Here is a 45177-nt window from a genome sequence, read left to right as displayed (position 1 = left end):
CAGCAGGGCTGGACAGGGCAGCGACCAGCAGCGGGACGGCGAACAGCACTTGGCGAATGTTCATGGTCAATCTCCACTTTCATCGGCTTGGAGCGGAAGTTGTTGTTCTCATTTGCAGTGACTGTTCAGTTCTCAGGAAGATTCAAAATTGTGAGGCTGGGCCGACGGCGCAGCGGCAGATTTGCGCCGTTCCTGAATTCCGCGAATCACCAGGTACAACAGCGGCCCCACTGAAACGAACACTGTGGTCAGCAGCAAATAAGGCACTACCGACCAGACGGAGCGTCCCCGAGACCGGGCGTCCTTGACCATCCATACACCGGCCAGTGTCGCCAGCAGGTACAGATCGATGACCACTTGCGCAGTGTCCGGTCGTGACATCAGGCTGAGGCCGAAGTCGATCAGTGACTGTTCAGCCTGGAGCATTACCGAAACGGTGTAACCGCTGAACGCGAGCAAAGCGGTGAGAGGCAGGGCGATGGACATCATGCTTTCCTTCCTTGGTGTGATGAGCAGAAGTGCCAGCCTACCGGCGCGACGCGCAATTGACCATTGACTTGTCATCCGCCGGCAGGCTAATTTCGAGCCCATGACTTTCACTGTATCGCGCTGCCAGCCAAGCATTATCACCGCCATTCCTCATTTGGCGGGCTAGCTCACGACTGCAGCACCCAACCCGCCCTAGAGGCGGGTTTTTACTTTCTGTCTCCGGGGTTCTGAAAACTGTCAGGAGACGACCATGCCGCACAGCCCCGACCAGCAAGCCCTGCTTGAGCATTACGTGAAAAAGATCCTGGCAGCGCCGGTGTACGACATTGCGGTGCCTACCCCGTTGCAGCCTGCGCCGGCATTGTCGCAAGCATTGGGCAATCGGGTCCTGCTCAAGCGCGAAGATCTGCAACCGACGTTCTCTTTCAAGATCCGTGGTGCGTACAACAAACTCGTGCAACTAAGCGGAGAGCAGAAAGCGCGGGGAGTGATCACCGCGTCGGCGGGTAATCACGCGCAGGGTGTAGCGTTGGCCGCACGGGAATTGGGCATTGCCGCGACGATCGTCATGCCGTCTACCACCCCTGAGCTCAAAGTGCTCGGGGTGCGCAGTCGCGGTGCCGAAGCATTGCTGCACGGTGAGAGTTTTCCCTTTGCCTTGGCCCACGCGCTGCAACTGGCCGAGGAGACAGGACGCACGTTCGTTTCACCCTTCGATGATCCTGACGTGATCGCCGGCCAAGGCACCGTGGCAATGGAAATCCTGCGCCAGCATCAAGGCGCGCTGGATGCGATCTTTATCCCGGTCGGCGGCGGAGGTTTGATCGCCGGTATCGCGGCCTACGTCAAATACCTGCGCCCGGAAGTGCGGATCATTGGCGTCGAATCCGAACATTCGGCCTGTCTACAAGCCGCATTGCGCGCGGACGAGCGGGTGGTTCTACCGAGCCTCGGTACCTTTGCCGACGGCGTAGCGGTTGCGCAGATCGGCGCGTATGGCTTTGAGGTTTGCCGTTTTTGTGTAGATGAGGTAATCACGGTCAGCAATGACGAGCTCTGCGCCGCGATCAAGAATATCTACGACGATACCCGTTCGATCACTGAACCTTCAGGTGCGCTGGCCGTGGCGGGGATCAAGCAGTACGTGGCGCGCAGCGGCGTTCGCGATCAGACATTCGTCGCCCTCGACTCCGGGGCCAACATCAACTTCGACAGTCTGCGCCATGTCGCCGAACGCGCCGCTGCTTGCGGCGTGCCGGCGTAACAAGCGCTCGGGTTATTCCTGCAGGGCGGTGCCGACTTTTTCCGACGCCGACCAGATGCGATAGCGCACTTCGACGTCCGATGGCGCGTACACCACGACTGGCAACTTGCTGTTGTAGCGCAACATGAAGCCGTCACCGACAACCGGAACGAAAGCGCGCTTTTTCTGGCTGCCGGGCGGGCAGGCCATCATCGTGCTCATCGGGCCGATGACCTTTTCCAGGCGATAGAACGGATAGCCCCAGCCTTGCAGGTTCTTTTCATCGAGAACACCGCCCAGACGCTGGCGATTGCAATCAACTTCGAGGGTTTTGCCGGCGAGAATTTCAACCTGGAAATTCTCTTCCTGCTCTTGCTTGGGCAGATGGATGACTTGTCGGGTAAACCCGGCTTCGGCTTTGGGATACGGCGCCACGTCTTCGAGCTTGGCGGCGTGGGCGAGGGTGGAAAGGTTGGCGATTAACAGCCCAGTGATCGCGCAAATGCGTAAGGAATTCATGGAAGCCTCCGTGCGAGTTGAATTGCAATGGGAGACATTCTTGCCGTCATGGTCTTCGAAAGCAAATTCGGCCGGAGATTGCAGATTGCAGTGGATGGGCGGTCGGTTCATGCATTTTGCAAATAGCAGGATACTGGCCATCTTTCCAAGTGCTTGATTTTGCAGGGCGCCAAACGAACCGATCAAAGGCACGTTTTATGCGTTCTTCCGGTGAGGCGCACCGGATTTGGACGCCTACACTCCAATGGGCATTTCGCAGTACCACCATTTGCCGCACCAAGGAAACAGCGGGGGCACACCCGTGAAGGCGCAGCAAAGGGTCAGCGTGAATACTTGATTGGCAATCGCACAGAAAGGAGAGGGTTCGCCATGTTTTTATCTGCCTTGGAATTACGCAATATCATTGAAAGCAGCTTCCTGCCGAAACGCTGCCAGTGCACGCTGTCACCCGACTTGTCGATGTCCGTCAAAGTATTTGGCGACCATCGGACCGACCAGGCCGATCTCTACGTCAGTGGAATCGACGCCAGCCGCCTGAACAGCTGCCGTGAAATCAACAACCTGGTCGCAGGCCTGCGTTCCGACCTCGCGCAACAAACCACGACACATCAAACCAGCGCTCGTTCTCGAGCCGTTTAACCCACCGTTTCACCCAGTTCGACCGTCACGCGCCGGGCCTGCACGAAACCCAGGCCCAGCGCGAACTCGACCAGCACCGCGAGCAAAATCCCGGGGCCGGCATGGCCATTGAGCCACTCGCCAAAACCCAACGCAGCCAAACCGAAACAGCCGACGATAAAACCATTGCTCAGCGCACTGCGTGCCGCTGACGGCGGAGCATTGCGCAGCAAATAAAACATCACCCCCAACGCCGCAAACAGCACCGCGCTGCGCCTTGCGACTACGCCAGTGCCTTCCGAATAGCCAATACTCCAGATCGCCAGCAGCACCTCCGGAAAAAATCCCCAGACCAGCGCCAGCAGAAAACACAGGATTGAAGTGAAGCTCGACAACGTGCGGAACGACAACTGCATGGCCAATCCTTGCGGCAGTAGGGAAGGCCCCGAGCATAACCGCCGGAGCCACTCCACGCCTATGGCGAACCGGAAAATCAGAAGCGTCTGTCAGTTCTGCCGACTGCATGCGTCAGATAATTTCCTGTAACTGATTTGTGCGGGCTTGCCGGTGTTGTCGATGTATTTCATGTCGGCGGTGATGACTTTGCATTCCAGGGTCGGCGGCTCGGTTAGCGAAAGCACCTTCGCCACGTGTAGTGGCATGCCGCATTGGTAGGGCAAGGCATCGGAAGTGGCGGAGGTATCAGTGGCTTGGGCCAACCCGGCGAAAGCGGCGCAGGCGAGGGTGGCGGAGAGCAGGAAGGGACGGATGTTCATGAGAAGACTCCAGCGTAACGGATAGGCGCCCGGCACGAAGCCTGACGACCCTGCTGCAGTCGATTTCAGCGAGATGCCTGAGCAGAACAGTACTGTAGAGTCTTTGATTTGAGAATTAAGGGAGGGTTAATTGGACTAATTAGGCTGAATAGATCGGGGATCATACGGCAAGCACATTTAACCAAAGATATTTGCATTGAAGCGATTGCCGATCAGCCATAACCAGGAGCAATGATCCTGATTACGGCCATTAAGTATTTCCCGCCCTACCTCATCATTGATTAAAGTACATTAACGACTCAGTTTTTCGGGAAAAAAGGACAGTGGTGGATGTGTCGCAGTCCATTTCTTTGTTTGCTCGTGTGCTTCGGAAATTTGCGCGGGGGTCAACTTGGCTGCAATGAGAGGGAGTTTGTATTCAACGTTTTCTTGCATTCCACCCCCGCCGTCCAGAATGCTTAAGGATGAAACTAGAGAGTAGCCTTTAACGGGGTCATATGGAAATCCATATGTGTCGGGCTCATGAGCAAGATATGAGCCATATCCATACACTGATTCCGCATAACCTGCTATTGCTGCTTGCTCATTCCAGTGGCGAAATCCCTCTATATCGCCGCGCTCATACAATATCGCAGCGTATTCCATCATTGACTTTGGGTAGCCGCCTTCAGCAGATAGCTTAAACCACTTTTCAACTGCTTCGCTTCGTTTCCAAGGCATGAGAAAACCATCACCTTGTTTGAGGGATACCGCCATCCAGTATTGCGCAAATGCATTTCCCGCAGAGGCGGATTTTTCCAACCACGCATCATCTAGCGTGATTTCATACATTATGCACATTGCCTCCGCATCACCAGCCTCGGCTTTTTCTTGAGCTATTTTTTTTGCCTGATTTAACCATTCTATTGGTTGCTTGTGAGAAGGAGGGCAGTCGTTGGATATTTTACATATATCATGCTCAATGCGGCCCAATTGGATCATGGCATAGAGATCGCTCTGGTCTGCTGACGCTTCATACCATTTCTTGGCCTCCTCGTTCATGTAATGATTTTTCTTACGAAGAACTTCTCCTAAATAATATTGAGCTTCGTGGTCTCCCGCTTCTGCCGCTGTTGTTAAAAACGGGATTGCAGAAGTCGCTTTGTATTGATTGTATAGCTCAATGCCCTTGATTTTTGCCCGAGATTGTTCGTTCGTAAGCGCGAATGACTGGGTCGACGCTAGCGTTAATAAAATAAGCGTAGTGGGGATCACCTTCATCAGTGTAAGTGCTGAGTTGTTTTTCGATTGCAGTTGTTTCGCTGGTATATCGGTCTTTGCAAAACTTTTGAAAACGATACGGCAGAGCGCGATCGACAAGGCTGTCGATTGTTCTAATTCGGGAAGATTAGCCTCGTACCGGTTATTTCTTGCATTCTGCTTCATTACTAATTAAAAACCTAATTTCCTTGGAAAGAAAGAAAGGGGCGGGTGGGTGGCCTTCCACTCAATTGCATATTTTTCCGCTTCCTCAATCTGGTTCGATGTCATTTTTGCAGCAATTTTAGGAAGCTTCCCTTCCACATAGACTTGAACGTTTCCACCGCCATCCAATTCTTTAAGCAAAGAGACCAGTGCGTAGCCCTTGATCAAATCGACGGGGTAGCCAACTTTGTCGGGCGTGTGGGAAAGATATGCACCATAGGTTGCGACGGCATTTTGATAACCGGTTTTCGCCGCTTCTTCCCACCAATGCCGAACACCTGCCAGATCATTTCGCTGGGAAAGAATCGAAATATATTCGATCATTGCAGGAGGGTAACCTCCTTCCGAAGCAGCCTTTAGCAACTCCTCCTCGGCACTCTTTCTTTTCCAAGGTAGCAAAAATGTGCCTTCCCCCTCGGCGTAACGATTAGCGAGTAACCACTGTGACGGCGCATATCCAGCCGCTGCTGATTTCTGCAACCAATCCAACTCTGCAGTCGCGTTGTAAAGCACAGCCATCGCTTCGCCGTCGCCACCCAAAGCGCGAGGCGTAGCAGTTTTTATCAATAAATCTAGCCAGTCACTTGGTTTTTTACTACTAGCAGGACATTGGTTGACAACCGAGCACAGGTCTTCCGATACGGTGGCGAGTTTAAACATCGCATAATAATCACCCTGTGATGCTGATGCCTCGTACCATTTTTGCGCTTCGACAGTCATTCCTTGTTTTTTTTGACGAAGCTCGTCAGCTAAATAGAATTGTGCTTCCGCATCGCCCGCTTCGGCTGCTATGCGAAGTTCCAGTTCTGCTGGTTTGTATTGATTGAAAAGCATTATCCCACGAGTTTTTGCGGCCTGCTGAGTTGGTGTAAGCTCGGCAAGTACATTGTTTGATAAGAGGGTTGCAATTGCGGTTGCTATATATATAAGTGTGCGCAACATTTTTTATCCCTTGATGTATTTAGCTGGAGGGACATATTTTGCTTTTCCGCCAGGAACAAAAGTTTGTCCGTAGTATCGGGTTCTGTGACAAAAGCCATCTAGGTTCGCGCCTAAAAGGTTCACGTGCGCTTTATACCGGGCACGCATTTCGTCGTTCGCATCGTCGTGCAGTCGCAGAATTGCTTCTGACATGAAATTGTCCATATGCAGTCGATTCTCGCAATATAGCTGTTCTGCTTCGTCTGCGGCTTTGGTTCCGAACCGATTCATGCTCATGCATGCTTCTTCAAATTGTGCTTGGGCAAGGGTTATTGTTCCTTGCTTTTCCGCTTGGCGGACAATCAATCCTAGTATGCGCTCAACAGCCTGCTGCTGAAGCAGACGACACTGGACCCACCTTCACATACTGCGTGACGCCCACAATCAGGTGATCATCCGTGCGTATTTCACTGATGGGTTCCAGATTGGGAATCCGTTGTTCTTCAACCTTGGACTCACTCAATAAATTGGCTTCAACGGTGTCGTGGCGTTCGTTGCCGACGCGGATTTTCTGGTTGTGTTCGATGTTTTCCTCCCCGTCGCGCTGGGCGTGGATCGCATAACTAAGCCGCCAGGCCGTTTACCGCGAGAGCTATTTATTTCCGTCGCGAATTCTGTTTTTTTGGCATTCGTCCTCCGCAATATCCGTCAATAGAATGGAATCCAAATCAAAAGATTCATTCTCAGACCTTGAGTCTCATGCTTTTAGGTCGATGCACCTGAAGAGTCTGCGGGCGTTTTTCGCATCATCTGTTCCATAAAGTCGGGGGCCATCCCTTTTGTTTTATTTAGGTCAGGAATGTCAAATTCTCTGACTAAAAAATACTTGGTCGAGCTTGGTGATTGTGACATTTGGCTTACCATGAATTTGTCATTTACATAGAATTCCAGCAGGTCCTCAATATCGAAGCTGAGACTCTTCGACTCCTTCACAAACCATTCGTCCAGCAATGCTTTTTCTGCTTTAGTTGCGAGTCCGATGCTCAGGCGTTTGGCTTCCCTATCAACGTCCTCTAACCAGCCAAGCTCGCTGCGAAGTACATCTTTACTTTTGCGAGTTTGTTCCAGAGCCGCGTCGCGCTTACTAGCTTGAACTTCTGTTTCACTGCCCATTCCCAGCAAGCGTTTCAATGTTCCGGAGTCACCCAATAATGGGCGTTTCAAGCGATCTTCTTGTTCGCTATAAGCACGGTGTTGTCCACTATACAATTCCCAAAGTCCACGAAGTCTTTGGATGTATAAGCGGCGATGAGCTAGAAAAGCGTCGGCAGACACTTTTTTATTGCCAGCTAGGCTCGTGTATCGTTTGCTCGCCTCAATAGCGCCGGTGCCATTGATGTGATCATGAAATTCGAAGAAGCTAGCCACGTATCTATCTTTTTCTTGAAGTTTCGCCATAGAGGGGAAGGGGACTCCAGCACTATAGGCGGCACGATACATTTCGTGCAAAGCCACCATGTGCAGCTCTCGGCTGTGCGAGGCACTTTTTTTCGCCAATCCGCCCCCTACGTCAGAGCTCGTGCCCGGAACCAACCGTTCTTCCCATCGGGGGGTAAGCGATCCGGTGCCGATTAGACGTGCACGCCTGTCACCTCTACACTCATGAGCAGCAACTAGGTGAAGTGCCGACTTGACTGGACCTGGCAAGCACTCTCCATCATCCACTGAATTGGAAATTGGCAGTAAAAAATCTCGAACCACCGATGCTTCCATGCTTCGATCTACCGCATCGAACAGCCCAGCGAAAACCACTTCCAGCTTTGCACCTTTGTAGACGGTAGTACCAGGGTCGCACGCCTCAAATAATTTATGAGCGAAGGCTCGCGCAAGCGTAGCGCCATAATCGAAACCGAACACCGATACTGAAATTTTTTTGATCGAGATCGAGTTCGATTTTTTGACGTCCTCTACAAGCTTTTCAAAACGATTACTTGCGGCCTCTAGGCGAGTGTCTACACCAGTTTTAAGTAAACTGAAAACTATTTCTTGGTCACGGACGGGAGAAATACCTTCGACCGAAGCCTTGGCTGCTGTAGTAGCAATAGCGGAAATAAGATTCCTGGGTTTTAGGTTGTTTGTAAAGTTGTCCCACCAGTTTTTCCCGGCTAATACGTCTTTGCCTACGTCAACAACAGCTTCCGTGGAATTATCTTTCGGTAGTTTGGAAACGTCGTCTTTGATTTTGCTGATTGCGCCGTTGAGGTTGGCTGCGCTAGTAGTCGAGTTCGTGCCTAAGGTAGCGTCAAACGATGTGGCAAGCCCAGATATATAGAATTTATGATGCTGACTGGCCGGATCGGATGGTGCAGAGTTCTCCTCGTGTGGATACGCGAGAAAAAGGCGGCCAATATTGGTAACTCTTTCTTCCTTTAAGTCGTCTTCTAGGTTTCTACTAACTCCATCGAAAAAAAATCCAACATGTAATGTTGCTTCACATGGTAGCGTTGAACTCTTTTTTAATCCTGTGGACGAACTTAAGCGCGAGCTAATGGCTTGTGCATCGCATAAGTTTTTTGGTTCGCTCATGGATGACTCCCTTGTCCATTGGTTTCTTTAGTCGTATTTTCGCGGAATGAGTTTTTATCAAGCGTAGTTGCAGACCACGTGAGCTCTATTTTATTACCGGGAAGAAAGTAAACATGCAGCGTGTCGTCCCCAGCCTTGCGCTTTGGCATAGGCATTAGTTCTTCATGTCTTTCTATTTTCATTCCTTGATCCTCCTGAGCTTTCGACATGCTCAGGATCCAAACTACCTTCGCAGTGTCGCCGGACATCTTCCAGCAACAGGTCACGCCACCATTTCCTCCCCAGTTGTCATTTACCCAAAAGCTACCTATTGGTCTGTTCATATAATTGTGGGAGGTGAGAGCAGCGCCGGATATTCGGGTTTTGGTGTAAATATAAAATCCCACGAAAAATACCGCGAGAATCAGAATTACGATCGCTGAAGATCGGCGTTTCCATCGTCGTTCATTCGAGCTATTCATGGTCAGCGACATCAATGTTTCCCGTGTCATTTTACAAAGCGATGTTATATAGAAATTGAAGGTTCAGTCAGACAGCTGCTGTATAACGATTCCAAGCGGCAGTTTTTCTCTAAATGTTCGCTCCTTAGCTTGAGTCCACATCGGCCAGTTCTCTGGAAACTTAGGGTTCATCAACCGCAGGGTGGCAAATAGAGTGACGTCTTCCGCGTCCGTTAAACCTTCACTGCGGCCAGCGTCCAGCGCTTCTTTCACTTGTTTCAAACGGGCGCCGTGACAGGTGCTGGCAAACACTTCAGGCGCTTCTTTTTCCAGTTCAGTGGTGAGGCTGTAGGGTAGAGGATCGATCTCCATGTCCGTCCACAGCTTTCCGTCAAGAAAGATAGGCTCGTATCTTCCGGGCTTTTCAAGGTTGAGTCCCTTCAGACAGTGCCATTGATCTTCTTCTGCTGGCACCCACCACTCCTGCAGCGGTCCAAACAGCCACGCATGCCAAGACAGATCATCGCGTGCGTGCAGGATTGGCACGACTTCTGGCGCGTAGCTACGGATCATCAAGACTTCGCCTGCTTCATTCTTTGCCAGCAACGCATCACTAAGGTGAGCGGCGAGCTTGTCGGCTGGGCAGTCGGTACGAATCCAACTGGCCATTGCGGTGCAGCCGGTGAAATGTTCGTGAGCGAGAAAGGCCTCGAATTCCATGTGGCCAACGTCGACCAGCCACGGGCCGTAGTTGCGCAGTTCGGCGAATTCCGGTTGCGCCATCAACGGCCGTCGTGACGGGTCAACTCTGACGAACTGCAATCGAGCGGGTTCCGGCAACAGGCCGATCTCAACGATCGCGAATATCGACTGAGCGTTCTTTTGCGCTTCGCTCCAGGCTTTCGCTGCGTCACTCTTTGTCATCGATTGGCCCCCGATTGCAGGGCGAGTTTTTCGCGCATGGCTTTTTTCAGGCATTCGACGCAGATGCCGGTAGGTGCTTTGAGTTTCGGCGTCACGGCGAGGGATTCCGCCTGCATCATCTGGTTAGCGCGCGTTTGCATCAGGCGTCCGGCGTTATCAATGGCTGCGAGTCCCGGAATGAATGGGGCGAGGATCTGAATGCCAGTGCCGGCCCCAGGACCACCACCCGAATTCACCTTCACTTCCGCGCCGCTGATGGTCACCCCACCCGCATCAACCTTCACAAAACTCCCACCAGCCTTGGCGGTCAGCTCCATGCCACCCTCAACCACCACCTTGTCACCAGCGTGATAGTGAATCTCCGTCCCAGCCTCAACAAACTGCGCCGTGCCGACCTTCACATGCTGCGTCACACCCACCGTCAGGTGATCATCCGCGCGCATTTCGCTGATGCGGTCCAGATGGGTGATCCGGTGCTCTTCGACCTTGAACTCGCTCAACACATTCGCTTCAACGGTGTCGTGGCGTTCGTTGCCGACGCGGATTTTCTGGTCGTGTTCGACGTTTTCGTCCCAGTCGCGCTGGGCGTGGATGTAGATCTGTTCGGCGCCTTTCTTGTCTTCGATGCGGAATTCGTTGTAGCCCTTGCCGCCCGGGGAGCTGAGGGTTTTGAAGGTGCTGCGGGTCTTGTTGGCCGGCAGGTCGTAGGGGACGACGTTTTCCTTGTGGTATAGGCAGCCGGTGACGAGGGGCTGGTCGGGGTCGCCTTCGAGGAAGGTGACGAGGACTTCCATGCCGATGCGCGGGATGGCGATGCCGCCGTAGGCTGCGCCCGCCCAGCCGCTGGCGACGCGCATCCAGCAGGTGGTCTTGTCGTCGGACTGGCCGTCGCGGTCCCAGTGGAATTGCACCTTGATGCGGCCGTACTGGTCGCAGTGGATCTCTTCACCGGCAGGACCCGTGACGACGGCGGTCTGGCTGCCGAGGACTTTCGGTTTCGGGTGTTCGAGGGCAGGGCGGTAGTGCGCGTCCCACGGGGTGGCGAGGAAGCTGTTGCGGTAGCCCTGGTGGAAATCGCTTTTGTTGTCGGTGACGTCGCTGGTGACGTTTTCACCGAGCACTTGCGGTTGTTTGCCTTCGTGGAAGACTTCCAGCAGCAGCCAGAGGTCGTTCCACTCGGCGCGCGGGTGTTCGGCGAGCGTGAGGAAATGGCCGCTGGTGAGGGTCGGTTCATCACCTTTGCCTTCGGCGAGTTTGTAGTCGCTGCGATGGCGTTCGAGGGCGCGGGTTGAGAGGAACTTGCCGCGCTCGCGGGTGGTGAAGCGGCCGGGGTAATCGTAGTCTTCTAGGTCCGGGGCGAATTCGGATTTGACCGCGCCTTCGGGCAGCAGCTTGGGTTTTTCGAAATCGTAGTCGCGACGGCTGACGCGGGTGGTACGGGTTTCCAGGCGCAGGTTGAAGCGCTTGATCACCGGTTTCTCCGCAGCCATGCCGGAGTCCTGCTGGTAGCTGACCGGCTTCAGTTTGCGGAACACCGTCTGATCGTCGCCGAACACCAGTTTGTGGCCGCTGCTGCTGTGCTGGAAGTGGAAGTGAATGCCTTCCTCTTCGCACAGACGCTGGATGAAATGCAGGTCGGACTCGTCGTATTGCACGCAATACTCACGCTCCGGGTACTCGGCGCCGAGCTGGAAGCTGTAGGCGTCAGAGAGAATGCCGCGATCTTCCAGCACCTGGGCGATGATTTTCGGCACCGTCAGTTGCTGGAAGATCTGCTGATCATGGTTGTGCTGCAGATAGGCCAGTTGCGGCATCAGGCTGATGCTGTAGCGGGTCAGGGTCTTGCCGGAGTCGCCCTGCTCGATGCGATAGACCTGGCCGTGAATCTTACCTTCGCCGGTAGCGCCGAAGGTCAGACAGGCACGCTTGTGCAACAGCTCTTCGAGCTTCAGGTCGGGGCGGGCGCTGACCAGTTCGAGGTCGAAACGGAACGGTTCGTTGAGGGCTTCGCGACCGGTGAAGCTGAGGACTTGCAGGTCGGCGTTGGCGTCTTCGATCGTGAGGGTGATGTGGGTTGCATTGGCGTCCAGCATGCCTTGAATTCCGTCCGTTGAATAAGCAGGTGATGGATGTTGCAGGATTAGACGGCCTCATTCAAGGCGCAAATGGCGTAGGTGTGGGGCCTTGATGCCATAGGGAAAACCCTTAGAAGGGCGGTTTGGGTCAGTGAAATCGGGCCTTTCATAGACTTTGATGGTGTTTGAGAGATTGCCATCGCGGGCAAGCCCGCTCCCACAGGTTTCTCGGGTGTAGACAAAATCGGCGTTCACTAAGGTCCTGTGGGAGCGAGCCTGCTCGCGAAGGGCTTCTACAACCAATGCCAGAACCGACTCCAGAACCCGCGATTGAGGTCTTCCTTGCAGCCGGCATACTGCTGCGCATACAGATCCGAACGGTTCTGCACCTTGCGCGCGGTCGGCGGTAGCCAGGTTTTGCTCGCGTAGGTCTTGTTGCGAAAGCCGCCCCAGCCTTCGTGGTAGTTCAGGTACTGGTTATAGGCGTCGTATTTGTACACGCCGTTGATCGAGGTGGTCTTGTCCATGTACCAGCCGACGAAGTCGATGGCGTCGTCGAAGTCTTCGCGATCGGCCCAGTTGCGGCCGGTGCTTTTCTGGTAGTCGGCCCAGACTTCGTCCTTGGCTTGCGCATAACCGGAAGCGGTCGAGACGCGACCCCAGGGAATTACCCAAAGCAGATATTTGCGCGGCGTCTTGGCGTCGTAGCGATATCCGGATTCCTGATACATGATCGCGAAAGGCACCTGGATCGGCACGCCCCAGCGTTTCTGCGTGACTTGCGCAGCGTCGTACCAGTCGCTTTTCTCGCGGAAGATTGCGCAGATGTCTTCCGGGGAGCGGGGCGGCGAGGTGCCGCAACCGCTCAGCAGGGTGGCCATGGTCAGGAGGGCGAGGATGTGCCTGTGATTCAAGAGCTGTTTTCCGTCGTGCGCAAAAAGGTCGACAGTCTACGCGCTCAGCTCAATTGATGACGATAGGGCAAATCCGGACCGGTTTTGCTGCAGGTCAGTGCGGCGGCTTGTACGGCGAACCTGAGCATGCCGTCGATTTGCTCTCGACTGAGCTGCTGCACGCCTTCGACCGAGTCCAGCGAATGTTCGGTCAGCCAGGTGATCAGCGCCGCCTGGAAGGTGTCGCCAGCACCTACCGTATCGGCAATCTTCACCGGATTCGCCGGTACCGACCACGAGCCATGCGCGCGACTGAACACCGTTGCGCCATCGCCACCGCGAGTAAGGAAGACGATCTGGCAGCGATGTTCGAGCCAGCCTTCAATCACGTTTTGCGGATCCTGCTCGGGATAGAGCAGGCTCAGATCCTCGTCGCTGACTTTGATCAGATCGGCCAGTTGAACCAGCGTGGCGATGCGCTCGCGCCATAGCTCGATGTTCGGCTCGGGATTGAGGCGCACGTTGGGATCGAGGCTGATCAGGCGTTTGCCGCTTTCGCGCTGAACCAGCTTAAGCAAGGTGTCGCCAATCGGCTGCACCACCAGCGAAAACGAGCCGATGTGCAGGCCGCGCACCTCGTCGCCGAGTGTCGGCAGATGTGCCTCGCTTAGTTGCCGGTCGGCGCAGCCTTCGCCACGGAAACTGTAATGCGGCGAGCCATTGGCGCCTACCGCGACCATTGCCAGGGTGGTCGGCGCGGCGAAATCCACCAGATAGTCCGGGCGCACACCTTCGTCCTGCAGGACTTGCTGCAAACGGCGGCCGAGGTAGTCGGTGGACAGGCCGCCGAAGAGCGCCGAGTCCACGCCCAAGCGGCGCAGACCGACGGCGACGTTGAACGGCGAGCCGCCGGCAATCGCCTTGAAATTGACTTTCGAGGCCAGACCGCTGGCATCGTTTTCGCTAAAGAAATCAAACAGGGCTTCGCCACACACCAGATACATAGTTGTTTGCTCGTTATAGGGTTGCGACATGCTGTTGATAGCGTTCGTAGGCCTGCTGGAACGCCGCGACATTGGCGGCGATCGGCAGGGTTTCACTGCGCGCGTCGAGTTTCACGCAGCGCTCGCACAGATCGGCCAGGGAGACATCATCGCCGTGAGAGCGCGACGCGCACCACGCCGCTTGAATCGCCGCACCCAGTGCGGCGGCTTCGCTTTGTTCGGTGCAGATCACCGGAGCGTTCATGATGTCGGCGACGATCTGCCGCCACACCGCGCTCTTCGAGCCGCCGCCGATCAGGCAAATGCGCAGGCTTTGTAAACCATTCTGGCGGAGTAAATCCAGCCCGTAGCGCAAACCGAAGGTGGTGCCTTCGACAGCGGCGCGGCACAGATTGGCCTGGGTCAGGTTGTCCATGGTCAGGCCATGCAGGCTGCCGGTGGCGTGGGGCAGGGCAGGGACGCGCTCACCGTTGAGAAACGGCAACATGCTCACGCCTTCGGCACCGATCGGCGATTGCGCGACCAGTTGGTTGAAGGTCGGCAGGTCGAGCTTGAACAGTTCGCGAATTGCACCGGTGGCGTTGGTCAAATTCATGGTGCAGATCAACGGCAGCCAGCCGCCGCTGGAGGAACAGAACGTGGCAACCGAGGCATCGGCGCTGACGCTCGGCTCCTTCGAATAGGCGTAGACCGTGCCGGACGAACCGAGGCTCATGGTGATCGCGCCGGGCTGGATATTGCCGGTACCGATGGCGCCCATCATGTTGTCGCCACCGCCGCTCGAGACCACGGCGTTGGGGTTGATGCCGAGTTGCTCGGCGATTGCCGGCAGGAGAGTGCCGACGGCGGCGTGCGCGTCAATCAGCTCCGGCAGCGCGGCTTGCAAACGGCCGCTGGCGTCGATGTCGCGCAGGATCTGCACATCCCATTGCCGCGTGCGCACGTTGAAATAGCCGGTGCCGGAGGCGTCGCCGTATTCGCTGCAGGCGCGGCCGGTGAGCCAGTAGTTGAGGTAGTCGTGAGGCAACAGAATCCGCGCGATGCGTGAGAAAACGTCGGGATGCTGCTCTTTGGTCCACAGCAGTTTCGACACCGTGTAGCCCGGCGCAATGACCACGCCGAGGCGTTCCAGCGAGCCTTCCTCACCGCCCAGTTGCGCGAGCAAGCGCTCGTTTTCCGGCGTGGTTTCGGTGTCGCACCAGAGCTTGGCCGGGCGCAGCACTGCGCCTTGCTCATCGAGCAGGACCAGGCCGTGTTGCTGGCCGGAGACGCCGACACCGAGGATCGCCTGGCCGTCGACATTGGCCGCTCGCAACGCCTGGCGGGTGGCGCTGACGAACGCGTCGAGCCACTGTTGAACGTCTTGTTCGCGGCGGCCGTTGGCGCCGCTGATCATCGTGTGCGGCGCCGCGCCCAGACCGAGCACCTGACCGCTGTCGGCATCGAGGATGATCGCTTTGGTGCCTTGGGTGCCGCAGTCGATACCCAGGAAGAGCTTTGTTGTTGTCATGTATGGGCCTGTCAGATTGCGCTGAAGATCAAGAGCTACCCCCTCACCCCAGCCCTCTCCCCCATGGGGGCGAGGGGGAAAGGGAGCAGATTTTCATGCCTTTCACACTCTGTATTCGACTCGGAATTTCAGGTCGATGAATAACGGAAGAACCACGCGGTCGGTTCCCTCTCCCTCCGGGAGAGGGCTAGGGTGAGGGGCTTTTCAGCCGAGCACCCGTTCCAGAGTCCGCGAAACCCCAACCTCGCGCAAACTCTGGCAGCACCACTCGAATGCCGCAACAAACTCCGCCGACTTCGGTATCGCCGTGCCGAAAATCTCTTCAACACCCAGCAACCGCTCCGTGGTCAGCCCTTCGTCCGCTACCAGACCTTGGCAGAAAGCCCCTCGCGGGTCCGGAATCGAATACGTATCGCCATTCTCATCCATGCCCTTCAAATACAGCGCCCACGCCGCGACTACCAGTGCCGCACGTTTGGTCTCGCGGCCATCGGCAATCAGCCGATTGATCGTCGGCACGGTGAACTTGGGAAACTTCGATGAGCCATCCGAACACACGCGCTCCAGCTGATCGGCAATCGCCTGATTGGAAAACCGCGCCACCAGCGTGTCCTTGTATTCGCTCAGATCAATGCCCGGCACCGGCGCCAGTTGCGGCGTGACATCCAGGTCCATGTAGGCGCGCATGTACCGCACGAACAGCGGATCGTTCATGGTCTCGTGGACGAAGCGATAGCCCTTGAGAAAGCCCAGATAGGTCAGCGCCAGGTGACTGCCGTTGAGCAGTTTGATTTTCATTTCTTCGTACGGCGACACATCGTTGGTGAACTGCACGCCGACCTTTTCCCAAGCCGGGCGGCCGTTGACGAATTTGTCTTCCAGCACCCACTGCACAAACGGTTCGCAGACCACCGGCCAGGCATCGTCGACGCCGTGTTTGTCGGCCAGTTGCAGGCGATGCGCGGTGCTGGTCATCGGCGTGATGCGGTCGACCATGGCGTTGGGGAAGCTGACGTTCTGGTCGATCCAGTCGCGCAATTGCGGATCACGCAGCGCGGCGAACGCCAGCAGTGCCTTGCGCGCGACCGCGCCGTTGTGCGGCAGGTTATCGCAGGACATCACGGTGAATGCCGGAACACCCGCCGCACGGCGTCTGGCCAACGCGGCGCAAAGGAAGCCGAACACGGTGCCCGGCGCTTCCGGATGGGCGAGGTCGTGTTGAATCTGCGGCAGATGCGCCATGAATTCGCCGTTGCTGTCGTCGATGCAGTAACCGCCCTCGGTGATGGTCAGCGAGACGATGCGGATCTGCGGTTCGGCGAGTTTGTCGATCAGCGTTTGCACGCCATCTTCGGCCAGCAGCATGTCGCGGATCGCGCCGATGACGCGCACTTCGGTGTCATCGCTGTCGCCCAGTTCGAAGAGGGTGAACAGGTAATCCTGCTCGCGCAGATCATCGCGGGCACGGCGATCTTCCGGGCGCAGGCCGACGCCGCAGATTGCCCAGTCCAGCGCTTGGCCAGTGTTCATCAAGGCATCGGTGTAATACGCCTGATGCGCGCGGTGGAAACCACCGACGCCAATGTGGGCGATGCCCTGGCGGGTGTCGCTCAGGTTGTAACCCGGCAGTTGCACTTCGGCGGCGAGGCGATTGAGGTTCTGTTGGTTGAGTTTCATCGGATAGTCTCGAAATCAGGCGGCAGCGCGCAGTGGGCGGGTCAGCGCCACACCTTCAGCGTCGAACAGGTGGCAGTGAGTCGGGTCCAGACGCAGGCTCAATTGCTCGCCATAACGGCTGGCCAGATCGCCGCGCACGCGCATGGTCAGGGCTTCACCGGCGCTGGTGGTGACGTGGCAGAAGGTGTCGCTGCCAAGGCGCTCGCTGACATCGGCAGTCACCTGCAGCGTGCAGTCGCCGGGTTGCGCCAGCTCCAAGTGTTCAGGGCGAATACCCAGCGTTACTGCGCTGCCGACACTGAGGTTGGCAGCGTTGAACGGCAGGGTGATGCGCGTGCCGGCGTCCAGCGAAACTTCGCAGCTGGCGCCGTCGATGCGGGCAATCTTGCCTTTGAGGAAACCCATTTTCGGCGTGCCGAGAAAGCCTGCGACAAACAGGTTGGCCGGGTTGTGATAGAGGTCCAGCGGCGAGCCGACCTGCTCGATCCTGCCGCCATTGAGCACCACGACTTTATCGGCCATGGTCATCGCTTCGACCTGGTCGTGGGTCACGTAGATCATCGTCGCTTGCAGGTCTTTATGCAGACGCAGCAACTCCAGACGCATCTGCACGCGCAACGCCGCGTCGAGGTTCGACAGCGGTTCATCGAAGAGGAAAATCTTCGGGTTGCGCACGATGGCACGGCCGATCGCCACACGCTGGCGCTGGCCGCCGGAGAGCTGTTTCGGCTTGCGCTCGAGCATCGGGCCGAGCTCGAGAATGCGCGCCGCTTCGCCAACCTTGCGTTCGACTTCGGCTTTCGGCACGCCGGCCAGATCGAGGGCGAACGACATGTTCTTTTTCACAGTCATGTGCGGGTACAGCGCGTAGGTCTGGAACACCATCGCCAGATCGCGCTTGGCCGGGCTGACTTCAGTGATGTCGCGGCCATCGAGTTCGATGGTGCCGCCGCTGACCTCTTCCAGCCCGGCGATCAAGCGCAGCAGGGTGGATTTGCCGCAGCCCGACGGGCCGACGAAGACCACGAATTCCTTGTCGTTCACTTCCAGGTCGATGCCCTTGATGATGGAAAAGCCTTCGAAGCCTTTTTGCAGATTCTTGATTTTCAGGTTGGCCATGAGATGGGCCTCCGCATTGTTGTTATTCGATTGAGCTGGATAAGCTCTTTTGTGGGAGCGAGCTTGCTCGCGAAGGGGCCGCGTCAGTCACCATCATTGTTGGATGACGCTCCGCTTTCGCGAGCAAGCTCGCTCCCACAGTGAATCGCATTAGATTGAGAGGCTTCATTTCACGGCACCAAACGACAGGCCGCGCACCAGTTGCTTCTGGCTGATCCAGCCAAAGATCAGAATCGGCGCACAGGCCAGGGTCGAGACCGCCGACAACTTGGCCCAGAACAATCCTTCGGGACTTGAATACGAGGCGATCAACGCGGTCAGTGGTGCGGCATTCGATGAGGTCAGGTTCAGCGACCAGAACGCCTCGTTCCAGCACAGGATCAGCGACAGCAGCACGGTAGAGGCGAGGCCGCCCTTGGCGATCGGCAGCAGTACGCGAACCATTTCCTGCCACAGCGTCGCACCATCGAGGCGGGCGGCTTCGAGGATGTCCTTGGGGATGTCCTTGAAGTAGGTGTAAACCATCCAGACCACGATCGGCAGGTTGATCAGCGTGTAGATCACGATCAGCGCGATGCGCGTGTCGAGCAGGCCGAAACTCTTGGCCAGCAGGTAGATCGGCATCAGCACGCCCACCGGCGGCAGCATTTTGGTCGAGAGCATCCACAGCAACGTGCCTTTGGTGCGCTGGGTTTCGTAGAACGCCATCGAGTACGCCGCCGGTACCGCGATCAACAGACACAGGGCGGTGGCGCTGAACGAGATCACCACCGAGTTCCAGGCGAAGCTGAAGTAATCGCTGCGCTCGTTGATGTGCAGGTAGTTCTCCAGCGTTGGCGTGAAGATGAACTGCGGCGGCGTGGCAAAGGCGTCGATTTCGCTCTTGAAACTGGTCATCACCATCCAGAAGATCGGGAAGAAAATCACGATCGCGATGGCCCAGGCCAGGGTGCCGAGCAGCAGGCTTTGCAGGCGGCGGGATTGTTGGAGGGTCATGGCAGGCCTCACGCTTTGTCAGTCAGGTTTTTGCCGATCATCCGCACCAGAATGATCGCGGCGATGTTGGCGATGACCACGGCAATCAAACCGCCCGCCGAGGCCATGCCGACGTCGAACTGCACCAGCGCCTGGTTGTAGATCAGGTAGGCGAGGTTGGTCGAGGCGTAGCCGGGGCCGCCGTTGGTGGTGGTGAAGATTTCGGCGAACACCGAGAGCAGGAAGATCGTTTCGATCATCACTACCACAGCGATCGGCCGCGCCAGATGCGGCAGGGTCAGGTGCCAGAAAATCGCGATCGGGCCGGCACCATCCAGGCGCGCAGCTTCTTTCTGTTCCTGATCCAGCGACTGCATGGCGGTCATCAGAATCAGGATCGCGAAGGGCAGCCATTGCCACGAAACGATGATGATGATCGACAGCAGTGGGTAGTGCGCCAGCCAGTCCACCGGTTGCGCACCGAACAGCTTCCAGATGTAGGCGAGGATCCCCGAGACCGGATGGAAGATCAGGTTTTTCCAGATCAACGCGCCGACGGTGGGCATGATGAAGAACGGCGAGATCAGCATCACCCGCACCAGGCCGCGACCAAGGAATTCGCTGGCCTCCAGCAACGCGCTGATCAACACACCGAAGACCACACTGATCAGCAGCACGCTGCCGACCAGCAACAATGTATTGGTCGCGCCGGGCATGAAGCCCGAATCGGTGAGGAAGTAAGTGAAGTTCTCAAGCCCGACGAATTCGTTTTCGCCGGGGTAGAGCAGGTTGTAGCGGATCATCGAAAAGTACAGGGTCATGCCCAGCGGCACGATCATCCACAGCAGCAACAGCGCCACCGAAGGGCTGACCAGAAACCAGCCGGGATTGCGCACCCGCAGCTTGCTCTGGGGTGGCGACAGGTCGATGTGGGCTTTGGCAGTTGAAGTATTCATGGCATTCACAACCGAGTCATACAGACCTATGGAGATCCCCATGTGGGAGCGAGCCTGCTCGCGAAAGCGCTGGGTCAGTGTCATGTGTACTGGCTGACACGACGCCTTCGCGAGCAGGCTCGCTCCCACAAGAGGCAGGAGCAAGTCGTTCAGCGTTTACTTGGGATAACCCGCGCGCTTCATCTCGCGTTCCGTAGTCTGCTGCGCCGCCGCCAGCGCCTGATCCACCGTGGTCTGGCCGATCAGCGCCGCCGAGAACAACTTGCCGACCTGGGTGCCCACTGCCTGGAATTCAGGAATGGTCACCAATTGAATGCCGATGTACGGCACCGGTTTCAGCGTCGGCTTGCTCGGGTCAGCGGCCTTGAGTGATTCCAGCGTCACCTTGGCAAACGGCGCGGCGCTCATGTAAGCATCGCTGTAGGTCGAAGCGCGGGTGCCCGGCGGCACGTTGGCGATGCCATCGGTCTTGGCAACCAGTTCGCCGTACTCTCTGGACGTGGCCCAGGCGCTGAAGGTTTTTGCTGCGTCCTTGGCCTTGGAGCTGGTCGGAATCGCCAGCGCCCACGAATACAGCCACGCCGAGCCTTTATCCGTGACCTGATGCGGAGCGAAGGTGAAACCGACGTGATCGGCGACCTTGCTCTGGGTCTTGTCGGTGACGAACGAGCCGGCGACGCTGGCGTCGACCCAGATCGCGCATTTGCCGCTGTTGAACAGGGCCAGGTTTTCATTGAACCCGTTGCTCGACGCGCCCGGCGGGCCGGATTTCTTCATGGTGTTGACGTAGAAATTCAGCGCGTTTTTCCACTCCGGGCCGCTGAATTCCGGTTTCCACTGCTCATCGAACCAGCGCGCGCCATGAGCATTGGCGACCGTGGTCACCAGCGCCATGTTCTCACCCCAACCAGCCTTGCCGCGCAGGCAGATGCCGTATTGCTCTTTGTCTTTCTGGGTGAGCTTTTCCGCAAACCCGGCGATCTCTTCCCAGGTCGGCCGCTCCGGCATGGTCAGCCCGGCTGCCTTGAACAGGTCGGTGCGGTAATAGGTGATCGAACTTTCTGCGTAAAACGGCAGCGCATACAGCGAACCCTTCACCGACAGGCCTTCGCGCACCGACGGGAAGACATCGTCGAGGGCGTAACTGGCCGGCAGGTCCTTCATCGGCTCCAGCCAACCCTTGCCGCCCCAGAGTGCGGCTTCGTACATGCCGATGGTCAATACGTCGAACTGGCCGCCCTGAGTGGCGATGTCCGTGGTCAGGCGCTGACGCAGCACGTTTTCTTCCAGCACCACCCAATTGAGCTTGATGTCCGGATGCTCGCTCTCGAAGGTTTTCGAGAGTTTCTGCATGCGAATCATGTCGCTGTTGTTGACGGTGGCGATGGTCAGGGTCTGGGCGCCAAGGCTGACGCTGCTGAGGGTCATGCAGGTGAGAGCGAGCAGAGCTTTTGCAGTGGGTTGCATCGTGCACTCCTTTTCTGGCACCCGACGGGGCAGAAGGACAGTTATTGTTTTTGTGTCTTCCGAATGCAGGAAGAATCTGCGCTGATTACAGCCTTCCACGGCGGAGCTGACAAATCATCCCTAGCACTTTTGTTGATACTTTTTTGCACTGGGGTTTGGGCGGGGGAACGCAGGGAAGGGGTTTTGCGCGAGGGACCGTTAGCGAATGCGTACAGATTTCGCCAGCCGGGGCACGGTTTTTTGTGGGAGCGAGCCTGCTCGCGAAGATGGTGTGTCAGCCACAGGATTTTTCACTGACAGACCGCTTTCGCGAGCAGGCTCGCTCCCACAGCTGGCGTGTCGTCAGAGATGGTTCTGTTCAGTCAGCCGCTGCACCGCCAGCCGTCGATAGTGCGACGGCGTCATGCCCTTGAGTTGCTGAAAGCGTCGATTGAAGTTGGAAATATTGTTGAAGCCCGACTCGAAGCACACCTCGGTCACAGGTTTGTCGCCATCGGCCAGCAGCTCACAGGATTTGCTGATGCGCAGGCGATTGACGAATTCGATGAAGTTGCGTCCGGTGGCCTGTTTGAATACCCGGCTGAAATAGGTCGGCGTCATGCCCAGGTGCTCGGCCACTTCTTCCAGTGAAATGTCCCGGGCGTAATGGCTGAAGATGTAATCGACCGCGCGGTTGGTGCGGTCGATGTTGTGTTCGTCGGCCAGTTGCGGCGTGGTGGCACCGGACAACAACAGGTAATCCTCACTGGCCGCGAGCAGTTCCATCAGGATGAAAAAATGCCCGAGGCGGGTGATGCCGGTGCTGTCGGCGATCCGCTGCATAAGTGTCATGGCCTGACGGATCGTGCGCTTGCAGCGAAATTCGATGCCGTACTGCGCGCGCTCAAGCAGTGGCGCCAGGGATTTCAGCTCAGCGAACACCTGATGCCCGCTCTCGAACAATTCGTCGGTGAAGTTGACCAGCATGTCGCGCTTCTCCACCACTTCATCTTCAGCGACCTGGCTGATCCAGTTGTGCGGCAGGTTGGGACCGGTCAGAAACAGGGTTTCCGGATAGAAGTTGCCGATGTAATCGCCGATGAACACCTTGCCGGAACTGGCAACGATCAGGTGCAGTTCGTATTCCTTGTGAAAATGCCAGCGCACCAGCGGGCAGGGAAAGCCGTGCTGGCGGTAGATGATGGACAAGCCGTTATGGTCGTCCATCAACTCGTAGGAAGGGTCGGTCACGCGAGCGGTTCGGGTCATGACGAGGCACTTTTTTATTATCGCTGCGCGATCATGCCTCGTTTTTTGCCATTTGTGCCACTTCTGTCCGGCCGTCCGTGGAGACCGCTCAGCTGAGCTTGTCGCGCGCCTTTTGCAAGTTGGCCATTTGGCAGAAGCGCACGATGTTCGAATTCTTGATGAAGTCGAAATTGATGATGTTGCACTTGCGCGCCCAATCGGATTTTTCCGGGTCGAACCACTCGTCAAGACTGTCGAGGATTCGCTGTGGCCCGCCGAGTGTGTAACTGGTTGCCGACAGCGACCACGGGCGGCGCGTACTGACAGGTGTGCTCAGTACGTTGTCTATATAGCCATAAAGATCCGAGGTGCTGACCTGTGATTTGCCGATCCACTTGTGATTGATCTGGCTATAAAAGCGGAAGTCCAGGGTTTCCCAGGTCATCGGCGCAGCTACCATAATGCGCTGCAATGGATCGATGGCTTTGAGTTGGCCAATTGTCAGATGCAGATTTTCGGTGGGAATGATCCGTTCCCCAAGGTGCTCCAGCAAAGCTGTTCTGAATTCCTCATGGTTGAATGGATCTGTAGCGTTGGAAAGTTCATGAAAATCCAGAACGATAAACTCGTTCGGGCTTCTTTCATAAAACCCCTTGAGGTCTCTGATCAGGTCTTCAAGCGTTCGCGAAGAGTTGAATCCATTGTGCTGGAAACGGAATCTCGCCAGTTGTTTCGCCTTGCTGTTGTAAACAAGGCGTACATCAAGTGCGCGAGCGCCGCGATTCAACTGCGAATAAAACGAAACGTCCTGGCAGGCAAGCCAGTTTTTCCCGGGAATCAGGGCATAAGAAGCTTCCCAGTCACAGCCGGCGTTGTGCGCGCCGGGCAGGGTCATTTCGAATAACGAAAGATTATCGATTTGTGGTGAATCAGCCATCCATTGATGGGTTGGTATATCGTCGAAGTTTTCCATGTTGCATATCCTGCGAAGTGGTTGATTAGTTGCGCGCAGGATGTTTATAGGCATGTTCGTGTTATTGCGAAAGTTCGCTTTTAATGCAAGTCATGTAATTAACGCTCTGTTGGATTCAACTGGTTTTTCGCTTCGATCCATTGAGCCATGTATTGAGTGCTTTTGAGTGTGTGATGTCGCAGCATGGCGCCGGTGAAGTTGTCGTTTCTAAGTTGTGCCAAGTGTTGTCGGCAATCAGCTATCCGGTTGATCAGACGCGGGCCATGTACGCTGAGCTGATAACGTTGCTGCAAAAGTGCCGAAGCCTGAATCTGCGCTTGCTGCCAGCGCGCTGGATCTTCGTACAGTTGCACGGCCTGTTCGGCGAAGGTGTTTGCGTCCAGGGCAACGGCTCCCGGCCAAGGAGCATCGCCGTGCATGGCTTCGGCGCCGATCGGTGTCGTCACGCTTGGCGTGCCACAGAGCATGGCGTCGACCAGTTTGCCCTTGATTCCCGCGCCAAAGCGCAATGGCGCTAGGCAGACCCGCGCTGCCGACATCACTTCAAGCGCATCTTCGGCCCAGTCCATGATGTGAAATCCTTGGACAGGGTTGTGCAGTGCGGTGGCTTTGGGCGGCGTATAGGCGCCATAGATATGCAGTTGCGCGCGAGGCAAGCGCGCGCGGATCAGCGGCCAGAGCGTGGTCTTCATCCAGAGCACGGCATCCCAGTTTGGCGCGTGACGGAAGTTGCCAATACTGAGGAAATGCGCGCGCTCTTCGAAACCTGGCGCGGCGGTGTCCGGAAGATCAATCATCAACGGACACCAATGCAGGATTTGCCGAGGCAGGCCGAATTCCTCCACCAGCAGGTCGATCTCGACTTCGGAAATCATCAGGTTCAAATCACACCGGTACAGCGCAGCGATTTCCCGTTTGGCCAGATCGGTGCTCGCCATCAGCTGGAATTCTTCGTGCAATGCCGGTGCGAACAGTTCGGTGAAATCAGTCTGCTCGTCGTCGCTTTTCAGCCGGTCTTTCAGACGCTGATGACGCGCATGCCGCAGGCTTTGCAGGTCGGAGGTTTCCAGGATGCGCAGGGCGCCCGGGCAGTGTTTCTCCACCCGCCAGCCAAACTGTTCCTCCATCATGAACTGATCGAACAGCACGATATCCGGCGCCAACTCGCTGATGAACGTGTCGAAACTGCTGTTGTTGAGCTCGATCGATACTTCGCGAACGCCCAGCGCCGTCAGATCAGCCTTGTGTTCACCCGGGCCGGCCGGGCTGCTGAACGTGATGTCCCATCCCTGATCGAGAAATGTCTCGAGGATCTGCATGACATGTCCGCTGGCCGCCGAAGAGCGGGGCTCGGGCCAGACGTAGCCGATGACCAGGACTTTGGTGGGAACGGAGTGGGACATCGCTGGATTCTCGGCGCTAAAAAAGGGCGCAATTAAACCACAGTGATGCGTGCTCATCGCCAGTTCAGGTTGATCACGATTGCTCGGGTTCCAGCCAATGCAGGTAGATGCGCAGGACTATTCCAGTATGGATTTGACCTTGTCGCGTAACTGGTCAATCGAAAACGGTTTGCCGATGACATGCATGTCGCCGGGTACTTCGATAGTTTCGGCATAGCCGCTGGCAAACAGGATGGGAAGAGCAGGGCGCAGTTCTCGCGCCTTGTTGGCCAGTTCGATGCCATCCATGCCTGGCAGGCCTTTGTCGGTCATCATTAAATCGATGTGGTTGTTCAAATTCCCGAGAATTGCGAGCGCAGACTCGCCGTCATTCGCCCCCAATACTTCGAATTCCAGCTCCTCCAGCACATCCACGATGAGCATGCGCACGATGTCGTCATCTTCTACGACAAGGATAGTGGAGGCATTGGCAGACATGGCAGGACTCTCAAAAATTGAAATCGGGGGATACCGGGCAAGCGAATTTTGCCGGACTCTTGCATGAGTAAGTGGCGCATAGCCACAAGTTCCCGAGCTGATACAAAAAAAGAACAGGTCAGTGCGGCGCGGCAAGGATAACCGTTGGCGTCGTCCAATGCGCAGGCGCGTGTAGGAAAATGCCATCATTTGTGTGAGAAAAATGGATCCATGGCGGGGTTTTGGGGCAAACTCTCGGGTTTTCAACAGTTCGACAAGGCTGCCCCATGTCCTCTCCGTCCTCGGTTGATGAACAACGGTTCCGCAAACTTCTGAGTCGCAACGTCAGCCTGCCGCTGGGCGTCGGCGTGCTCAGCGCCGTGTTCTTCGTCTCGCTGATCACTTATTTGCTGTCGGTCATCCAATGGGTCGAGCACACCGACCGGGTGATCAATAACGCCAATGAAGCGGTGAAGCTCACCGTTGATCTGGAAACCGGCATGCGCGGCTATCTGCTCAGCGGTGACGAGCACTTTCTCGACCCGTACGAAGTTGCCAAGCCGCGTATCGAGGTCGCTCTCAATACGTTGCTGGAGCTGACCGCCGATAATCCGGTGCAGACCGATCGCCTGCGCCGTTTGCAAGCCTTGCAGGTGGAGTGGGCCAACTACGCGCAGTCGATGATCGATCTGCAGCGCAGCAGTGGCGACTATCGCGGTGCGGTCAAGGCAGGGCGGGGCAAGCGCCTGACCGATGAAATCCGCAAGCAATTCGAGGACGTCATCGAGACCGAGCAGGTGCTGCGCGCCACGCGCAACGAGGATGTGCGCCGCACGACGATCTGGAGCATCACCCTTTACCTGATCTTCATCGTTGGCATCAGCGGTTTGCTGGCCTACATCGGCCGCCGTGATCTGCTCAACCTGTCGACCAACTACAGCGCCAACCTCGCCGCCCAACTGGCCAGCGCCGAACGCCTCGAGAAACAGGCGTGGCTGCGCAACGGCCAGACGCAACTGGCCGAGCAGGTGTTGGGTCAACTGACGCTGAACCTGCTGGGGCGCAATATTCTGCAATTCTGCGCGCAATACCTCGGCACTGCCGTCGCCGCGCTTTATGTGCGTGAAGAACATGGCGGCCTCAAGCGCGTGGCGACTTATGGTTTCTCCCGCGAGCAGGAAGAGCTCAATCAAACGATCTACAGCGGCGAAGGCATCGTCGGCCAAGTGGCAGAACAGGCACGCCTGATCCGTCTCGACGCGGTCCCGGGCGACTATTTCAAAGTCAGCTCCGGTCTCGGCGCAGGTCTGCCGCACAGTGTGCTGGTGGTGCCGACCAGCGATGATGATCGGGTCAACGGTGTGATCGAACTGGGCTTCCTGCGTCCGCTGTCCGAGCGCGACATCGAACTGCTGGAACTGATTGCCGGCAACATCGGCACCTCGATCGAAGCGGCGCGTTACCGTCAGCGCTTGCAGGAAGTGCTCGCCGAAACCCAGCAGCTCAATGAAGAGCTGCAAGTGCAGCAGGAAGAGCTGAAGACTGCCAACGAAGAGCTGGAAGAACAGTCGCGGATTCTCAAGGAATCCCAGGCGCATCTGGAAACCCAGCAAGTGGAGCTGGAGCAGACCAACGAGCAGCTCGCCGAACAGCGCGATGCCATGGACAAGAAAAACACCGAGCTGAATCAGGCGCAGATTCAACTCGAAGAGCGTGCCGAAGAGCTGCAACGCTCGAGCAAGTACAAGTCCGAATTCCTCGCCAACATGTCCCACGAACTGCGCACGCCGCTCAACAGTTCGCTGATTCTGGCCAAACTGTTGGCGGAAAACCCGCAGCAGAATCTGTCGGCGGAACAGGTCAAGTTCGCCGAATCGATCTATTCGGCCGGCAACGATCTGCTCAACCTGATCAACGACATCCTCGACATTTCCAAGGTCGAGGCCGGCAAGCTTGAAGTGATTGCCGAAAACACCCGCGTCGATCGTCTGGTCGACGGCTTGCGCTCGATGTTCGAACCCTTGGCGGCGGACAAGAAACTGGCCTTCAGCGTCGAGGTTCAGCCGGACGCACCGGGCTTGCTGTTCACCGACCGTCAGCGTCTGGAGCAGGTCATCAAGAACCTGCTGTCCAACGCGATCAAGTTCACTGAGCACGGCGCCGTCAGCCTGAGCATCACCGCGCAGCCGAACGATCACATCGCCTTCAGCGTCAAGGATTCCGGGATCGGTATCGCCGCGGATCAGCAGGAAAGTATCTTCGAGGCGTTCCGTCAGGCGGATGGCACCACCAATCGCAAGTACGGCGGCACCGGCCTTGGCCTGTCGATCTCGCGGGATCTGGCAACGTTGCTGGGCGGTTCGATCAGCGTCGACAGCGTGCCGGGGCAGGGCAGCACGTTTACGCTGGTGTTGCCGCGTCAGTATCACGAATTCGGTGAAACGCCGGCCGCGCCGCTGACCTTCCACCCGGCACCTGTGACGCCTGCGCCAGTTGCTGTTGCGGCTCCGCTCGCATCGGCGATTCCGGCAGTCATCCCGCGCTTTGCCGACGATCGCGACAAGGCACCGTTCGCCACCCGCTGCATTCTGGTGGTGGAGGACGAACCGAACTTCGCCCGTATCCTCTATGACCTGGCCCATGAGTTGGGCTACATGTGTCTGGTCGCCCACGGCGCTGACGAAGGTTACGACCTGGCGCGCGAATTCGTTCCGGATGCGATCCTCCTCGACATGCGCCTGCCGGATCATTCCGGTCTGACCGTGCTGCAACGCCTGAAAGAACGCGCCGAAACCCGGCACATTCCAGTGCACGTGATTTCCGTGGAAGACCGCGTCGAAGCGGCCATGCACATGGGCGCGATCGGCTACGCAGTGAAGCCGACCACCCGCGAAGAGCTCAAGGATGTGTTCGCCCGTCTCGAGGCCAAGCTGACGCAGAAGGTCAAACGCGTGTTGCTGGTCGAAGATGACGATCTGCAACGCGAAAGCATCGCGCGGCTGATTGGCGACGAAGACATCGAAATCACTGCCGTCGGCCTGGCCCAGGACGCCCTGGAATTGCTGCGCACGACCATCTACGACTGCATGGTCATCGACCTCAAGCTGCCGGACATGCTCGGCAACGATCTGCTCAAGCGCATGTCCACCGAGGACATCTGCTCGTTCCCGCCGGTCATCGTTTATACCGGACGCAACCTGACCCGCGACGAAGAGGCCGAACTGCGCAAGTATTCACGCTCGATCATCATCAAGGGCGCACGCTCCCCGGAGCGATTGCTCGACGAGGTCACACTCTTTCTGCACAAAGTCGAATCGCAGCTGTCCCATGAACGGCAGAAGATGCTCAAGACCGCGCGCAGCCGCGACAAGGTCTTTGAAGGTCGCAAAGTGCTGCTGGTGGACGACGATGTGCGCAACATCTTCGCCCTGACCAGCGCGCTGGAACACAAAGGCGCAGTCGTGGTGATCGGCCGTAATGGCCGCGAAGCGATTGAGAAACTTCATGAAGTCGAGGACATCGACCTGGTGCTGATGGACGTAATGATGCCGGAAATGGATGGCTTCGAAGCCACCATGGAAATCCGCAAGGATCCGCGCTGGCGCAAGCTGCCGATCATCGCGGTGACGGCCAAGGCCATGAAGGACGATCAGGAGCGCTGCCTGCAAGCGGGCGCCAACGATTACCTGGCCAAGCCCATCGACCTTGATCGTCTGTTCTCGCTGATACGTGTGTGGTTACCGAAAATGGAACGCATCTAGTGGAACGCAGCAGTTCAGCCGAGCGCAACAGCGAAATCGAATTACGCTTGTTGATCGAGGCGATTTACCTGAAATACAGCTATGACTTTCGCGACTACTCCGGCGCTTCGATCAAGCGCCGGGTGCAGCACGCGCTGAGTCAGTTCGAGTGCGCGACCATCTCGGCCCTGCAAGAAAAAGTCCTGCACGACCCGACCGCGTTCATGCAGCTGCTGCAACTGCTGACGATCCCGGTCAGCGAGATGTTCCGCGATCCGTCGCACTTCCTGGCGATCCGCAACGAAGTGGTGCCGCTGCTGCGCACCTATCCGTCGCTGAAGATCTGGATTGCCGGATGCAGCACGGGCGAGGAGGTCTATTCGATGGCGATCCTGCTGCGCGAAGAAGGCCTGCTCGACCGCACGATCATCTACGCCACCGACATCAACCCGCGCTCGCTGGAGAAGGCCAAGCAAGGGATTTTCTCCATGGAAAACGTCCGCGCCTACACTGCCAACTATCAGCAGGCCGGCGGTCAGCGTTCGTTTGCCGATTACTACACGGCAGCCTATGGCTACGCGATTTTCGACAAGAGCCTGTGCGAGAACGTGACGTTCGCCGACCACAGCCTGGCCACCGACAGCGTGTTCTCCGAAACCCAGTTGATTTCCTGCCGCAACGTGCTGATCTATTTCAACAAGAAGTTGCAGGACCGGGCGTTCGGGCTGTTCCATGAATCGTTGTCGCATCGCGGCTTTCTGGTGCTGGGCAGCAAGGAAACCCTGGATTTTTCCAACTATTCGAACCAGTTCGAGGCGTTGGTCAAACAAGAACGGATCTACCGCAAATCATGAACCACACCCCGAGCCTGCCTCGCATCGAGGCCGTCGTGATCGGCGCCTCCGCAGGCGGTGTCGAGGCGTTGCTGACCCTGCTCGGGCCATTACGCAAAGGCTATGTGCTGCCGATCATCATCGTTCTGCATCTGCCGGAAGAGCGCCGCAGTCATCTGGCCGAAGTGTTCTCCCGCCGTGTGGCGATGCCGGTCAAGGAAGCTGAAGACAAGCAGGACATTCAAGCCGGCACGGTGTATTTCGCCACGCCCGGTTATCACTTGTCGGTCGAAGCGGATCGCAGCCTGTCGCTGAGCCTGGAGGATCGCGTGCATCATTCGCGGCCTTCGATCGATTACCTGTTTGAATCGGCCGCTGACGTTTACGGCGAGACACTCGCCGCCGTGCTGCTGACCGGCGCCAATCAGGATGGCGCGCGCGGTCTGGCCTGCGTCAAGCGCTGCGGCGGCCTGACCATTGTTCAAGACCCCGATGATGCACAAGTCGCCACCATGCCCCAGGCTGCACTGAACGTTCTGCAGCCGGATCATGTCCTACCCATTCACGGCATCGGCCGTCTGCTAGTCGAGCTGGAACGAATCGCATGCTGAGTAATATCCAAGCCAAACTGTTGATCGTTGACGATCTGCCAGAAAACCTGCTGGCGCTGGAAGCGCTGATCAAGCGCGAGGATCGCACGGTCTACAAGGCTCTGTCGGCGGACGAAGCACTGTCGCTGTTGCTGCAACACGAATTCGCCATGGCCATTCTCGACGTGCAGATGCCGGGCATGAACGGCTTCGAACTGGCCGAGTTGATGCGCGGCACCGAGAAGACCAAGAACATTCCGATCATTTTCGTCAGCGCCGCTGGCCGTGAACTCAACTACGCGTTCAAGGGCTATGAAAGCGGTGCGGTGGACTTCCTGCACAAGCCGCTGGACATTCATGCGGTGAAGAGCAAGGTCAACGTTTTCGTCGATCTGTATCGCCAGAGCAAGGCCATGAAACAGCAGGTCGAGGCGCTCGAGCAGGCCCGCCGTGAGCAGGAAGCGCTGCTGCAACAGTTGCAAAGCACGCAGCTTGAGCTGGAACAAGCGGTGCGCATGCGCGATGACTTCATGTCCATCGTTGCCCACGAGGTGCGTACACCGCTCAATGGCCTGATCCTTGAAACCCAGCTGCGCAAGATGCACCTGGCGCGGGACAACGCCGCGGCGTTCACCCTCGACAAGATGCAGGCGATGGTCGATCGCGATGAGCGGCAGATCAAAAGTCTGATTCGCCTGATCGAAGACATGCTCGATGTCTCGCGAATCCGCACCGGCAAACTGTCGATCCGCCCGAGTCGTTTCGATCTGGTGCAACTGGTCAGCAATCTGCTGCAAAATTTTGCACCGCAAATGGAAGCGGCGGAAACCAGCGTTTCCTTTGAGGCGTCCGAGCCGGTCGAAGGTTGCTGGGACGAGTTCCGCATCGAGCAAGTGGTGTCCAATCTGCTGACCAACGCCTTGCGTTACGGCGGTCGCAGCCCGATTCAGGTGCGCGTCTATCGCGAAGCTGACGAGGCTCGGGTCGAGGTCCAGGATCACGGCATCGGCATCAGCGCCGAGAACCAGAAGCGTATTTTTCAGCAGTTCGAACGGGTGTCCGCCAAGACGGTGGTGGCCGGGCTCGGGCTGGGTCTGTTCATTTCCGAGCAGATCGTCGCCGCCCATGGCGGCTCCATCGTCGTCGAGAGTGAAATCAACGAAGGCGCCCTGTTTCGCGTTTGTCTGCCGATCCAGGAAAACGGCATATCCGACGCAACCTCTGAGTGACCACACGGTCGTATCAGCAGCTATTGACCGAACAAAGGCTTCCCATGAGCGTAGATGCGCAAGATGTAGTACTCGTCGTCGAAGACGAACCGGTTATCTTGATGGTCCTGACGGATTACCTGTCAGGGCAGGGCTATCGCGTGTTGCAAGCGGAAAATGGCGAGCAGGCTTTCGAGATCCTCGCCAGCAAACCTCACCTGGACATGCTGATTACCGATTTCCGCCTGCCGGGCGGGATCTCCGGCGTGCAGATCGCCGAGCCGGCAGTGAAGCTGCGACCGGACCTGAAAGTGATTTTCATCAGCGGCTATCCGCAGGAAATCCGTGAAACCGGCAGCCCGATCACCAGCAAGGCACCGATCCTGGAAAAACCGTTCGATCTGGATGTGTTGCAGGAAAAGATTCAGGAATTGCTGGCCTGATATGTTGGAGCTGCCGAAGGCTGCGATCTTTTGATTTTGCTTTTTATAGATCAAGGTCAAAAGATCGCAGCCTTCGGCGGCTCCTGTAGATTCAGCTATTGATCATCTCGCGCACCTTGGCGGTGAGCAGATCAAAGGTGAAGGGCTTGGTGATCATCTGCATTCCCGAGTCGAGGAAGCCACCGCGCACCGCCGCGTGCTCGGCATAACCGGTGATGAACAACACTTTCAGACCTGGCCGGTATTGCCGACCAACCTCCGCCAGTTGACGACCGTTCATCCCCGGCAGGCCAACGTCGCTGATGAGCAAATCAATACGCTGCGTCGAATTTAGAATCGGCATGGCGCCGTCGGCATCACCGGCCTCCACGAACGCATAACCCAACTCACTGAGCACGGCGCTGACCAACACGCGCACAGCCGGATCGTCTTCGACGATGAGTACGGTTTCGCCATCCATCGCATACGGAGCCTGCTGCGAATCCGAGACGGGAATTTCCACTTCTTCACCACGGAAACGCGGCAGGTAGAGTTTTACCGTGGTGCCTTGATCGACTTCACTATCGATCGACACATGCCCGCGCGACTGCTTGCTGAAGCCATAGATCATCGACAGCCCGAGGCCGGTGCCTTGGCCGATCGGCTTGGTCGTAAAGAACGGATCGAACGCGCGGCTGACCACACTCTGCGGCATGCCGCTACCGTTGTCAGTCACGCTGAGCATCACGTAATCGCCCGGCTCCAGATTGCTGTAAGCGGCAGTGAAGTCGCTATGCAGGACCTGATTGCTGGTTTCCACCACCAGTTTGCCGCCCTCGGGCATCGCATCGCGGGCATTGATGACCAGGTTGAGCAGGGCGCTCTCGAGTTGATTGGGATCGGCCTCGGCAACCCAGAGGTTGTCGTCCAGGCGCATTTCCAGATGAATGCTTTCATTGAGGCTGCGTTGCAGCAACTCGCCCATCGACAGCACCAGCGTGTTCATTTGCACGGCTTTTGGGTCGAGGGATTGCCGACGCGAGAACGCCAACAAGCGGTGGGTGAGGCCGGCGGCGCGGTTGGCGGAGGTCACGCCTAGATCGATCAGACTGTCGAGGTCTTCGGTGCGGCCCCGGGCCAGACGTCGGCGCAGCAGTTCCAGGCTACCGATGATGCCGGTGAGCATATTGTTGAAGTCGTGAGCAATGCCGCCAGTGAGTTGGCCGACCGCTTCCATTTTCTGCGATTGGCGCAGCGCTTCTTCGTTGTGGCGAAGCTGTGCGGTGCGCTCTTCAACCTGTTGCTCGAGGGTTTCCAGAGTCGACTGCAGGCGTCGTTCGCTTTCACTCAGGTCGATCAGCCGATCGCGTGCTTCATATTGTCGTCGCCGCCCACGCAGGGCGGCGGAGACCAGACTGACCAGCGTCGCGGGATGGAAGGGGCGCTCGAGAAAAGTCACGTTGCCGAGCAGGGTGCTGAGGCGCGACGGCGGCCCTTGTTCATCGCCGCCATGATGAGTCAGCAGCACGATGGGCATGTCCGACCACGCGGGTTGCTGGTCAAGGTAGGCGATAAGCCCTTCCAGTTCCGGTCCGCGCAGCGCTTCAGCAGCAATCAGCAGCAACCCGGCGCCGACCTCCAGTTCGGTGCACAGAGCGCCGAGATTCGGCGCCACCATGCCGCCGTAACCGGCTTCGTTGAGAATCATCAACGCGATCTGGCTGTCGCGACCCATGGGCGCCAGCACCAGCACCCGCTCGGCCAACGGCGTGTTGACCGTCACAAGCTTTCATCCTCAAGCAATGGATTGCTCGCTCCCATGTAGGTCGGCACGCCACGCAGCACGCCCTGGAAGGATTCCAGCGGTTGGCCGATGGTCATGCCACGCGAGGAAATCCGGTATTCACGGATGGTCGACTCGTGGTTGCCGGTACGTTTTTTGATAATCGAGATCGCCCGGCGGACTTTGCCGAGGGCTTCGAAGTAGCGCAACAGAATCACCGTGTCGGCCAGGTAAGTGATATCAACCGGCGCCTGCATATCGCCCACCAGACCGTGCTGGGCGACCGTCATGAAAGTCGCCGCGCCTTTGCGGTTAAGGTACAGCAGCAGCTCGTGCATGTGCAGCACCAGCGCGTTTTCTTCCGGCATCGCCGCTTGATAGCCGTTAATGCTGTCGATCACCACGGTTTTGATACCTAGCTCATCGACGCAACGGCGCACGCGATGGGACAACTCACCCGGAGACAATTCGGCGGCGTCTACCTGTTCGATCAGCAGATTACCGGTGGCCTGCAAGGCTTTGAGATCGATGCCGAGATGACGCATGCGTTCGAACAGCAGGCCCAGCTCTTCATCGAAAATGAACAGCGCGGCTTTTTCGCCTCGGGCCACCGCTGCGGCGGCGAAGATCATCGAAATCATCGATTTACCGGTACCGGCCGGGCCGAGAATCAGCGTGCTGGAACCGGTCTCGATGCCGCCGCCGAGCAGGGCGTCCATTTGCGGGATGCCGCTGGACAGCTGCAGACGTGGGTAGTCGCCGCGATGTTCCGCCGCTACCAAGCGTGGGAAAACATGGACGCCGTCGCCCATGATGGTGAAATCGTGGAAACCGCCACGGTATTTCTGCCCGCGATATTTGACCACTCGTACGCGACGACGCTCGGCGCCGTAGCTTGGCGTCAGCTCTTCAAGGCGGATCACGCCGTGGGCGACACTGTGCACGGTCTTGTCGAGGGATTCTGTAGTCAGGTCATCGAGCAGCAGGACGGTGGCGTCGTAGCGCACGAAGTAATGCTTGATCGCCAGAATCTGCCGACGATAGCGTAAGGAGCTCTGCGCCAGCAGACGGATCTCCGAAAGGCTGTCGAGCACAACGCGGGTCGGCTTGAAGCGTTCGACCACTTCGAAAATCTGCCTGGTCGCCTCGCCCAGTTCAAGGTCCGAGGAATACAGCAGGCTTTGCTGATGTTCGGCATTGAGCAGGCTTTCCGGCGGTGTCAGCTCGAAGATCTTGATGTTTTCGTTCAGCTCCCAGCCGTGGGAGAGCGCACCTTGACGCAGTTCTTTCTCGGTTTCCGAGAGAGTGATGTACAAGCAGCGTTCCCCGGCCAGCGCACCGGCGCGGAGGAAATGCAAAGCCACGGTGGTTTTGCCGGTTCCGGGTTCCCCCTCGAGCAAAAACACATGGCCGCGGGACAGGCCACCGGCAAGGATGTCATCCAGACCTACGATGCCGACGGCGGCCTTTGCACTGATCAACTCGTTTGATGTAGTCAAAAAACGCCCTCTTATGACTAGGGTAATTCGGCGGCTGGCTTAAGTGAGCCGCCTGAATAACTTGACCTCAGGGCATGTTCACGGTTCCGCTTTTTCTTTCGACAGGTGGTTGATTGCACCCGCTCTACCTTGATTAAAGACCCTGTTGCAGGGCCGGGTCGTCCGGATTCAGCTGCTCCAGTTGCGCCAGCAGAATCTGCACATTCTGCAATTGGCCGCTTTCCTTCCAATAGTTGATCAACAACACCCGCGCCTTGCGGTCGGCGGGGTGGCGCTGAACGATTTCCTGCAATTGTTTCTGCGCCGCTTCCAGTTCTTCCGCGCTGTGCAGAGTGGTGGCGAGGTCGTAGCGATAATCCTTGTTGTCCGGTTCCAGCTCGACCGCTTTGGACAGGCCGAGCAGGGCATATTCGCGCTGGCCGTGGTGCAGCAGCCACAGGCCGAGGGCATGTTGCAGATAGGCCGAATCGGGCTGCGCCTTGAGTTGGCGGGCGAGCAACTGGCGAGCGGCATCGCTCTGGCCCTGGCGGTCGAGCACATCGATCTGCATGACCAGCGCCGGCAGGTTGCCCGGTTCCAGGCGCAAGGTATTGTCCAAAGCCTGTTGGGCCTGTTTGTATTCGGCGTTGTGAATATAGAGACGGGCCAGTTGCGCATAGTTGGCGGCGCTTTCCGGCTGCCTTTCCAGGGTCTGTTGCCAGCCGTCGATGGCCTGCTGTAGCGGTGCGAAATACAGGCCGAGCTCGTCCGGGGCCAGGCCGAGCAGGGCATTGATCGCGGCGAAACGGACAGCTTGTTCTTCATCATCGAGCAACGGTCCTAGCAGCAGACTGCGCTGCCCGCCGGGCACCAGACCGACGATGCTTTTGATCGCTGCGACGCGCACTTGCGGCGCTTCGTGATGCAAGTCGATGTCCGCCAGCTTCAACGCCTGCGGACTGGGGTAATTGGGCAGTTCGCCATGCAGCCAGACCCGGCGCTTGACCGAGATGTCCGGGCGGCCCAATTGCTGGTACAACTGGCGCGCCGCTCCGGGTTCACCGGTGCGCGCGGCGTTCAGCGCTTCGCTGTAGCCATGTTTGATAGCATCGGGGATGGTCGGAGTGCTGCTGCGCCAGGACAGCCAGACGACGCCGAGGATCAGTACGAGGCCTAAGCCGATCAGCAGGTTGCGGCGGGACTGAGTCATGCGGGTTTCCGAAAGCTTCGAACTTGAGCAGAGCGGCAAGCTTCGTTCAGCTTGGCGCGTGAGTCAAACCGTTGCCAGCGAATCGTCCTACAACACGTGTCGACTGTGAAATCCGTCAGGCTTTTGCTGCAATGTCTACGCTTGCAGAAGTCGTTTTAAAGAGAGTGCCCATGTCTGCGCTGTACACCTATTTCAAGGCTTTGATCCATCCCGGTCAGGCTGTTCTGCTGTTTGCCCTGCGGACCATCGCCGCCGGGCTGTTGACCCTTTATCTGGCGTTCATCTTCGATCTCGAACAGCCGAAGTGGTCAATCATGGCCGTGGTGATCGTCAGCCAGCCACTGGCAGGGATGGCACTGGCGCGCAGTTTCGGCCAGGTGATCGGCACCACCGTGGGTGCGGCGGTGGCGGTGCTGATCATGGCGATTTTCCCTCAGGCGCCGCTGCCGTTCATCACGACATTGGCGTTGTGGCTGGCGCTGTGCACGGCGGGCGGCACCTTGTTGCGCTACACCAGCTCCCAGGCGTTCGTGCTTAGTGGCTACACCGCAGTGGTTGTGGCCTTGCTGGCGATTCCGGATCAGGACGGCACCTTTCTGCTAGCGGTTACCCGTGTCACCGAAACCTTGTTGGCGGTGGCTTGTGTCTGCGTGGTCAGTTTGCTCACGGCACGGCCTGAAGCTGTCGCCAAGGGCTATTTCGCCAAAATCGATCAGGTCATCAAACTGGCCGCCAGCCACGCCGCCGAGGTGCTTCGCACGGAAGAAAGCGAAGCCGATTTCCAGCGCCGGCAGATGCAACTGCTCGGTGAGATCAGCGCGCTGGAAGGTTTGCGCCGTCATTTGTATTTCGATGCCCCACGTTTGCGCAGTGCCGACAACCTGGTATTGCTGCTCGGCAATCAACTGATGCTGCTGACCTCGCGACTGACCGCGCTGCGTCATCAGCGTGAATTGCTCATCGAACGCTGGGAGGGCGATCTGCCGCTGGAGGTCCAGCAGCTGCGTGCCGAGGAGTTGGCGTTGCTTGAGCAGCTGGCGCAACAGGGTCGCGCGCTGTCTGGCGCCGATCGGCAGCGTTTCGTTACCTTGCAGCAACAGTTCGAAGCATTGGCGTACAAGGCCGAGCAGCAGACCGAGAACATGAGCGCGACCCTGCGTTCATTGGCTTGGGCGCTGCGTTGGGAGCAGGCGCGCCTGTTGCAGCAACTTGAGCAGATCCTCGAACTGAGCGACGCGATTCAGGAAGGGCGCCCGGCCAGTTGTCTCTATCGCGGCCAGAGCAGTCCGTTGCATCTGGATTTCACCTTGGCTTCGATGAATGCGATCCGTGCCTTTACCGCGCTGTTGGTCAGCGGGTTGATCTGGATCGAAACGGCCTGGGATGGCGCGCGCGGCGGAATGATTCTGGTGGGGATTCTCTGCTCGCTGATGGCGACTTTTCCGCGTCCGCTGATGGCTGCGCAAAGCTATGCGCGAGGCTTGGGTCTGGCGCTGGTGGTGTCGGCGTTCTATCAATTCATGCTGGTGCCGGCGATCAGTGATTTCGAGCTGCTGGCCTTGCTGCTGGCGCCGCTGCTTTATGCCATTGCCGTGGGAATTTCCAGTCCGGCCACCGCCGGCATAGGCATGGGCCTTGGGCTGTCGAGTTTTCTCATGCTCGGGCCGCAAAACACCGGTACTGGGCAGAATACGGCAATCCAATGGTTCGAATTCGCCGGCGCCTACGTCAGCGCAGCGATGCTGGCCCTGATCGTTTATGCGCTGATCTTCCCGTTCCGCCCGGGCTTGCGCATCCGGCGCCTGTATGGCGAAGCGCGGGAGCAGGTGTACCAGCTGAGCAAATTGCCTGCGACCGATGAACAACAATTCGCTTTCGAGAGTCGGATGACCGATCGCCTGACGAGCATGCTCGGCCTGCTGCCAGCGGCGAACGATCGCGCCATGCAGCGCTTGTATGAAATCAGCCTGGCATGCGTGGCCTTGGGCGTGGCGATGCATCAGCTGCGGCAGCAGGCGCAGAACAATGGGTTGCTCACCGATGCGTTCGGCCAACGCCTGGCGTCGGCGTTGCGCAAGACCGGTCGTTTGGTTGCCGGTCGCGACGATGTCCAGCTTGCGGCGCTGCTGGCCACGTTGCACCAACTCGGAGATGAGCTGGACGAGCTGCACGCCACCAGTCATGAACATCTTTGGTCGGTGTTTCGCATGCGTGTGGCGCTGCTGATTGTGGTGTCGTTCCTCGAGCGGCACGGCGAATATTTGCAACCTCAAGGCCTGGAAGGAGAACCGCAACTTGCCCATTGATTTCGAAATTGGCGGGGTTTATCTGCCGCCGATTGCCCAGGCACTGTTACTGGCGATTCCGATCTTCATGTTGCTGGACTGGTGTCTGCGGCGCCTCGGCGTGCTGCGCCTGGTGTGGCATGAAGCACTGTTCGAAGGCGCGCTGTATGCCTGTGTCTGCGCCACGCTGATTCTGTTGATGGGAGCCTGATGTCTTGAAAGCACTAGTTGCACGAATGATGACCGTGGCAGTGGTGATCCTGGCGATCGTCCTCGGCTGGTTCGCCTGGGAGTATTACACCCGCGCGCCGTGGACACGGGATGCTCGGGTGAGGGCGGATGTGGTGACGCTGTCGGCGGATGTTTCGGGGCGAATCGTCAAACTGGCAGTGCAGGACAACCAGCATGTCGACAAGGGCCAATTGTTGCTGGAGATCGATCCGGCGCGCTATCAACTGGCGGTCGAGCACGCCCGGCGTTCGGTGGAAGTGTCCAAGGCCTCGCTGGGGCAATCGCAAGCGGCAATCGTCGCCAGTGAGGCGTTGCTCAAACAACGTCAAAGCGAGGAGCGCCGGCGGCGCACGCTGAAACAGGGCTTCGCGATTTCCGGTGAAGAATGGGAGAAGGCCAGTACCGACGTGGCGGTTGCCCAGGCGGATCTGTTGCGCAATCAGGCCAACCTCGGGCTGGCCGAAGCCAATGTGCAACTGGCAATTGCCGCGCTGACCCAAGCCGAACTGGACTTGCAGCGCACCCGCGTTGAATCGCCAGTGAGCGGTTACGTGACCAACCTGCTGACCCGCCAGGGTGACTATGCACAAGCCGGCGGCGCACTGCTGGCGCTGGTCGACAGCGATTCGTTCTATGTCAGTGGTTACTTCGAGGAAACCAAGTTGCCGCGAATCGAGGAGGGTGATCGGGTACGCATTCAATTGATGAGCGGTGAGCGTTTCGGCGGTACGGTAGAAAGCATCGCCTTCGCCATCGCCGACCGCGAAAACGCGCCGGGCAGTCGTCTGCTGGCGAACATCAACCCGAGTTACACCTGGGTGAAACTGGCGCAACGGGTGCCGGTGCGCATTGGCATTGATGGTGACTTTGCCGGCAAGCATCGCCTGCGCGCCGGTACCACCGCCACCGTCACCGTCCTGGAGGATCACCGCTGATCCCCTGTGGGAGCGAGCCTGCTCGCGAAGGCGGATTATCAGCCACCGCTGATATGTCTGACCTGACGCTTTCGCGAGCAGGCTCGCTCCCACAAGAAACCCAGTACTGCACAAAGGCATAAAAAAACCCCGCGACCGAATGATACGCGGGGCAAAAAATTTGGTTGGTTGCGGCCAACCAAAGGAGCTCTTTAACAATCTTTACTTGCTGGCAACTGTCTCCGGTTGCCAGCCACCGCCGAGGGCCTTGTAGATCGCGACGATGCCGCGATACAGCTCGACTTCGGCCTGGGCCTGAGTGTCTTCGGCGTTCAGGCGCTCACGCTGGGCGTCGAGCAGGACGAGGAAATCGGTGGTGCCTTCGCGATAACGGATTTCTGCCAGATCGGCAGCCTTGCGACTCGATTCGCTCTGACGGATCAGCGAGATCAGGCGTTGCTGACGCTTGCCGTAATCGCTGAAGGCGTTTTCCGATTCTTCCAGAGCCAGCAGTACTTGTTGCTCGTAGTTGGCCAGCGCGCCTTCGGCGTCAGCATCGGCGCCGCGCAAACGGGCACGGACGCTGCCGAGGTCAAACGCCGCCCAGGTGATGCTCGGGCCGAGCGCCCAGGCGTTGGCCGCCGAAGAACCGATCTGCGAACCACGCCCGGCGGTCCAGCCGAGGAAGCCGCTGAGGCTGACCCGGGGGAACAGATCGGCCTTGGCCACGCCGATGCGCGCAGTGGCCGAAGCCAATTGCCGCTCGGCGCTAAGGATGTCCGGACGACGTTGCAGCAGTTCACCCGGATCACCGATCGGCAGCGCCTTGGCGATGGCCGGCAGATCTTTCGGGCTGAGGTCGACGGTCAGTTTGTCCGGGCGTTCGCCGAGCAGGGTAGCGATACGGTTTTTCTGCCGAACCTGCTCCGCCTGCAACTGCGGCACGGTGGCTTCGACGTTGGCCAGACGCGCATCGGCGCGCTCGACATCAAGCTGATCACCGACACCGGCGTCACGCAGGCTGATGGTGATCTTGCGCGACTCCTGCTGGTTGTTCAGGTTGGCCACGGCGATTTTTTCCCGCAGTTGGGCGCCGCGCAGTTGACCGTAGGCGTCGACCAGTTCGGCAATCATGGTGACTTGCAGCTGATACAGATCGGCTTCGGCGGCCTGCTGGTCGGCATCGCTGGCTTCCAGATTGCGCTGGATGCGGCCGAACAGGTCGAGCTCCCAGGCCATGTCCAGACCGAGGTCATAGCGCTCGCTATTGACCCGGTCGGTGGTCTGGCCGGGAATCTGGCCCTTGCCCAAGTCACTGCTGGCGCGGCTGGTGATGGTAGGCATCGCGTCGTTGCTGGCGTCGTCGCGGATCGCCCGGGCGGCTTTCCAGCGGGCGAACGCCACGCGCAGTTCACGGTTGCCTTGCAGCGACTGGCTCACCAACTGGTTCAGGGTCGGATCATCGAATTGCTGCCACCAGATGCCTTCGAATTTCGAACGGTCGAAGTTCTTTTGCCCGGCGGCGCCGTCGGTGGCGGTCGTGATGTTGGCCGCCTCCGTGGCTGGGGTCTTGTAGTCGGGGCCGACGGCGCAGGCGCTGAGGGCCAGCACCAGCAGACTCGGCAGGAAGACTTTCAGACTCATTGTTGCGCCTCCAGTGGCTTTTGAAGAGTGTGCGCCTTGGCTGCTTTGCGCTGCTCGCCGCGTTCGACAAAGTTACGGATCAGTACGTAGAACACTGGCGTCAGCAGCAGACCGAAGAAGGTCACCCCGAGCATCCCGGAGAACACCGCCACACCCATGGCGTGACGCATCTCGGCACCGGCACCGCTGGAGAACACCAGTGGCACCACGCCCATGATGAACGCGAACGAGGTCATCAGGATCGGCCGCAGACGCAGGCGGCAGGCTTCCAGCACCGCTGCGAGCGGGTCGAGGCCTTCTTCCTGTTTATCCTTGGCGAACTCGACGATCAGAATCGCGTTTTTACAGGCAAGTCCCACCAGTACGATCAATCCGATCTGGGTGAAGATGTTGTTGTCACCGCCGGAGATGATCACACCGGTAATGGCCGACAGCAGGGTCATCGGTACGATCAGGATCACCGCCAGTGGCAGGCTCCAGCTTTCGTATTGTGCGGCGAGCACCAGGAACGCCAGCAGCACGCAGAGCGGGAACACGAACAGCGCGGTGTTGCCGGACAGAATCTGCTGGTAGGTCAGGTCGGTCCACTCGTAGGTCATGCCGTTCGGGAGTTCTTCCTTGAGCAGTTTCTCGATGGCTTTTTCTGCCTGGCCAGAGCTATAGCCCGGGGCTGCGGCACCGTTGATTTCAGCAGTGATGAAGCCGTTGTAGTGCATCACGCGATCCGGTCCCGAGGTGTCGCTGACCTTGATGAAGGTCGCCAGCGGGATCATCTCGCCTTTGTTGTTGCGTACTTTCAGCTGACCGATCTGATCGGATTCAAGACGGAACTGCTGTTCGGCCTGAACGTTGACCTGATAGGTGCGCCCGAAGCGGTTGAAGTCGTTGGCATACAGCGAACCCAGATAGATCTGCAGGGTGTCGAAGATGTCGCTGACGGCCACGCCATGGGTCTTGGCTTTTTCGCGGTCGATGGCGGCATCGACCTGCGGCACGTTCACCGTGTAGCTGGTGAACAGGCCGGCCAGTTCCGGCACGTTGTGGCTCTTGTTGATGATGTTCATAGTTTCTTTGTACAGCTCGTCGTAGCCGAGGTTGCCCCGGTCTTCGATCTGCAGGCGGAAACCGCCAATGGTGCCCAGGCCTTGTACCGGCGGTGGCGGGAAGATCGCCATGTACGCTTCCTGAATGTTCGCGTACTGGCCGTTCAAGGCACCGGCAATCGCACCGGCGGACATGCTCGGGTCTTTACGCTCGTCGAACGGTTTCAGCGTCACGAAGACGATGCCGGCGTTGGGGCTGTTGGTGAAGCCGTTGATCGACAGGCCCGGGAACGCTACGGCGCTTTCCACGCCCGGCTGTTTCAGCGCGAGGTCGGACATGCGCTTGATCACGTCTTCGGTGCGATCCAGGCTCGCGGCATCCGGCAATTGCGCGAAGGCCACCAGGTATTGCTTGTCCTGGCCGGGTACGAAACCGGTCGGCGTGCTGGAGAAACCGAAGAAGGTCAGCACCATAAGGCCTGCATACACAAGCAGGGCAATGCCGCTGCTGCGGATAACCCGGCGCACGGTGCCGACGTAGCCATGACTGGCACGGTCGAAGAAACGGTTGAACGGACGGAACAGCCAGCCACCGAAGATTCTGTCGAGCACTTTCGAGAAGCGGTCTTTCGGCGCGTCGTGACTCTTCAGCAGCACAGCAGCCAGCGCTGGCGACAGGGTCAGCGAGTTGAACGCCGAGATCACTGTCGAGATCGCGATGGTCAGTGCGAACTGTTTGTAGAACTGCCCGGTGAGGCCGGAAATGAATGCCGCCGGGATGAACACTGCACACAGCACCAGTGCCGTGGCCACGATCGGCCCGGTCACTTCACGCATGGCGCGCTTGGTCGCTTCGACCGGCGTCAGTCCGAGTTCGATGTTCCGTTCGACGTTTTCCACCACGACGATGGCGTCGTCGACCACGATACCGATGGCCAGCACCAGGCCGAACAGCGACAGGGCGTTGAGCGAGAAGCCGAACAGGTGCATGACCGCAAACGTACCGATCAACGATACCGGCACCGCCACCAACGGGATGATCGAGGCGCGCCAGGTCTGCAGGAACAGAATCACCACCAGCACCACAAGGATCAGCGCTTCGAACAGGGTGTGAACCACCGCTTCGATCGAGCCACGGACGAAGATCGTCGGGTCATACACGATGCTGTAATCCATGCCCTGCGGGAAGCCTTTCTTCAGCTCTTCCATCTTGCCGCGCACTTCGTTGGAAATGTCGATGGCGTTGGAACCGGGACGCTGGAAGATCGGGATTGCCACCGCCGGCTTATTGTTCAGCAGCGAGCGCAAGGCGTATTGGCTGGAACCCAGTTCAATGCGCGCAATGTCCTTCAGGCGAGTGATCTCACCGTCGTCGCCTGCACGAATGACGATGTTCTCGAACTCTTCCTCGGAAACCAGACGGCCTTGAGTGTTGACCGACAGCTGGAAGCTTTGCGCGGTCGGGGCAGGGGGCGCGCCCAGTTGACCGGCGGCGACCTGACGGTTCTGCTCGCGAATCGCGGTCACCACATCGGTCGCGGTCAGATTGCGCGAAGCGGTCTTGTTCGGATCAAGCCAGACGCGCAGCGAGTAGTCGCCCATACCAAACAACTGCACGTCACCGACACCACCCAGGCGAGCCAGCTCATCCTTGATGTTGAGGATTGCGTAGTTGGACAGGTAGAGCATGTCGTAGCGCTTGTCCGGTGAGGTCAAGTGCACAACCATGGTCAGGTCTGGCGAAGCCTTGTCGACGGTGATACCGATACGCGTCACTTCCTCGGGAAGCTTCGGCTCGGTCCGGGTCACCCGGTTCTGCACCTGCACCTGCGCGTTGTCCAGGTCAGTGCCCAGGGCGAAGGTAATGGTCAGGGTGATTTTGCCGTCAGCGGTCGATTGCGAGGACATGTACAGCATGTTCTCGACGCCGGTGATGGCCTGCTCCAGCGGAGCGGCCACGGTTTCACCGATGACTTTGGGGTTGGCGCCCGGGAAGTTGGCGCGCACGACCACGGTCGGCGGCACGACTTCCGGGTATTCGCTGATCGGCAACTGGAACAGCGAGATCGCACCGGCGATCA

37 protein-coding genes and 1 pseudogene are annotated in these 45177 nt (G+C 58.1%); 10 read left to right on the top strand and 28 right to left on the bottom strand.

Annotated elements, in window-relative coordinates; genetic code table 11:
* Window positions 1-132 precede the first annotated feature (132 nt).
* Window positions 133-489, bottom strand: a complete 357-nt coding sequence (locus D8U71_RS27245) for a DUF2834 domain-containing protein (RefSeq protein WP_130889135.1) — start codon at window positions 487-489, stop codon at window positions 133-135.
* Between the two features lie 250 nt (window positions 490-739).
* On the opposite strand from D8U71_RS27245, the gene ilvA reads away from it, so the two are divergent.
* Window positions 740-1753, top strand: a complete 1014-nt coding sequence (gene ilvA / locus D8U71_RS27240; protein WP_130889134.1) for a threonine ammonia-lyase, biosynthetic — start codon at window positions 740-742, stop codon at window positions 1751-1753.
* Window positions 1754-1765: 12 nt separating this feature from the next.
* Here the strand turns inward: ilvA and eco are convergent, their stop codons facing one another.
* The gene (gene eco / locus D8U71_RS27235) at window positions 1766-2251 is read right to left on the bottom strand and encodes a serine protease inhibitor ecotin (protein WP_125926527.1); all 486 of its coding nucleotides are present in this window, start codon (window positions 2249-2251) and stop codon (window positions 1766-1768) included.
* A gap of 369 nt (window positions 2252-2620) precedes the next feature.
* Between eco and D8U71_RS27230 the strand changes: the two genes are divergently transcribed.
* Window positions 2621-2890, top strand: a complete 270-nt coding sequence (locus D8U71_RS27230) for a DUF1652 domain-containing protein (RefSeq protein WP_016774885.1) — start codon at window positions 2621-2623, stop codon at window positions 2888-2890.
* Here the strand turns inward: D8U71_RS27230 and D8U71_RS27225 are convergent.
* The 21 genes and pseudogenes from D8U71_RS27225 to D8U71_RS27120 all read right to left on the bottom strand — a co-directional run bounded on the left by D8U71_RS27225 (window position 2887) and on the right by D8U71_RS27120 (window position 25736).
* Complete coding sequence (locus D8U71_RS27225) at window positions 2887-3285, bottom strand: hypothetical protein (protein ID WP_122746120.1); 399 nt, start codon at window positions 3283-3285, stop codon at window positions 2887-2889. The genes D8U71_RS27230 and D8U71_RS27225 overlap by 4 nt on opposite strands.
* A gap of 90 nt (window positions 3286-3375) precedes the next feature.
* A complete protein-coding gene (locus tag D8U71_RS27220; protein ID WP_130889133.1) occupies window positions 3376-3645 on the bottom strand; it encodes a DUF2790 domain-containing protein in 270 nt (89 codons plus the stop codon).
* A 291-nt stretch (window positions 3646-3936) separates the two neighbouring features.
* Window positions 3937-4905 (bottom strand): sel1 repeat family protein, encoded by a 969-nt coding sequence (locus tag D8U71_RS27215; RefSeq protein WP_177434103.1) that lies wholly within the window; start codon window positions 4903-4905, stop codon window positions 3937-3939.
* Between the two features lie 171 nt (window positions 4906-5076).
* Window positions 5077-6051, bottom strand: a complete 975-nt coding sequence (locus D8U71_RS27210) for a sel1 repeat family protein (RefSeq protein WP_056789724.1) — start codon at window positions 6049-6051, stop codon at window positions 5077-5079.
* A 391-nt stretch (window positions 6052-6442) separates the two neighbouring features.
* A pseudogene (locus D8U71_RS28715) lies at window positions 6443-6646 on the bottom strand (type VI secretion system tip protein VgrG); the annotation flags it as partial.
* A gap of 149 nt (window positions 6647-6795) precedes the next feature.
* Window positions 6796-8616, bottom strand: a complete 1821-nt coding sequence (locus D8U71_RS27200; protein ID WP_125926530.1) for a DUF2235 domain-containing protein — start codon at window positions 8614-8616, stop codon at window positions 6796-6798.
* A complete protein-coding gene (locus D8U71_RS27195) occupies window positions 8613-9089 on the bottom strand; it encodes a DUF3304 domain-containing protein (RefSeq protein WP_177434102.1) in 477 nt (158 codons plus the stop codon). The genes D8U71_RS27200 and D8U71_RS27195 overlap by 4 nt, the downstream gene beginning before the upstream one ends.
* Before the next feature lie 51 nt (window positions 9090-9140).
* Window positions 9141-9980, bottom strand: coding sequence for a DUF4123 domain-containing protein (locus D8U71_RS27190; protein WP_177434946.1), 840 nt, complete (start codon window positions 9978-9980; stop codon window positions 9141-9143).
* Entirely contained in the window at window positions 9977-12073 is a 2097-nt protein-coding gene (locus tag D8U71_RS27185) for a type VI secretion system tip protein VgrG (protein ID WP_130889131.1), read from the bottom strand. The genes D8U71_RS27190 and D8U71_RS27185 overlap by 4 nt, the downstream gene beginning before the upstream one ends.
* 275 nt (window positions 12074-12348) lie before the next feature.
* Complete coding sequence (locus D8U71_RS27180) at window positions 12349-12936, bottom strand: hypothetical protein (RefSeq protein WP_125926635.1); 588 nt, start codon at window positions 12934-12936, stop codon at window positions 12349-12351.
* A gap of 77 nt (window positions 12937-13013) precedes the next feature.
* The gene (locus tag D8U71_RS27175; RefSeq protein ID WP_130889145.1) at window positions 13014-13952 is read right to left on the bottom strand and encodes a carbohydrate kinase; all 939 of its coding nucleotides are present in this window, start codon (window positions 13950-13952) and stop codon (window positions 13014-13016) included.
* Between the two features lie 13 nt (window positions 13953-13965).
* Complete coding sequence (xylB, locus tag D8U71_RS27170; RefSeq protein WP_130889130.1) at window positions 13966-15462, bottom strand: xylulokinase; 1497 nt, start codon at window positions 15460-15462, stop codon at window positions 13966-13968.
* A gap of 204 nt (window positions 15463-15666) precedes the next feature.
* Window positions 15667-17139 carry a mannitol dehydrogenase family protein gene (locus D8U71_RS27165; RefSeq protein ID WP_130889129.1) on the bottom strand — a complete coding sequence of 491 codons (1473 nt, stop codon included), beginning with the start codon at window positions 17137-17139 and terminating at the stop codon, window positions 15667-15669.
* A 15-nt stretch (window positions 17140-17154) separates the two neighbouring features.
* Window positions 17155-18258 (bottom strand): sn-glycerol-3-phosphate ABC transporter ATP-binding protein UgpC, encoded by a 1104-nt coding sequence (gene ugpC / locus D8U71_RS27160; RefSeq protein WP_073476158.1) that lies wholly within the window; start codon window positions 18256-18258, stop codon window positions 17155-17157.
* Window positions 18259-18423: 165 nt separating this feature from the next.
* Entirely contained in the window at window positions 18424-19254 is an 831-nt protein-coding gene (locus D8U71_RS27155; protein WP_016774872.1) for a carbohydrate ABC transporter permease, read from the bottom strand.
* An 8-nt stretch (window positions 19255-19262) separates the two neighbouring features.
* Window positions 19263-20189 (bottom strand): sugar ABC transporter permease, encoded by a 927-nt coding sequence (locus tag D8U71_RS27150; protein WP_125926537.1) that lies wholly within the window; start codon window positions 20187-20189, stop codon window positions 19263-19265.
* A 156-nt stretch (window positions 20190-20345) separates the two neighbouring features.
* Entirely contained in the window at window positions 20346-21656 is a 1311-nt protein-coding gene (locus D8U71_RS27140; RefSeq protein WP_130889128.1) for a sugar ABC transporter substrate-binding protein, read from the bottom strand.
* A 342-nt stretch (window positions 21657-21998) separates the two neighbouring features.
* Window positions 21999-22904: an AraC family transcriptional regulator gene (locus D8U71_RS27135; protein ID WP_125926540.1), complete on the bottom strand. Its 906-nt coding sequence runs from the start codon at window positions 22902-22904 to the stop codon at window positions 21999-22001.
* 88 nt (window positions 22905-22992) lie between these two features.
* Window positions 22993-23856 carry a phospholipase gene (locus tag D8U71_RS27130; protein ID WP_110600427.1) on the bottom strand — a complete coding sequence of 288 codons (864 nt, stop codon included), beginning with the start codon at window positions 23854-23856 and terminating at the stop codon, window positions 22993-22995.
* A gap of 98 nt (window positions 23857-23954) precedes the next feature.
* Window positions 23955-25259, bottom strand: a complete 1305-nt coding sequence (locus tag D8U71_RS27125; RefSeq protein ID WP_130889127.1) for a glycosyltransferase — start codon at window positions 25257-25259, stop codon at window positions 23955-23957.
* A gap of 117 nt (window positions 25260-25376) precedes the next feature.
* A complete protein-coding gene (locus D8U71_RS27120) occupies window positions 25377-25736 on the bottom strand; it encodes a response regulator (protein ID WP_130889126.1) in 360 nt (119 codons plus the stop codon).
* Window positions 25737-26002: 266 nt separating this feature from the next.
* On the opposite strand from D8U71_RS27120, the gene D8U71_RS27115 reads away from it, so the two are divergent.
* From D8U71_RS27115 to D8U71_RS27095, 5 genes are read left to right on the top strand one after another with little or no spacing between them, the layout of a single operon-like run.
* A complete protein-coding gene (locus D8U71_RS27115; RefSeq protein ID WP_122692507.1) occupies window positions 26003-29476 on the top strand; it encodes a response regulator in 3474 nt (1157 codons plus the stop codon).
* A complete protein-coding gene (locus D8U71_RS27110) occupies window positions 29476-30309 on the top strand; it encodes a protein-glutamate O-methyltransferase CheR (protein WP_016774863.1) in 834 nt (277 codons plus the stop codon). Before D8U71_RS27115 ends, D8U71_RS27110 begins: the two co-directional genes overlap by 1 nt.
* On the top strand, window positions 30306-30899 hold the full coding sequence (locus tag D8U71_RS27105; RefSeq protein WP_130889125.1) for a chemotaxis protein CheB: 594 nt from the start codon (window positions 30306-30308) through the stop codon (window positions 30897-30899). Before D8U71_RS27110 ends, D8U71_RS27105 begins: the two co-directional genes overlap by 4 nt.
* Complete coding sequence (locus D8U71_RS27100) at window positions 30893-32107, top strand: hybrid sensor histidine kinase/response regulator (RefSeq protein ID WP_016774861.1); 1215 nt, start codon at window positions 30893-30895, stop codon at window positions 32105-32107. The genes D8U71_RS27105 and D8U71_RS27100 overlap by 7 nt, the downstream gene beginning before the upstream one ends.
* A 44-nt stretch (window positions 32108-32151) precedes the next feature.
* Window positions 32152-32529: a response regulator gene (locus D8U71_RS27095; RefSeq protein WP_016774860.1), complete on the top strand. Its 378-nt coding sequence runs from the start codon at window positions 32152-32154 to the stop codon at window positions 32527-32529.
* A gap of 91 nt (window positions 32530-32620) precedes the next feature.
* Here the strand turns inward: D8U71_RS27095 and D8U71_RS27090 are convergent, their stop codons facing one another.
* The 3 genes from D8U71_RS27090 to D8U71_RS27080 all read right to left on the bottom strand — a co-directional run bounded on the left by D8U71_RS27090 (window position 32621) and on the right by D8U71_RS27080 (window position 36979).
* Window positions 32621-34291, bottom strand: a complete 1671-nt coding sequence (locus D8U71_RS27090) for an ATP-binding protein (RefSeq protein ID WP_016774859.1) — start codon at window positions 34289-34291, stop codon at window positions 32621-32623.
* Entirely contained in the window at window positions 34288-35790 is a 1503-nt protein-coding gene (locus D8U71_RS27085; protein ID WP_024013082.1) for an ATPase domain-containing protein, read from the bottom strand. Before D8U71_RS27085 ends, D8U71_RS27090 begins: the two co-directional genes overlap by 4 nt.
* 133 nt (window positions 35791-35923) lie before the next feature.
* Window positions 35924-36979 (bottom strand): tetratricopeptide repeat protein, encoded by a 1056-nt coding sequence (locus tag D8U71_RS27080; protein ID WP_130889124.1) that lies wholly within the window; start codon window positions 36977-36979, stop codon window positions 35924-35926.
* A 170-nt stretch (window positions 36980-37149) separates the two neighbouring features.
* On the opposite strand from D8U71_RS27080, the gene D8U71_RS27075 reads away from it, so the two are divergent.
* The 3 genes from D8U71_RS27075 to D8U71_RS27065 are packed head-to-tail and all read left to right on the top strand — an operon-like array spanning window position 37150 to window position 40430.
* On the top strand, window positions 37150-39285 hold the full coding sequence (locus tag D8U71_RS27075; RefSeq protein WP_130889123.1) for an FUSC family protein: 2136 nt from the start codon (window positions 37150-37152) through the stop codon (window positions 39283-39285).
* On the top strand, window positions 39275-39475 hold the full coding sequence (locus D8U71_RS27070) for a DUF1656 domain-containing protein (RefSeq protein ID WP_016774855.1): 201 nt from the start codon (window positions 39275-39277) through the stop codon (window positions 39473-39475). Before D8U71_RS27075 ends, D8U71_RS27070 begins: the two co-directional genes overlap by 11 nt.
* Before the next feature lie 4 nt (window positions 39476-39479).
* Window positions 39480-40430, top strand: a complete 951-nt coding sequence (locus D8U71_RS27065; RefSeq protein WP_125926548.1) for an HlyD family secretion protein — start codon at window positions 39480-39482, stop codon at window positions 40428-40430.
* A 201-nt stretch (window positions 40431-40631) separates the two neighbouring features.
* Here D8U71_RS27065 and D8U71_RS27060 read toward each other — a convergent pair whose 3' ends face one another.
* Both D8U71_RS27060 and D8U71_RS27055 read right to left on the bottom strand, forming a co-directional pair.
* Window positions 40632-42053, bottom strand: coding sequence for a TolC family protein (locus D8U71_RS27060; RefSeq protein ID WP_016774854.1), 1422 nt, complete (start codon window positions 42051-42053; stop codon window positions 40632-40634).
* A partial coding sequence (locus tag D8U71_RS27055) for an efflux RND transporter permease subunit (RefSeq protein WP_130889122.1) occupies window positions 42050-45177 on the bottom strand: 3128 nt, incomplete at its 5' end. The genes D8U71_RS27055 and D8U71_RS27060, both read right to left, overlap by 4 nt.

It is taken from the genome of Pseudomonas sp. Sample_21, assembly GCF_004307525.1.
Classification (GTDB): domain Bacteria; phylum Pseudomonadota; class Gammaproteobacteria; order Pseudomonadales; family Pseudomonadaceae; genus Aquipseudomonas; species Aquipseudomonas atacamensis.
This window is presented reverse-complemented; position numbering and strand designations above follow the sequence as displayed.

Bases quoted from the DNA above. Each gene is read 5' to 3' on its own strand.
- D8U71_RS27245 (WP_130889135.1), bottom strand. From the start codon at position 489: ATGATGTCCATCGCCCTGCCTCTCACCGCTTTGCTCGCGTTCAGCGGT.
- ilvA (WP_130889134.1), top strand. From the start codon at position 740: ATGCCGCACAGCCCCGACCAGCAAGCCCTGCTTGAGCATTACGTGAAA.
- eco (WP_125926527.1), bottom strand. From the start codon at position 2,251: ATGAATTCCTTACGCATTTGCGCGATCACTGGGCTGTTAATCGCCAAC.
- D8U71_RS27230 (WP_016774885.1), top strand. From the start codon at position 2,621: ATGTTTTTATCTGCCTTGGAATTACGCAATATCATTGAAAGCAGCTTC.
- D8U71_RS27225 (WP_122746120.1), bottom strand. From the start codon at position 3,285: ATGCAGTTGTCGTTCCGCACGTTGTCGAGCTTCACTTCAATCCTGTGT.
- D8U71_RS27220 (WP_130889133.1), bottom strand. From the start codon at position 3,645: ATGAACATCCGTCCCTTCCTGCTCTCCGCCACCCTCGCCTGCGCCGCT.
- D8U71_RS27215 (WP_177434103.1), bottom strand. From the start codon at position 4,905: ATGAAGGTGATCCCCACTACGCTTATTTTATTAACGCTAGCGTCGACC.
- D8U71_RS27210 (WP_056789724.1), bottom strand. From the start codon at position 6,051: ATGTTGCGCACACTTATATATATAGCAACCGCAATTGCAACCCTCTTA.
- D8U71_RS27200 (WP_125926530.1), bottom strand. From the start codon at position 8,616: ATGAGCGAACCAAAAAACTTATGCGATGCACAAGCCATTAGCTCGCGC.
- D8U71_RS27195 (WP_177434102.1), bottom strand. From the start codon at position 9,089: ATGTCGCTGACCATGAATAGCTCGAATGAACGACGATGGAAACGCCGA.
- D8U71_RS27190 (WP_177434946.1), bottom strand. From the start codon at position 9,980: ATGACAAAGAGTGACGCAGCGAAAGCCTGGAGCGAAGCGCAAAAGAAC.
- D8U71_RS27185 (WP_130889131.1), bottom strand. From the start codon at position 12,073: ATGCTGGACGCCAATGCAACCCACATCACCCTCACGATCGAAGACGCC.
- D8U71_RS27180 (WP_125926635.1), bottom strand. From the start codon at position 12,936: ATGGCCACCCTGCTGAGCGGTTGCGGCACCTCGCCGCCCCGCTCCCCG.
- D8U71_RS27175 (WP_130889145.1), bottom strand. From the start codon at position 13,952: ATGTATCTGGTGTGTGGCGAAGCCCTGTTTGATTTCTTTAGCGAAAAC.
- xylB (WP_130889130.1), bottom strand. From the start codon at position 15,462: ATGACAACAACAAAGCTCTTCCTGGGTATCGACTGCGGCACCCAAGGC.
- D8U71_RS27165 (WP_130889129.1), bottom strand. From the start codon at position 17,139: ATGAAACTCAACCAACAGAACCTCAATCGCCTCGCCGCCGAAGTGCAA.
- ugpC (WP_073476158.1), bottom strand. From the start codon at position 18,258: ATGGCCAACCTGAAAATCAAGAATCTGCAAAAAGGCTTCGAAGGCTTT.
- D8U71_RS27155 (WP_016774872.1), bottom strand. From the start codon at position 19,254: ATGACCCTCCAACAATCCCGCCGCCTGCAAAGCCTGCTGCTCGGCACC.
- D8U71_RS27150 (WP_125926537.1), bottom strand. From the start codon at position 20,189: ATGAATACTTCAACTGCCAAAGCCCACATCGACCTGTCGCCACCCCAG.
- D8U71_RS27140 (WP_130889128.1), bottom strand. From the start codon at position 21,656: ATGCAACCCACTGCAAAAGCTCTGCTCGCTCTCACCTGCATGACCCTC.
- D8U71_RS27135 (WP_125926540.1), bottom strand. From the start codon at position 22,904: ATGACCCGAACCGCTCGCGTGACCGACCCTTCCTACGAGTTGATGGAC.
- D8U71_RS27130 (WP_110600427.1), bottom strand. From the start codon at position 23,856: ATGGAAAACTTCGACGATATACCAACCCATCAATGGATGGCTGATTCA.
- D8U71_RS27125 (WP_130889127.1), bottom strand. From the start codon at position 25,259: ATGTCCCACTCCGTTCCCACCAAAGTCCTGGTCATCGGCTACGTCTGG.
- D8U71_RS27120 (WP_130889126.1), bottom strand. From the start codon at position 25,736: ATGTCTGCCAATGCCTCCACTATCCTTGTCGTAGAAGATGACGACATC.
- D8U71_RS27115 (WP_122692507.1), top strand. From the start codon at position 26,003: ATGTCCTCTCCGTCCTCGGTTGATGAACAACGGTTCCGCAAACTTCTG.
- D8U71_RS27105 (WP_130889125.1), top strand. From the start codon at position 30,306: ATGAACCACACCCCGAGCCTGCCTCGCATCGAGGCCGTCGTGATCGGC.
- D8U71_RS27100 (WP_016774861.1), top strand. From the start codon at position 30,893: ATGCTGAGTAATATCCAAGCCAAACTGTTGATCGTTGACGATCTGCCA.
- D8U71_RS27095 (WP_016774860.1), top strand. From the start codon at position 32,152: ATGAGCGTAGATGCGCAAGATGTAGTACTCGTCGTCGAAGACGAACCG.
- D8U71_RS27080 (WP_130889124.1), bottom strand. From the start codon at position 36,979: ATGACTCAGTCCCGCCGCAACCTGCTGATCGGCTTAGGCCTCGTACTG.
- D8U71_RS27075 (WP_130889123.1), top strand. From the start codon at position 37,150: ATGTCTGCGCTGTACACCTATTTCAAGGCTTTGATCCATCCCGGTCAG.
- D8U71_RS27060 (WP_016774854.1), bottom strand. From the start codon at position 42,053: ATGAGTCTGAAAGTCTTCCTGCCGAGTCTGCTGGTGCTGGCCCTCAGC.